Annotated in this window: 46 protein-coding genes; 20 read left to right on the top strand and 26 right to left on the bottom strand. The window is 76.5% G+C overall.

What is annotated here, in order from left to right; all coding sequences use genetic code 11:
- Positions 1-276: 276 nt before the first annotated feature.
- On the top strand, positions 277-912 hold the full coding sequence (locus ACI780_RS20245) for a hypothetical protein (protein ID WP_456872405.1): 636 nt from the start codon (positions 277-279) through the stop codon (positions 910-912).
- A gap of 6 nt (positions 913-918) precedes the next feature.
- On the opposite strand, the gene ACI780_RS20240 is transcribed toward ACI780_RS20245, so the two are convergent.
- From ACI780_RS20240 to ACI780_RS20230, 3 genes are read right to left on the bottom strand one after another with little or no spacing between them, the layout of a single operon-like run.
- Positions 919-2,355, bottom strand: coding sequence for a M20/M25/M40 family metallo-hydrolase (locus ACI780_RS20240; protein WP_457005278.1), 1,437 nt, complete (start codon positions 2,353-2,355; stop codon positions 919-921).
- 10 nt (positions 2,356-2,365) lie between these two features.
- Complete coding sequence (locus ACI780_RS20235; RefSeq protein WP_457005276.1) at positions 2,366-3,868, bottom strand: MFS transporter; 1,503 nt, start codon at positions 3,866-3,868, stop codon at positions 2,366-2,368.
- Positions 3,847-5,049, bottom strand: a complete 1,203-nt coding sequence (locus tag ACI780_RS20230; RefSeq protein WP_456872408.1) for an arginine deiminase — start codon at positions 5,047-5,049, stop codon at positions 3,847-3,849. The genes ACI780_RS20235 and ACI780_RS20230 overlap by 22 nt, the downstream gene beginning before the upstream one ends.
- A gap of 128 nt (positions 5,050-5,177) precedes the next feature.
- Here ACI780_RS20230 and ACI780_RS20225 point away from each other — a divergent pair, with 128 nt between their 5' ends.
- Entirely contained in the window at positions 5,178-5,945 is a 768-nt protein-coding gene (locus ACI780_RS20225) for an SDR family oxidoreductase (protein ID WP_456872409.1), read from the top strand.
- 12 nt (positions 5,946-5,957) lie between these two features.
- Here ACI780_RS20225 and ACI780_RS20220 read toward each other — a convergent pair whose 3' ends face one another.
- Complete coding sequence (locus tag ACI780_RS20220; protein ID WP_457005273.1) at positions 5,958-9,395, bottom strand: BTAD domain-containing putative transcriptional regulator; 3,438 nt, start codon at positions 9,393-9,395, stop codon at positions 5,958-5,960.
- Between the two features lie 188 nt (positions 9,396-9,583).
- On the opposite strand from ACI780_RS20220, the gene ACI780_RS20215 reads away from it, so the two are divergent.
- Positions 9,584-10,999 carry an FAD-binding oxidoreductase gene (locus tag ACI780_RS20215; protein ID WP_457005271.1) on the top strand — a complete coding sequence of 472 codons (1,416 nt, stop codon included), beginning with the start codon at positions 9,584-9,586 and terminating at the stop codon, positions 10,997-10,999.
- Positions 11,000-11,211: 212 nt separating this feature from the next.
- Here the strand turns inward: ACI780_RS20215 and ACI780_RS20210 are convergent, their stop codons facing one another.
- Positions 11,212-12,984: a CocE/NonD family hydrolase gene (locus ACI780_RS20210; protein ID WP_457005269.1), complete on the bottom strand. Its 1,773-nt coding sequence runs from the start codon at positions 12,982-12,984 to the stop codon at positions 11,212-11,214.
- 1 nt (position 12,985) lies between these two features.
- Positions 12,986-14,650, bottom strand: a complete 1,665-nt coding sequence (locus ACI780_RS20205; protein WP_457005267.1) for an FAD-binding oxidoreductase — start codon at positions 14,648-14,650, stop codon at positions 12,986-12,988.
- A gap of 38 nt (positions 14,651-14,688) precedes the next feature.
- Here ACI780_RS20205 and ACI780_RS20200 point away from each other — a divergent pair, with 38 nt between their 5' ends.
- Genes ACI780_RS20200 through ACI780_RS20190 form a run of 3 tightly spaced genes read left to right on the top strand, consistent with a single transcriptional unit; the run spans position 14,689 to position 19,406 of the window.
- The gene (locus tag ACI780_RS20200; RefSeq protein ID WP_457005265.1) at positions 14,689-16,206 is read left to right on the top strand and encodes a glycerol-3-phosphate dehydrogenase/oxidase; all 1,518 of its coding nucleotides are present in this window, start codon (positions 14,689-14,691) and stop codon (positions 16,204-16,206) included.
- A gap of 9 nt (positions 16,207-16,215) precedes the next feature.
- Positions 16,216-18,549 (top strand): glycoside hydrolase family 65 protein, encoded by a 2,334-nt coding sequence (locus ACI780_RS20195; RefSeq protein WP_457005263.1) that lies wholly within the window; start codon positions 16,216-16,218, stop codon positions 18,547-18,549.
- Positions 18,550-18,608: 59 nt separating this feature from the next.
- The gene (locus ACI780_RS20190; RefSeq protein ID WP_457005261.1) at positions 18,609-19,406 is read left to right on the top strand and encodes a methyltransferase domain-containing protein; all 798 of its coding nucleotides are present in this window, start codon (positions 18,609-18,611) and stop codon (positions 19,404-19,406) included.
- Positions 19,407-19,482: 76 nt separating this feature from the next.
- On the opposite strand, the gene ACI780_RS20185 is transcribed toward ACI780_RS20190, so the two are convergent.
- A complete protein-coding gene (locus ACI780_RS20185) occupies positions 19,483-20,235 on the bottom strand; it encodes a MerR family transcriptional regulator (RefSeq protein WP_456872417.1) in 753 nt (250 codons plus the stop codon).
- Between the two features lie 107 nt (positions 20,236-20,342).
- Between ACI780_RS20185 and ACI780_RS20180 the strand changes: the two genes are divergently transcribed.
- Complete coding sequence (locus ACI780_RS20180; RefSeq protein ID WP_457005259.1) at positions 20,343-21,233, top strand: haloalkane dehalogenase; 891 nt, start codon at positions 20,343-20,345, stop codon at positions 21,231-21,233.
- 56 nt (positions 21,234-21,289) lie between these two features.
- A complete protein-coding gene (locus tag ACI780_RS20175) occupies positions 21,290-21,775 on the top strand; it encodes a VOC family protein (RefSeq protein WP_457005257.1) in 486 nt (161 codons plus the stop codon).
- Here the strand turns inward: ACI780_RS20175 and ACI780_RS20170 are convergent.
- Genes ACI780_RS20170 through ACI780_RS20160 form a run of 3 tightly spaced genes read right to left on the bottom strand, consistent with a single transcriptional unit; the run spans position 21,772 to position 23,990 of the window.
- Positions 21,772-22,596, bottom strand: a complete 825-nt coding sequence (locus ACI780_RS20170) for an ABC transporter permease (protein WP_456872420.1) — start codon at positions 22,594-22,596, stop codon at positions 21,772-21,774. The two genes, ACI780_RS20175 and ACI780_RS20170, sit on opposite strands and share 4 nt — an antisense overlap.
- The gene (locus ACI780_RS20165; protein ID WP_456872421.1) at positions 22,593-23,561 is read right to left on the bottom strand and encodes an ABC transporter ATP-binding protein; all 969 of its coding nucleotides are present in this window, start codon (positions 23,559-23,561) and stop codon (positions 22,593-22,595) included. The genes ACI780_RS20170 and ACI780_RS20165 overlap by 4 nt, the downstream gene beginning before the upstream one ends.
- Positions 23,562-23,600: 39 nt before the next feature.
- The gene (locus ACI780_RS20160) at positions 23,601-23,990 is read right to left on the bottom strand and encodes an antibiotic biosynthesis monooxygenase family protein (RefSeq protein WP_456872422.1); all 390 of its coding nucleotides are present in this window, start codon (positions 23,988-23,990) and stop codon (positions 23,601-23,603) included.
- Between the two features lie 75 nt (positions 23,991-24,065).
- Between ACI780_RS20160 and ACI780_RS20155 the strand changes: the two genes are divergently transcribed.
- The gene (locus tag ACI780_RS20155; RefSeq protein ID WP_456872423.1) at positions 24,066-24,632 is read left to right on the top strand and encodes a TetR/AcrR family transcriptional regulator; all 567 of its coding nucleotides are present in this window, start codon (positions 24,066-24,068) and stop codon (positions 24,630-24,632) included.
- Here ACI780_RS20155 and ACI780_RS20150 read toward each other — a convergent pair.
- Positions 24,613-26,067, bottom strand: a complete 1,455-nt coding sequence (locus ACI780_RS20150; protein ID WP_457005253.1) for a diguanylate cyclase domain-containing protein — start codon at positions 26,065-26,067, stop codon at positions 24,613-24,615. The genes ACI780_RS20155 and ACI780_RS20150 overlap by 20 nt on opposite strands.
- 59 nt (positions 26,068-26,126) lie before the next feature.
- Positions 26,127-26,726, bottom strand: coding sequence for a TMEM165/GDT1 family protein (locus ACI780_RS20145; RefSeq protein ID WP_456872425.1), 600 nt, complete (start codon positions 26,724-26,726; stop codon positions 26,127-26,129).
- Positions 26,727-27,048: 322 nt separating this feature from the next.
- On the opposite strand from ACI780_RS20145, the gene ACI780_RS20140 reads away from it, so the two are divergent.
- A complete protein-coding gene (locus ACI780_RS20140) occupies positions 27,049-28,155 on the top strand; it encodes an MFS transporter (protein WP_457005251.1) in 1,107 nt (368 codons plus the stop codon).
- A 4-nt stretch (positions 28,156-28,159) separates the two neighbouring features.
- On the opposite strand, the gene yczE is transcribed toward ACI780_RS20140, so the two are convergent.
- The 3 genes from yczE to ACI780_RS20125 all read right to left on the bottom strand — a co-directional run bounded on the left by yczE (position 28,160) and on the right by ACI780_RS20125 (position 33,246).
- Positions 28,160-28,777 (bottom strand): membrane protein YczE, encoded by a 618-nt coding sequence (gene yczE / locus ACI780_RS20135; protein WP_457005249.1) that lies wholly within the window; start codon positions 28,775-28,777, stop codon positions 28,160-28,162.
- Positions 28,778-28,849: 72 nt separating this feature from the next.
- Complete coding sequence (locus ACI780_RS20130; protein ID WP_457005247.1) at positions 28,850-31,441, bottom strand: diguanylate cyclase domain-containing protein; 2,592 nt, start codon at positions 31,439-31,441, stop codon at positions 28,850-28,852.
- Between the two features lie 113 nt (positions 31,442-31,554).
- On the bottom strand, positions 31,555-33,246 hold the full coding sequence (locus tag ACI780_RS20125) for a diguanylate cyclase (RefSeq protein WP_456872429.1): 1,692 nt from the start codon (positions 33,244-33,246) through the stop codon (positions 31,555-31,557).
- 106 nt (positions 33,247-33,352) lie between these two features.
- Between ACI780_RS20125 and pheA the strand changes: the two genes are divergently transcribed.
- A complete protein-coding gene (gene pheA / locus ACI780_RS20120) occupies positions 33,353-34,288 on the top strand; it encodes a prephenate dehydratase (protein WP_457005245.1) in 936 nt (311 codons plus the stop codon).
- Positions 34,289-34,315: 27 nt separating this feature from the next.
- Here pheA and ACI780_RS20115 read toward each other — a convergent pair whose 3' ends face one another.
- Positions 34,316-36,433 carry an MMPL family transporter gene (locus ACI780_RS20115; RefSeq protein WP_456872431.1) on the bottom strand — a complete coding sequence of 706 codons (2,118 nt, stop codon included), beginning with the start codon at positions 36,431-36,433 and terminating at the stop codon, positions 34,316-34,318.
- Positions 36,434-36,493: 60 nt separating this feature from the next.
- Here ACI780_RS20115 and ACI780_RS20110 point away from each other — a divergent pair, with 60 nt between their 5' ends.
- Positions 36,494-36,946, top strand: a complete 453-nt coding sequence (locus tag ACI780_RS20110; RefSeq protein ID WP_457005242.1) for a MarR family winged helix-turn-helix transcriptional regulator — start codon at positions 36,494-36,496, stop codon at positions 36,944-36,946.
- An 83-nt stretch (positions 36,947-37,029) separates the two neighbouring features.
- On the opposite strand, the gene ACI780_RS20105 is transcribed toward ACI780_RS20110, so the two are convergent.
- Positions 37,030-37,365 (bottom strand): GroES family chaperonin, encoded by a 336-nt coding sequence (locus ACI780_RS20105; protein ID WP_456872433.1) that lies wholly within the window; start codon positions 37,363-37,365, stop codon positions 37,030-37,032.
- Positions 37,366-37,636: 271 nt separating this feature from the next.
- Here ACI780_RS20105 and ACI780_RS20100 point away from each other — a divergent pair, with 271 nt between their 5' ends.
- Positions 37,637-38,890, top strand: a complete 1,254-nt coding sequence (locus tag ACI780_RS20100; RefSeq protein ID WP_457005240.1) for a hypothetical protein — start codon at positions 37,637-37,639, stop codon at positions 38,888-38,890.
- A 72-nt stretch (positions 38,891-38,962) separates the two neighbouring features.
- Here ACI780_RS20100 and ACI780_RS20095 read toward each other — a convergent pair whose 3' ends face one another.
- Positions 38,963-39,310 carry a metallopeptidase family protein gene (locus ACI780_RS20095; RefSeq protein WP_457005238.1) on the bottom strand — a complete coding sequence of 116 codons (348 nt, stop codon included), beginning with the start codon at positions 39,308-39,310 and terminating at the stop codon, positions 38,963-38,965.
- Positions 39,307-40,737, bottom strand: a complete 1,431-nt coding sequence (locus tag ACI780_RS20090; protein ID WP_457005236.1) for a GuaB1 family IMP dehydrogenase-related protein — start codon at positions 40,735-40,737, stop codon at positions 39,307-39,309. The genes ACI780_RS20095 and ACI780_RS20090 overlap by 4 nt, the downstream gene beginning before the upstream one ends.
- 87 nt (positions 40,738-40,824) lie before the next feature.
- Between ACI780_RS20090 and serS the strand changes: the two genes are divergently transcribed.
- From serS to ACI780_RS20070, 4 genes are all read left to right on the top strand, one after another.
- Entirely contained in the window at positions 40,825-42,126 is a 1,302-nt protein-coding gene (gene serS, locus ACI780_RS20085) for a serine--tRNA ligase (RefSeq protein WP_457005234.1), read from the top strand.
- The gene (locus ACI780_RS20080; protein ID WP_457005232.1) at positions 42,123-43,037 is read left to right on the top strand and encodes an HAD family hydrolase; all 915 of its coding nucleotides are present in this window, start codon (positions 42,123-42,125) and stop codon (positions 43,035-43,037) included. Before serS ends, ACI780_RS20080 begins: the two co-directional genes overlap by 4 nt.
- Positions 43,030-43,833, top strand: coding sequence for an HAD hydrolase family protein (locus ACI780_RS20075; protein WP_457005230.1), 804 nt, complete (start codon positions 43,030-43,032; stop codon positions 43,831-43,833). Before ACI780_RS20080 ends, ACI780_RS20075 begins: the two co-directional genes overlap by 8 nt.
- Positions 43,834-43,903: 70 nt before the next feature.
- Positions 43,904-45,517 carry a methyl-accepting chemotaxis protein gene (locus tag ACI780_RS20070; protein WP_457005228.1) on the top strand — a complete coding sequence of 538 codons (1,614 nt, stop codon included), beginning with the start codon at positions 43,904-43,906 and terminating at the stop codon, positions 45,515-45,517.
- Between the two features lie 120 nt (positions 45,518-45,637).
- On the opposite strand, the gene ACI780_RS20065 is transcribed toward ACI780_RS20070, so the two are convergent.
- Positions 45,638-46,645, bottom strand: a complete 1,008-nt coding sequence (locus ACI780_RS20065; RefSeq protein WP_457005226.1) for a type IV toxin-antitoxin system AbiEi family antitoxin domain-containing protein — start codon at positions 46,643-46,645, stop codon at positions 45,638-45,640.
- 181 nt (positions 46,646-46,826) lie between these two features.
- Positions 46,827-47,378, bottom strand: coding sequence for a bacterial proteasome activator family protein (locus tag ACI780_RS20060; RefSeq protein ID WP_456873165.1), 552 nt, complete (start codon positions 47,376-47,378; stop codon positions 46,827-46,829).
- A 98-nt stretch (positions 47,379-47,476) separates the two neighbouring features.
- On the opposite strand from ACI780_RS20060, the gene ACI780_RS20055 reads away from it, so the two are divergent.
- Positions 47,477-48,706, top strand: a complete 1,230-nt coding sequence (locus tag ACI780_RS20055; protein ID WP_457005224.1) for a cysteine desulfurase-like protein — start codon at positions 47,477-47,479, stop codon at positions 48,704-48,706.
- Here ACI780_RS20055 and ACI780_RS20050 read toward each other — a convergent pair.
- From ACI780_RS20050 to ACI780_RS20040, 3 genes are read right to left on the bottom strand one after another with little or no spacing between them, the layout of a single operon-like run.
- Positions 48,703-49,353 carry a TMEM175 family protein gene (locus ACI780_RS20050; protein ID WP_457005222.1) on the bottom strand — a complete coding sequence of 217 codons (651 nt, stop codon included), beginning with the start codon at positions 49,351-49,353 and terminating at the stop codon, positions 48,703-48,705. The two genes, ACI780_RS20055 and ACI780_RS20050, sit on opposite strands and share 4 nt — an antisense overlap.
- Positions 49,354-49,392: 39 nt before the next feature.
- Positions 49,393-50,385 carry an NAD(P)H-quinone oxidoreductase gene (locus ACI780_RS20045; RefSeq protein ID WP_457005220.1) on the bottom strand — a complete coding sequence of 331 codons (993 nt, stop codon included), beginning with the start codon at positions 50,383-50,385 and terminating at the stop codon, positions 49,393-49,395.
- 29 nt (positions 50,386-50,414) lie between these two features.
- Complete coding sequence (locus ACI780_RS20040; RefSeq protein ID WP_457005280.1) at positions 50,415-51,092, bottom strand: NAD(P)-dependent oxidoreductase; 678 nt, start codon at positions 51,090-51,092, stop codon at positions 50,415-50,417.
- Positions 51,093-51,247: 155 nt separating this feature from the next.
- Here ACI780_RS20040 and ACI780_RS20035 point away from each other — a divergent pair, with 155 nt between their 5' ends.
- Together ACI780_RS20035 and ACI780_RS20030 are read left to right on the top strand one after the other, a co-directional pair.
- Positions 51,248-52,231, top strand: a complete 984-nt coding sequence (locus ACI780_RS20035) for an AraC family transcriptional regulator (RefSeq protein ID WP_457005218.1) — start codon at positions 51,248-51,250, stop codon at positions 52,229-52,231.
- Positions 52,232-52,303: 72 nt separating this feature from the next.
- Positions 52,304-52,906 (top strand): hypothetical protein, encoded by a 603-nt coding sequence (locus ACI780_RS20030; protein ID WP_457005216.1) that lies wholly within the window; start codon positions 52,304-52,306, stop codon positions 52,904-52,906.
- A gap of 42 nt (positions 52,907-52,948) precedes the next feature.
- On the opposite strand, the gene ACI780_RS20025 is transcribed toward ACI780_RS20030, so the two are convergent.
- Both ACI780_RS20025 and ACI780_RS20020 read right to left on the bottom strand, forming a co-directional pair.
- Entirely contained in the window at positions 52,949-54,547 is a 1,599-nt protein-coding gene (locus tag ACI780_RS20025; RefSeq protein ID WP_457005214.1) for an AMP-binding protein, read from the bottom strand.
- Between the two features lie 85 nt (positions 54,548-54,632).
- The gene (locus tag ACI780_RS20020) at positions 54,633-55,055 is read right to left on the bottom strand and encodes a PaaI family thioesterase (protein WP_457005212.1); all 423 of its coding nucleotides are present in this window, start codon (positions 55,053-55,055) and stop codon (positions 54,633-54,635) included.
- Positions 55,056-55,219 lie beyond the last annotated feature (164 nt).

Below are 55,219 nucleotides of genomic sequence, written 5' to 3'. Positions count from 1 at the left end.
GCGTGGAGCACGAGGACCTCCGGTGTCGTGGCAGTGGTCGCCTTCAGCAGCTCCACTCCACGCCCGGAGGTCCTCCCTCACAAGATCCGTCAACTAGATCCCGTGGTCACACGCTCCCGACCAACGTCTCCGGTCAGTACAGCTAGTCCCGCGCCGGTCGGGCCGGCCACCTCCTGGTCCGGCCGTCGCTCGTGCTCTGCCCCGCACGCGTGGGCAGAGCACGAGCGCGTGCCGGATGTCCCCACGACGGCGTCCGGCGCCGTACCTTCCCGCGCCGTGTCGACGGTGCAGACGGAGAAGAGGCCGCAGGAGCGGCGCGGATGGCGCAGCGGGGACCCGCTGCCGCCCCACGACGGTCCCGGGGCGGTCGGTCCGCCGCTGCGCTGGGCGCGCCGCTTCACCCCGCTGGGCATCGGCCGCCGCGCGGTCAGCCTGCAGATGTCCGGCGGCCGGCTGTCGATCACCCGCACCGCGACGTGGCGCGGCCGGCGGCTGGTGGTCGACGCCCCGCTGGCGGAGTTCCACAGCGCCGCACCCTCGCGGGGCGGCCGGGGACTGCACCTGTGGCACGGGGACCGGCTGTTCCGGCTGACCGGGGTGTCGACCGCGCCGTCCTCCGGCACCGTCGACCTCGGCGGCGGGGACGACCCGATCAGCGGGCTGATCGCCCTGGTCCTCCTGCCCGTCCTGCTGGTCGGCGCCCTGGGCGACTACACCGACAAGCTTCAGTCCCAGCGCGAGACCGTGCAGGCGACGCTGCGCTGGCTCGGCCCGGTGCTCGGGCCGCCCCCGCCCGGGCTGCAGGTGCGCCCGCCGCTGCCCGGCGGCCCACTGACCGCGGCCCGCTGGCTGCTGCGGTCGGCCGTCCTCGGCGCCCTGGTCGCCGGGTTCGTGTGGCTGCTGGTGCGGTGACCCCGCTCAGAGCGAGCGGATCAGGTGCCGGAAGAAGACCGCGCCGCGGTGCAGCGCGGCGACGCGGATCCGCTCGTCGGCGGCGTGCAGCGCGTCGAGCTCGCCGCGGGAGAGGTCGAAGGGCATGAACCGGTAGACGCTGTCGCTGATCTGCGCGAAGTGCCGCGCGTCGCTGGCCTGCACCATGAGGTACGGCGCCACCGCCGCCTCCGGGTACACCGCCCGGACGGCGGCCTGCAGGGCCGCGTAGGCCTCGGTGTCGGTCCGCGAGACCGGTGACGGGTCGGTCCCCGACAGCACGGTGACCTCGACCGAGGGGTCGGCGACCACCCGGCGCAGCCGCTCGACGGTCGACTGCACCGTCTCGCCCAGCGCGATGCGGACGTTCAGGTGCGCCCGCGCCCGGGTGGCCAGCACGTTGCGCGCCCCGCTGCCCTCCAGCTCGGTGACCGCGACCGTGGTCCGCACCAGCGCGTTGGCCTCGCGGCTGGCCCGCGCCAGCGCCGTCGCGAGCACCGGCCGCAGCACGGGGGCGTGGGCGAACAGCGCCCGGTACGCGCCCGTGGCGTGCCGGCCTGCGGCGTCGACCATCCGCAGCACGACGTCGTGCAGCCGGGCCGGGAAGGGCGCGGCGTCCAGCCGCACGATCGCGCGGGCCAGCCGGGCCGGGGCGCCGTCCGGCGTCGGCGAGGAGGCGTGCCCGCCGGGGTCGGTGGTGACCAGCTCGACGTCGAGCAGTCCCTTCTCGGCCAGCCCGACGACGGCGATCTGCCCCGGCACCCCCGGGAAGACGCCGGTCACCACGGCGCCGCCCTCGTCGACCACCGCCCACGGCCGGATGCCGCGGTCGCGGAAGGCCTGCACCGCCAGCTCGGCGCCGACGCCGAGGACCTCCTCGTCGTCACCCGAGAAGACGTACACGTCGCGGGCCGGGACGTGGCCGGCCGCGGCCAGCGACTCGACCGCCTCCAGGACGGCGACCAGCGAGCCCTTGTCGTCGACGGCGCCGCGGCCGTGCACGACGCCGTCCTCGACCGCGCCGGAGAACGGGTCGCGGGTCCACGCCTGGCCGGTGACCGGGACGACGTCGTGGTGGGCCATGAGCACCAGCGGCGGCCGGTCGGTGCCGCTGCGCCAGCGGTAGAGCAGCGCCCCGTCGCCCAGGACCTCCCGCTCGAGCACGCGGTGGGTGTGCGGGTAGAGCTCGGCCAGCCGGTCCCGGAACCGCCGGAAGGCGGCGGCGTCGACCTGGCCGGGGTCGCGGGAGGACACGGTGGGGATGCGGATGAGCTCGGCGAGGCGCGCCGCGGCGGCGTCGGCGTCCAGGCCCGCGGCGTCCGCGGGCGGGACGGGGGCGTGCCGCGGCCGGAAGCGGGCGACCCGGCGGGCGGCCGCGGCGGCGACGGCGGCGGTGCAGCCCAGGGCGAGCGGGGCGATCCTCACGCCGGCCTCCTCACGCCGTCTCCCGCACGCCCACGGCCTCCGGCCGGTCGGAGAACGCCAGCCGCGGCACGAACACCAGCGACAGCGCGGCCAGCCACGCCGTCGCCCCGCAGACGGCCCACACCGTGACGTAGCCGGCCAGCGACCCGGCGGTGCCCTCGGACCCGTCGGCGGCGGCCGGGGCCCCGGCGGCCAGGGCGACGGCGAAGACCGCCGAGGCGAAGCTGCCGCCCAGCACCTTCGTCGTGTTGGTCAGCCCGGTGGCCACGCCGGTGCGCCCGGGCGGGGCCGCCGCGGCCGCCGCGGCGGGCAGTGCGGCGACCAGCGCACCGGAGCCGAGGCCGGCGACCACCATCGCCCCGAGGACCTGCGGCAGCGTGTCGTGCAGCGGCACCAGCAGCAGGTACCCGAGGCCGGTGAGACCGGCGGCGCCGATGAGCGTGACCCGCGGGGTGGTGGCCTGCGAGACCCGGGAGAACTGGCTGGCGCCCACCAGCATCGACACCACGTAGCCGCCGATGACGATCGACACCTCGCTGGTCGACAGGCCCAGCCCGTAGCCGTAGACCTCCGGGTCGGTGCGGGCGTAGGTCGACAGCGGGCCCTGGGCGCCGAGCACGCTGACGCCGAAGAGCCCGGCGGTGAGCTGCACCGGCCACATGCTGGGGGAGCGCAGCACCCGGAAGTCGACCAGCGGGTCGGGACGGCGCAGCTCGTATTGGACGAACGGCACGACCAGCAGCACGCCGAGCGCGGTCACCAGCCAGGGCCACGGCTCGGCGGCACCGTTGACCCGGACGAACGTCAGCCCGCCGGTGATGACCAGCAGGACGACGCTGAGCAGGGCGACGCCGGTGACGTCGACCTGCCCGCCCGTACGGTCGGTGCTCTCCGGCACGCGGGTGAGCACGACGACGCAGACGCCGACGACGAGCAGGCCCGGGACCAGCAGCACCAGCCAGAACCGCCCCGCCAGGGCGGCACCGACCTGCCCGCCGCCGAGCGCGCCCACGATCGCGCCGGCCTGCAGCGCGGCGACGATCATCCCGGTGGCCCGCCGGGTGCTCGCCGCGGCGTCGGCCCGGCCACGCGAGCGCGAGTGGATCAGCGCCACCTGCAGCGGCAGCCACGCCGAGTAGACGCCCTGCACCGCCCAGGCGACGAGGAAGACGCCGAAGTCCTGCGCGAACGCCAGCACCACCGTCGCCGCCGCGGTCACCGCCGCCGAGAGCAGCAGCATCCGGCGGTGGCCGTAGAGGTCCCCCAGCTTGGCCAGCACCGGCACCGCGATCGCCGAGAGCATCAGCTGGGCGGCCTCGAGCCAGTTGACGTCGGCGTCGTGGATGCCGAGGTGGCGGGCGACGTCGGTGAGCAGCGGGACGTAGTAGCCCTGCAGCACGCCGCTGGTGAACTCGACGAAGACCAGCCAGCCGACCAGCCCCCCGCCCAGCCCGGCGATGCGCCCGGCGCGCGGGGCGGTGCCGCTGCCGGTCATCCGACCGGGTCGCGCCACACCGGGCAGGACATGCACCGCGGCCCGCCCCGGCCGCTGCCCAGCTCCGAGCCCGCGATCCGCACCACCTCGATGCCGGCCGCCTCCAGCGCGGCGTTGGTCACCGTGTTGCGCTCGTAGGCCACGGCCAGCCGCGGCGCCAGGGCGAGGGTGTTGTTGCCGTCGTCCCACTGCTCGCGCTCGGCGGTGACCGGGTCCAGCCCGGTGTCGATCACCCGCAGCCGCTCGATGCCCATCGCCTCGGCGGCCGCCACGACGAAGGGCCGCGGCCCGGTCACCGACAGCTCGGCGGTGTCGGCGTCGTCGGGGGGCTCGTCCCCGGCGGTGACCGTCCAGGCGACCAGCGAGTCGGCGACGGCGGGGTACATGACCATCGCGTCGACGTCGACCATCGTGGCGATGGTGTCCAGGTGCATCGTCGCCCGCTCCTGCGCGATCGGGACGACGAGCACGGTGTGCGCCAGGCCGCGGGCGAACACCCGGCGCGCCAGCCGCTCCGCGCCGCCCGGCGTGGTCCGCTCCCCGACGCCGACGGCCAGCACGCCGGGTGCCAGCAGCAGGACGTCACCGCCCTCGAGGTGCTCCAGCGAGGCGTCGTAGAGCTGCCCGCTCCCGGCGAAGCGCGGGTGGTGCGTGGCGATCGCGCGGAGGATGGTGCTCTCCCGGTGCCGCGCCGGCATCGCCAGCGAGGTGATCGCCACCTGGTCGCCGACCCACACCGACGAGTCGCGGGTGAACAGCAGGTTGGGCAGCGGCGGGACGACGAAGTCCGCGCGGTCCATGATCTGGTAGGCCAGCCCGCGGCCGCCGCGCAGCTCGTCGTGGGCGAGGCCGCCCATCAGCGTGCCGGCCAGGTCCTCCGCCGCGAGCCCGGCGAGGTGGTCGGTCGCGGCGTGCTTGAGGGTGGCGCCCAGCCGGGGGTCGTCGACGGCGGCGGCGATCAGCTCGCTGCGCGCGGCGGGGTCGTCGAGCACGTCGGTCAGCAGCCGGCCGAGGTAGAGCACCTCGACGCCGCGGCCGGTCAGCGCCGCGGCGAACGCGTCGTGCTCCTCCTGCGCGCGGGCCACCCACGGCACGCCGTCGAACAGCAGCTGGTCGTTGTTGCGCGGGGTGAGCCGGCGCAGCTCGGCGCCGGGACGGTGCAGGACCACCGTCCTCAGCGGGCCGACCTCGCTGGTCACGCCCAGGGACGCGGGGGCGGTCGCGTCAGAGGGGGCCGGAGCGTTCACGGGGACAGAGGCTGGCACAGTGGCCCGGCCGCTGCCGTACGGGGTCCTCCGATCGGGGCGGACGACGCCCGGAGGCTGCCGTGGACCTGTTCGACCTGACCGGGAAGGTCGCCGTCGTCACCGGCGGCACCCGCGGCATCGGCCTGATGATGGCCCGCGGGCTGCTGCAGGCCGGGGCGTCGGTGTACGTCTCCTCCCGCAAGCCCGAGGCCGGTGAGCAGGCGGTGGCGGAGCTGTCGCCGCACGGCCGGGTCGAGTCGATCCCCGCCGACGTGAGCACCGAGGCCGAGTGCGTCCGGCTGGCCGAGGAGGTCGCCCGGCGCGAGGAGCGGGTGCACGTGCTGGTCAACAACGCCGGCGCCACCTGGGGCGAGCCCTTCGAGACCTTCCCCGCCTCGGCGTGGGACAAGGTCCTCGACCTCAACGTGAAGGCCCCGTTCTTCCTGACCCGGGCGATGGTCCCGCTGCTGGCAGCCGCCGCCACCGACGACGACCCGGCGCGGGTGATCAACGTCGGCAGCATCGACGGGCTGCACGTGCCGCAGCTGCCGACCTACTCCTACTCGTCGAGCAAGGCCGCGCTGCACCAGCTCACCCGCCACCTGGCCAAGGAACTCGGGCCGCGCCGGATCACGGTGAACGCCGTCGCGCCGGGGCCGTTCGAGTCGAAGATGATGGCCGCCACGCTCGCCGCCCGCGGTGACGAGATCGCCGCCAGCTCGCCGCTGGGCCGCATCGGCCGCCCCGACGACATGGCCGGCGTCGTCGTCTACCTCGCCAGCCGCGCCGGCGCCTACGTCACCGGCGCGGTCATCCCCGTCGACGGCGGCCGCGCGACCACCCTCTGACGGGCTCCGCCATCAGGCGGGGCGCTCCTGCACCGGCGGCTCGACGGCGGGCCGCCGGGCCGGTGCGGACCGGCGACGGCGCGGCGGGCGGTGCGCCTCCTCGGCCGGGACGCGGGCCAGGTGCGACTCGGCCAGCGCCACCTGGTGCGGCGAGCCGACCTTGCGGCCCTGCTCACGGGCGCCGGTCCACCAGTCGCGGGCGGCGACGGTGTCCCCGGTCTGCTCGGCGATCCGGCCCAGCAGCTCGTCGTAGGCGCCCAGGCTGAAGGCCGGCGTCCCCAGCACCGCCTGCCGGCCGCGGAAGGGCAGCAGCGCGACGGTGGCCATGGTGATCTCGGGCTCGTCGCCGAGGTGCAGCGCGGTCTCGGCCTGCAGCAGCACCGCGACGTCGCTGGCCCAGTCGCGGATCTGGGTGCGCCCCCACCGGGCGCGCAGCCGCCGGGCCTCGTGCAGGTCGCCGGACTCCGCGGCGGCCAGCACGGCCATCAGCTGCAGCAGCGGGTTGCCCTCGTCGCCGGTCTCGACGAGCAGGTCGATCGCCTCGGGCAGCCGGCCGTCGCCGCGGCGCAGCGCGAACTGGTGGGCCGCGAACGCGTGCCGGGAGTGCGGCGTCACCCGCCGGTACAGCTCGTGGGCCTCGGTGGTCAGCTCCTCGGCGCGGGCGGCGTCGCCGGCGAGCCACGCGGCGCCGGCCTGCTGCCACAGCACGTGCGGGCGCACCTCGGGCCCCGACAGCGAGAACGCCAGCCGCCGCCCGGCCTCCAGGTCGGCCTCGAAGCCGGCCCGGTCGGTGAGGTGCAGCCGGATCGCGGCGCGGTGCAGCCGCGCGTAGAACTCGGTGCGCCGCGGCAGCCCGCGGCCGGCCAGCGCCAGCGCCTCGTCGGTGGCCGCCAGCCGCAGCTCCGCCGCGCCCGGCCGCCCCCACACCGCCAGCGAGTAGTTGTTCAGCACCCGCCCCAGCAGCTCCGGGTCGCCGGCGCCGCGGGCCAGCGCGACGGCCCGCTCGGCGTAGCGGACGCCGCGCTGCAGGTCCTCGCTGAAGGCCAGCTCGACGCCGAGGGTGCCGAGCAGCCGCGCGGTCAGCCGGTCGCGCTCGGCCTCCGTGGCGTCCGGCGCGATGTCGTCGCGGTGTTCGAGCAGGTCCTCCAGCAGCCCCACCATCTCGGTGTCGACGACGCCGTGCGGCCGCCAGTTCCACAGCGTCACCGACCCCCAGACGGCGGCCGACTCGAGCATGCAGCGCCGGTCGCCGAGCTCGCGGGCCAGCGCGAGCGCCTCGCCGACCACCTCGTGCGCCTCGGTGCGCTGCCCGCTGCGCAGCAGGTCGTTGCCGAGCGCGGTGAGCAGGTCGTGCCGGGTGCGGGTGGCGTCGGGCGCGGTGGGGTCGAGCAGCCGCAGGGCACGCCGGGTGTGCAGGGCGGCCTCGCCGTCGGCCAGCCGGGCGCGGGCCACCTCCGCCGCCGCGGTCGACCACCGCAGCCCCGGTCCGGGCCCGGAGATCGGCGCCGCCTCGACGAAGTGGTGCGCCAGCCGCTCGACGAGCGCGTCGTCGGCGCGGCCACCGGTGACCCGCTGCTCCAGCGCGGCGCCGAGCCGGGCGTGCAGCTGCGCGCGGCGCAGCGCCGGCAGGTCCTCGGCGAGCACCTCCTGCACGAGGGCGTGGGTGAACCGCCAGCTCCACGGCGCCGAGCCCTCGCCCACCAGGCCCGCGGCGGCCGCGGCGTCCAGCGCCGCCAGCACGGCCTCGGCCGGCTCCCCGGTGGTGCGCAGCAGGTCGAGGGTCACCTCGCGGCCGGCGACGGCGGCCAGCTCCAGCACCGGGCGGGCGCCCTCCGGCAGCCGGGCCAGCCGGGTGCGCAGCACCTCGACCACCGACGGCGGCACCGGCACCCGGTCCAGCCGCAGGTGGCGGGCACCGCGCATCCACCGGGTCAGCTCGACGACGAAGAACGGGTTGCCCGCCGTGCGGTCGTGCACCGTGGCGGCCAGCGCCGGGTCACCGGCCCGGCCCAGCTGGGCGGCCAGCAGCGAGCCGACGTCGTCGGGGGTCAGGCCGTCCAGGGCGAGGGTGACGGCGGCCGGCTCGCGGGCCAGCCGCGCCAGGCAGTCGCCCACGGCCTCGGGCAGGTCCTCGCCGACGCTGCGGACGGTGACCACCACCAGCAGCGGCACCCGCGGCAGGTGGCGGGCCAGCAGGCCGAGCAGCTGCACGGAGGTCTCGTCGGCGCCCTGCAGGTCGTCGAGCACGACCAGCACCGGCCGGGACCCGGCGGCGGCGACCAGCCGCGCGCGCACGTCCTGGAACAGCCGGAAGCGGGCGGCGTCGGCGTCGGTCTCGCCGTCCTCGGCGACCGGGGCCGGCGGCTCCTGGCCCAGCTGCTCGAACACCTGCGTCCACGGCCACAGCGGCGGGGCGCCGGCGTCGTCGGCGCAGCGGCTCTCGGCCACCGCCCACCCGGCGGCCCGGCTCATCGCGGCGACCGCCTCGGCCAGCCGGGTCTTGCCGATGCCGGCCTCCCCGCCGAGCACGACGACGGCCGGGCGGCCGGCGGCCACCCCCTCGGCGACCGCCTGCAGGCGGGCCAGCTCGTCGCGCCGGCCGACCAGCGTGTCGTCGGCGGGCGCGGTCAGGGGGGCCGGTGCCGCGGGCGCCGGCGGCACGACCGTCAGCGCCGGGCGCGGCGGGCGGCGGGCCAGCGCCGGGTCCTGGCGGAGGACGCGGCGCTCCAGCTCCCGCAGCTCGGGACCGGGGTCGATGCCCAGCTCCTCGCGCAGCAGCTCGGTGCAGCGGCGCAGCGCGTCGAGGGCGTCGGCCTGCCGGTCGGCGGAGTAGAGGGCGGTGACCAGCCGGGCCCACAGCCGCTCGCGCAGCGGGTGCTCGGCGACCAGGCGCTGCAGGTCGCTCACCGCGGCGTCGGCCCGCCCGGCGGCCAGCAGCGCGTCGCAGCGGCGCTCGCGGGCCCGCACGTGCAGCTCGGTCAGCCGGTGCCGGTCGGCGGCGCCCGGACCGTCGCCGAGCTCGGGCAGCGGCTCGCCCCGCCACAGCTCCAGCGCCCGGTCGAGGGCGGCGACGGCGGCGTCGGGGTCGGTGTCGGCGGCGCGGTCGCCCTCCTCCACCAGCCGGGCGAAGCGCAGGCTGTCGAGGTCGTCGGGATCGACGGCGATGCGGTACCCGGGTGCCCGGGTGAGCAGCACCGTCGCCGGCTCGCGCGGCCCGCGCGAGGGCTCGAGGACCCGCCGCAGGTGGGAGACGTAGGCCTGCAGGGTGCCGGTGACGGTGGGCGGCGGCTCGTCGCCCCACAGCGTCTCGACGATGCGGTCGACGGCGACCACCCGACCGGCCTCGGCGAGCAGCAGGGCCAGCAGGGCGCGGGGCTTGGCGCCGCCGACGTCGACCGGCCGGCCGTCGGGGCCCGTGACCTCGAGGGGTCCGAGGACGCGGTACCGCACGAGGCGGGATCTTCGCAGGTCCGGGGCGGAAACGGGAGGGGGTCGCGCGCGGGACGCCCGGATCGGCTCCCCATGCGAGACCTGCAAGTCCTCTCCAAGTGGCAGGCAAGACCGCGTCGCGAGGGTCGTCGCCGATCCGAGCCCCGCCGTCCACCCCCACCGCCCGAGGAAGCCCGAGGAAGCCCGCCATGACCCTGACCGAGGCCGCCCCCGCCCTCCCCGTCCCCTCCGACCTCGACGTCGACGACCTGCGCCTGGAGGTCCGCGGCCCCGTCCTCGCCGCGGGCGACGCCGGCCTCGCCGCCGAGGTCGCCACCTGGAACACCGCGGTCACCCACACGCCCGCGGTCGCGGTGGGCGCGGTGTGCGCCGCCGACGTCGTCGCCGCCGTCCGGTTCGCCACCGCCCACGGCCTGCCGGTCGCCGTGCAGGCCACCGGCCACGGCCCGGTGCGCAACGCCGACGGCGCGGTGCTGGTCACCACGTCCCGGATGCAGGGCGTGCGGATCGACCCGGGAGCCCGCACCGCCCGCGTCGAGGCCGGCGTGAGGTGGACGACGGTGCTGGCGGCCGCCGCCGAGCACGGGCTGGTCGGGCTGTGCGGCTCGTCGTCCGACGTCGGGGTGGTCGGCTACACCCTCGGCGGCGGCGTGGGCCCGCTCGGCCGCCGGTTCGGCTTCGCCGCTGACTCCGTGCTCGCCGTCGAGATCGTCACCGCCGACGGCGAGCTGCGCACCGTCACCGCCGGGTCCGACCCCGAGCTGTTCTGGGCCGTCCGCGGCGGCAAGGGCAACTTCGGCGTGGTCACCGCGCTGGAGTTCCGCCTCTTCGCCGTGCCCGCGCTGGTCGGCGGCGGCCTCTTCTTCGCCGGTCGCGACGCCGCCGCGGTGCTGCACGCCTACCGCGCGTGGGCGCCGACGCTGCCGGAGGAGGTCACCTCCTCCATCGCCGTGCTGCGGATGCCGCCGCTGGAGGAGCTGCCCCCGCCGCTGCGCGGGCAGACCGTGGTGCACCTGCGCTTCCTCTACGCCGGCGACGACCCCGATGCCGCCGCCGCGCTGCTCGCGCCGATGACCGGCGCCGGTGAGGTGCTGCTCGGCGGGGTCGGGCCGATGCCGCCCACCGCGCTCGACGCCGTCCACATGGACCCGACCGAGCCGATGCCCGCGTGGGAGAAGGGCGCGCTGCTCGCCGACCTGACCGCGGAGACCGTCGACGCGCTGCTGGCCGTCGCCGGCCCGGAGGTGCAGGTGCCGCTGGTCATGGTGGAGATCCGCCAGCTCGGCGGGGCGCTGGGCCGGCCCGCGCCGGTGCCGGACGCGGTGCCCGGGCGGCACGCCCCCTGGTCGGTGTTCGTGGTCGCGCCGATGGTGCCCGAGCTGGCCGAGGTCGTGCCGCACGTCGGCCGGGGCGTGCTGGCCGCGCTGGCGCCGTGGACCGCGCCCGGCGGGCTGGTCAACTTCCTCGGCGACGTCGACGGCCCCGCGGAGGTGCTGGCCGCCTGGGACGCCGGGTCGCGCGAGCGGCTGCTGGCCGTCAAGCGCGCGGTCGACCCCGGTGACGTGTTCTCCGGCGGTCACGCCGTGCGGGCCTCCGGTGCCTGACGCCCCGCGGCTGCCCCGCTCGCTGCGACGGCGGGCGGGGACGCCGCCGGCCGTGCCCCCGCCGGGCTGGGCGCCGTCGGCCGAGCGTCCGCTGCACGCGTGCCCGGACCCGGCGGAGGACTCCGCCGGGGAGTCGGCCGGTCAGGGAGCAGAACCCCCGGATGGCAGGTCCCACGGGGACCGAGTCGCCGCCTGACCGCCCGCGGACCTGCTCAGGTGTCCTGAGGGGCGGGCACCACGGTGACCTCCAGCCAGGTGTCGCTCCCGAAGTGCACGGTGTTGCGCGACAGGTACGGCGGCACGGGCAGGTCGAACTGCGCGTACCCGTGTCCGACGCTCTCCCGCAGCAGGTCCGTGCGGCTGCCCAGCTCCAGCCGGAGCCTCTCCCCGGCCCGCAGCAGCACCGGAGCCGGCGTGAGACTGAAGCGCAGGACGACCGGCGCACCCGGGGTCAGCGGCTCGCGACGGTCGGCGTCGAGGGCGATCTCGACGGCCGAGCCGCGGGTGGGGTCCTCGGTTCGGGTGGCCGGTCGCAGGCCACCCAGGGACAGCAGGTGCGAGCGGCCCTCGCCGTCGACGCGGCTGAGCCGCGCCAGCACGTAGGAGTCGATCTCGGTGCAGCTGAAGGACAGCTGGGCGGTCACCGCGCCGGCCAGCCGGAGGTCCTCGTCGACGGGGAGCTCGAAGGCCAGGGTCTGCGGCGCGAGGTCGTCCAGCCCGGGGAGGACCGGCACCCCGTAGGGCACGGCTGCCCACGCGTTGGAGCCGGCTCCCGCGGGCTCGGCGCCCAGCCGGTGGGTGGCGGAGTCCGCGCCCCCCGACCCGAGGTGGAGCCGCCGGGTCTCACCGGCCGGGGGTGGGAAGGCGGTGTCGGCGGCGAACTCGCCGGCGCCGTCGACCCAGTAGCGCACGTGTGGCTGCTCGGCGTAGCCGTTGTCGACGCCGCGGAGCACGTGGTCGAAGAAGGCGAGCGCCTCGCCCTGCCAGGCGTAGACCGGCAGGTCGTACACCGGCGGCCCGATGACCAGCCACCTGTCCCCGGCGGGCGTGCCGGCGTGTTCGACGAGGTCGTAGGCGCCGAACTGGTGCAGGTTGAGGTAGCCGGTGTTCTGCACCGCGACGAAGGGCACGTCGATCGCGGCCAGTTCGGCGCGGGTGACCTCGCGGGCGGTGCTCCCGGTGCGGGTCTTCTCGTCGAACAGCCACCGCGCGTAGACCTCCGCGTAGCCGCGGGTGGGGGTGTGGGTGAGGAAGGCGGCGAACAGGCGCTCCACGTGGGCGTGCACCGCCTTCTCCAGCAGCGGGTGCGCGGCCCCGTTGGTCAGGTGGCTCAGCAGCGCCCGCCGCTCCGGCGACACGCGCAGCTCCTCCTGGCCCTCCGTGAAGTTCGCGCCCATCCAGAGTCCGAGGAAGAAGCTGGCGGGGACGCCGCCGAACTGCACCACGTGGCGGAACAGGTCGGTGGACAGCTCGTTGGCGAAGAACGCCCTCAGCGCCGGAGGCCGGCGGGCGGCGACGGCCGGCTGGGTCAGCGCGTAGTACGAGGTGCCGAACAGCACCACCTCGCCGGTGCACCACGGCTGCTGCGCGGCCCAGGCGATGACGGCCTCGTGGTCGTCGACGTCCCGCGGGTCGAGGAAGGGCAGGGGCTGCCCGCCCGAGCGGCCCGTGCCGCGGCGCTCGACGACGACCGGGCAGTAGCCGCGGTCGGTGAACACCGGCGGCGAGCCGATCTCGTTGGACCCGGTCGGCACGCCGGCGGTGTGCAGCTCGGTGCTGTACGGCCCGAAGGACACCACCGCCGGGTACCGGCCGGGCGCCGCAGGGGTGTAGACGTCGGCGTTGAGCTCGACGCCGCCGGCCACCGGGACGCGCTGACCGGCCAGCACCCGGTTGCCCAGCCCGTCCATCGCGACCGCACGGGGCTGCCACCCGGCGTACTGGATCCCGCTGGTCGAGCCCCTCAGGGGGACGCGCGGCGTCATCTCACGAGGATCCCTCCCGGTCGGGCAGCAGGACGCCGGGGTTGCAGACGCCCCGGGGGTCCAGCCGCTGCTTGACCGCCCGCAGCACCGCGACGCCGAGCGGGCCGACCTCGCGCTCCAGCCAGGGGCGGTGGTCGGCCCCGACGGCGTGGTGGTGGGTGAGCGTGCCGCCGGCGGCCAGCAGCGCGTCGGTGGCCGCCCGCTTCGCCGCGAGCCACTGCTGCAGCGGGAGGGCGTCGTCGCGGTCGGCGAGCACGGTGACGTAGAGCGAGGCGCCGGTGGGGTAGCCGTGCGAGACGTGGCTCATCACCAGCGGCTGCCTCCCCTCGCGGCCCAGCGACGCGCGCAGCGCCGAGCGGACGGCGTCGTACACCGCGGGCAGGTCGGTCCAGGTGGCCGCCGTCTCCAGCGTCTCCACCAGCAGCCCGGCGTCCATGAGCCGGTCGCGCAGGTACGGGGCGGCGTAGCGGTGCCGGCGCCACGACTCGCCGACCCGCCGGCCGAGCGGCACCGCCCCGTGCTCGCGCAGCACCGGCAGTGCCGCCCCGCGGCGGGCGCGCACCAGCGGCGGCAGCCCCTCCCACCCGACGACGAGCAGGGAGCCGGCGCCGCGGCCGCGGGCCCGCAGCGACCCGCGCAGCAGCCGCGCCCCGGTGCCGCCGGCGTTCAGCAGGGTGGCGCGGGTCTCGTCGGGGTCGGAGAGCCGGACGACGTCGGGCAGCAGGTCGTGCCGCGCCAGCCGCTGCAGACCCGCCAGCCCGTCGGCCCAGCTGCGGAACGACCAGCCCTCGTAGCGGGTGGCCCGCGGTGCCGGCCGCACCCGCAGCCGCAGCTCCGTGATCACGCCGAGCGCGCCCTCCGAGCCCAGCGCCAGGCCGAGCAGGTCCGGCCCGGCGGCCGACGCCGGCGGGTGCCCGAGCTCGAGCACGCCCGACGGCGTGGCCAGCGTCAGCCCGGCCACCAGGTCGTCGAAGCGGCCGACGCCGGTGGAGGCCTGACCGGCCGAGCGGGTGGCCGCGTAGCCGCCGACGGTGGCGAACTCCCAGCTCTGCGGCAGGTGCCCGAGGGTCAGCCCGTGCGGGGCCAGCGCCGCCTCCAGCGCCGGGCCGCGCGCGCCCGGGCCCACGGTGACCAGCGACGACGCGACGTCGACGTCGGTCAGCGACGCCATCCGCGCGAGGTCCACCGCCAGCGACGGCCGGTCGTCGGGGTCGACGCCGGCCAGCCCGCCGACGACGCTCGTGCCGCCGCCGAAGGGCAGCACCACGACGCCGCGCTCGCTGCACAGCGCCAGCAGCGCCGCCGTCTGCGCGGTGCTCCCGGGCAGGACGACGGCGTCCGGGGCGCCCGCGGCGTCGCCCGCGCGCCGGCGGAGCAGGTCGGTGTAGCTCCGGCCGCCGGCCCGGCGCAGCCGCGCGTCGCGGTCGGTGCGCACGTGCTCCTCGCCCAGCAGCGCCACCAGCTCGGCGTGCACGTCGGCGGGCAGGCGGGAGGGCGCCAGCCGGATCTCGTCGACGGCGACCGGCGGGGTGGGCCGCGGGGTCCAGCCCAGCTCGCGGGCCAGGTGCCGGCGGGCGGCCCTCGGCAGCACCGCGGCGAGGTCGGGCGCCTCGGAGGCGCTGCCGGGCCCCCAGCCCTGGACGGTCAGTTCCGGCTGCTCGGACACGGCTACAGTCTGCCGGTGCGCCGAGGGCGACCCCGCAGGTGAGCGGCGACCCGGACCTCGGCCCGGCCCGCCGCGCGGCCGACCTCGAGGCGCTGGCCCGCGGCGCCGACGTCGTCGTGGTGGGCGGGGGAGTGACCGGCGCCGGGGTGGCGCTGGATGCCGCCGCCCGCGGCCTGTCGGTGGTACTGCTCGAGCGCGCCGACCTCGCCGCCGGCACCAGCCGCTGGTCGAGCAAGCTCGTGCACGGCGGGCTGCGCTACCTCGCCCACGGCGAGCTCGGGCTGGCGCGGGAGTGCGCCCGCGAGCGGGCCGTCCTCATGCGGACCACCGCGCCGCACCTGGTGCGGCCGCTGCCCTTCCTCGTGCCCGACGCCGCCGGCCGGGACGTCAGCGCGGTGGGCGCGCTGGGCGGGCGGCTCGGGGACGCGGTGCGGCGGTCGGTGTCCGGCGGGCGCGGCTCGCTGCCGGGCACCCGGCGGGTGGGGGCCGCCGAGGCCGCCCGGCTGGTGCCGGCGCTGCGGCCCGGTGGGGGCGGTGCGCTGTTCTGGGACGGCCAGCTCACCGACGACGCCCGGCTCGTCGTCGCCCTGGCCCGCACCGCCGCGTCGCTGGGCGCGCGGGTGCTGACCGGCGCGCGGGTGGTCGCCGTCGACGGGCGGGAGGTGGCCGCCGTCGTCGACGGGGAGCCGGTGACGGTGCGGGCCGGCGCCGTCGTCAACGCCACCGGCGTGTGGGCGCAGGCGCTCGCCCCCGGGATCCGGCTGGCGCCCTCCCGCGGCTCGCACCTGGTCGTGCGGGCCGACCGGCTCGGCGACCCGCTCGCCGCGCTGACCGTGCCGCTGCCCGGGTCGCGGTCGCGGTACGTGTTCGCGCTGCCGCAGCCGGGCGGGCTGGTGTACCTGGGCCTCACCGACGAGCCGGTGCCCGGACCGGTCCCCGACGACGACCCGCGGCCGGGCGAGACCGAGGTCGACGAGCTGCTCGGCACCGTGAGCCGGGTGCTGGCGGTGCCGCTCACCCGCGACGACGTCGTCGGCGCCTACGCCGGGCTGCGGCCGCTGGTGCTGCCCGCGTCGGCCGGAGCCGGGCCCGGGGACGCGACCGCCGACCTCTCCCGCCGGCACCTGCTGCAGTGGGACGGACCGGTCCTGTCCGTGGTCGGCGGCAAGCTCACCACCTACCGGGCCATGGCCGCCGACGCCGCCGACGCCGTCGTCGCCCGCCTGGGCCGGGGCGCGCGCCGCTCGCGCACTGCCTCCCTGCCGCTGGTCGGCGCGGCGCCGCCGGCCGAGCTGGCCCGGGTCCGCGCGCCGGCCCGGCTGGTCGCCCGCTACGGCACCGAGGCGCCGCGGGTGGCCGCGCTGGGCGCCGGGCCGGTGGTGGCGGGCCGGCCGGAGACGGTGGGGGAGCTGCGCTTCGGGGTGCTCGCCGAGGGCGCGCGCACGGTGGCCGACCTGCTCGACCGGCGGGTGCGGCTGGGACTGGTCCCCGCCGACCGCGAGCGCGCCGTGCCCGCCGCGCAGGCCGCGGTCGCGGCCGGGGGTGGCGACCGGTAGGACAGGCCCGTGACCGCCCCGACCCTCGACGTCGACCCCTGGACGGTCCGCGAGCCGCGCGTGGACCCGGCGACGCTGCCCGTCTCGGAGTCGCTGTTCACCCTGTCCAACGGCTTCCTCGGCGTCCGGGGCACCCTCGACGAGGTCGAGCCCTCCGGCATGCGCGGCACCTACCTGTCCGGGGTCTTCGAGACGCACCCGCTGTCCTACCCCGAGGAGGGCTACGGCCAGCCGGAGGAGGGGCAGGCGCTGATCACCGTCGCCGACGGCACCCCGCTGCGGCTGCTGGTCGACGGCGTGCCGCTCGACGTGCGCGAGGCCCTGCCGGAGGTGCACGAGCGCACGCTGGACCTGCGCGCCGGCACGCTGGACCGCCGGGTCCGCTGGCGCACGCCGTCCGGGACGACGGTGGAGCTGACCTCCCGACGGCTGGTGTCGCTGGTGGAGCGGTCGGTGTGCGCGGTGCGCTACGAGGTGCGCACCCTGGACGGGCGGGCGCACGTGGTCGTGCGGTCCGAGCTCGCCGCCGGGGCGGTGACGCCCGAGGGCGTGCAGAACGACGACCCGCGCGTGGCGGCCGTCCTGGACGACGCCTTCGAGCCGCGCGCGCAGATCGGCTCGCCGACCGGCGGCGCCCTCGTCGAGCGGACCCGCCGGACGGGCATCACCGTCGCGGCGGCGGTCGCCCACCGGGTCGAGGGCGGGCGGACGCGCACCGACGTCGACGAGCAGCACGTCACCACCACCGTCGCCGCCGACCTGGGCCCGGGCGACGCCGTCACCGTCGTCAAGGTGGTCGGCTACAACTGGTCGACCGACGCCGGGTCCGACTCCGTCCTGGGCCAGGCGTCGGCCGCCGTGGACTCCGCGCTCGACCTCGGCTGGGACGGCCTGCTCGACCGGCAGCGCGCCGCACTCGACGAGGTGTGGGCGACCGGCGACGTCGAGGTCGACGGCGACCCGGAGCTGCAGCAGGCGCTGCGCTACAGCGTCTTCCAGCTCGTCTGCTCGGCCGCCTGCATCTCGGGGGCCGCCGTCGGCGCCAAGGGGCTGACGGGGATCGGCTACAGCGGCCACACCTTCTGGGACGTCGAGGGGTTCGTGCTGCCCGCCCTCACCCTCCTGCGCCCGGACGCGGCGGCCCGGCTGCTGCGCTGGCGCGCCTCCACGCTCGACGCCGCGCGGGACCGTGCCCGGACCCTGGGGCGGTCGGGTGTGGCCTTCGCCTGGCGGACGATCGACGGGCGGGAGACGTCGGCCTACTGGCCGGCCAGCAGCGCGGCGGTGCACGTCAGCGCCGACGTCGCCCGGGCGTTCTGGCTGTACGAGAACGTCACCGGTGCCGACCTCGACTCCGTCGGGGGCCTGGAGGTGCTGGTGGAGACGGCGCGGATGTGGGCGTCGCTGGGCCACGAGGACGTCGCCGGCGCCTGGCACCTGTTCGGCGTGACCGGGCCGGACGAGTACACCGGCGTCGTCAACGACAACGTGTTCACCAACCTGATGGCGCGGGCCAACCTCCGGCGCGCCGCCGAGGCCTGCCGGCGGCACGAGGCGCGCGCCGCGGAGCTCGGGGTCGACCACACCGAGACCGCCGCCTGGCGCGCCGCGGCCGACGCCGTGTGCGTGCCGTGGGACGAGAGCCTGGGCGTGCACCCGATGAACGACGACTTCACCGCCTTCGCGGAGTGGCCCTTCGAGGAGGAGCGGGACCGCTACCCGGTGCAGGAGCACCACCACTACGCCGAGTTCTACCGCCGCCAGGTGCTCAAGCAGGCCGACCTGGTGCTGGCGCTGTGGTGGTGCCGGGAGGAGTTCACGCCCGAGCAGGTGGCCCGCGACGTGGAGTACTACGAGGCGCGCACGGTGCGGGACTCCTCGCTGTCGGCGGCGGTCCAGGCGGTGGTGTGCGCCCAGGCCCAGCACCCCGACCTGGCGCTGCGCCACCTGCGCGAGGCCGCGCTCGTGGACCTGCGCGACCTGCAGCAGGGCACCGCCAAGGGGCTGCACCTGGCCTCGGTGGCCGGTGCCTGGCTGGCCCTCGTCGCCGGCCTCGGCGGGATGCGCGAGGACGCCGGCGAGCTGGAGCTCGCGCCCCTGCTGCCGGCCCGGCTCTCGCGGACCGCCTACTCCGTCACCTGGCGGGGCAGGCTGCTGCGCGTCGAGACCACCCGGGAGGGCACCACGGTCACGCTCGTCCGCGGCGAGGAGCCGGTGACCGTCGTCGTCGACGGGGACCCGCTGTCCGTCGCGCCCGGCGCCCCCGCCCGAGCGCCGCTGCGCGCGCCCACCCCGCTGCTCGGCGAGCCGCGGCAGCCGGCCGGCCGCGAACCGCGCGCCTGACGTCCCAGTCTCTGGGAAGGGTGTTCCGCAGAGCGGGACGGCGGGGTCAGGATGCCGTCGTGGACACCTACACGCACGGGCACGCCGAGCCCGTCCTGCAGTCCCACCGCTGGCGCACCGCGGAGAACTCCGCCGGGTACCTGCTGCCGCACCTGCGACCGGGCCTGGAGCTGCTCGACGTCGGCTGCGGTCCGGGGACGATCACCGTCGACCTGGCCCGCCGGGTGGCCCCGGGACGGGTGCTCGGGATCGACGTCTCGGCCGACCCGCTCGGCGAGGCGCGGGACCTGGCGGAGCGCGAGGGCGTCGCGGTGACCTTCGCCGTCGGCGACGGCTACGCCCTCGACCTGCCCGACGACGCGGTCGACGTCGTCCACGCCCACCAGGTGCTGCAGCACCTGACCGACCCCGTGGCGGCGCTGCGCGAGATGGCCCGGGTGTGCCGGCCCGGCGGGCTGCTCGCCGTCCGCGACGTCGACTACGCCACCGTCGTCTGGCACCCCGCCGACCCCGGGCTGGACCGCTGGCTGGCGCTCTACTCCGCCGTCGCGCGGGTCAACGCCGCCGAGCCCGACGCCGGGCGGCACCTGGTGGCCTGGGCGCACGCCGCCGGGCTGCGCGACCTCACCGCCACGGCGTCGGCGTGGTGCTATGCGTCCTCGGCCGAGCGGGAGTGGTGGGGCCGCTCCTGGGCCGGCCGGGCCACCGCGTCGGCCTTCGCCGAGCAGGCCCTGGCCTACGGGCTGGCCGCGCGGGACGAGCTCGAGGAGATCGCCGCCGCGTGGCTGCGCTGGGCCGCCGCGGACGACGGCTGGCTGGCGATGCTGCACGGCGAGCTGCTCATCCGCGTCTGCTGAAGGACCCCCGTGCCCCCCACCGCTCGCACGCTCGCGGCGGGCCCCTGCACGCGGACCGACTGCGACGGAAGGACCGTCAGTCCTGGCGGGCGGCGTTGGCCTGGACGGCGGTGCTCACCCACTGCGCCAGGCCCGGCGCCGTCTTCTCGTAGGTGGCGGTGAACCGCTCGTCCTCGACGTACATCCGGCCGAGCGCCGCGTGCATCTGGGGCGGGCAGTCGTAGAACCACCGGCAGATCTGCTGCCGCGCCTCCTCGGCCAGGTCCATGCCCTGCGCCGAGTCGGGCGCGACGCCGGCCCGCAGCGCGTCGGCCATCCGGCGGGTGAGGTCCTCGCCCTCGCCCTTGATGCGGACCCAGTCCTCCTTCGAGTAGGCCGCGGCGCGCCGCGAGGACTCCCGGTAGGCGTCGGTGTCGCCCCAGCGCTCCTGGACCTCGGCCTCGTACCGCTCCGGGTCGTGCTCGCCGAAGACCTCGAACCGCTCCTGCGGGGTCAGTGAGATCCCCATCTGTCTGGCCTCCATCTCCTTCTCCACGGCCGCGACCATCGCCCGCGTCCGCTCCAGCCGGTCCCGCAGCAGCCGGTGCTGGCGGCGCAGGTGCTCGGCGGGGTCGGCGGACGGGTCGTCGAGCAGGGTCGCGACCTCCTCGAGGGGGAACCCGAGCTCGCGGTAGAGCAGCACCTGGTGCAGCCGGTCCAGGTCCGCCCCCGAGTAGCGGCGGTAGCCGGCCGCGGTGCGTCCCGACGGCGACAGCAGGCCGATGCGGTCGTAGTGGTGCAGCGTGCGCACCGTGACCCCGGCCAGCGCGGCCACCTCACCGACGTTCACGCGGGTCCCTCCTCCCTGACGGCGACGAGTGCACAGCCTGACGCCGCGTCAGGGTCAAGCGCGATCCCCGGACGGCGGCGCACGGGTGTCTGGGCGAGGATGCCGGGGTGGCCGCTGAGGACGTCTCGCCCGAGGACCCCTTCCCCCGGCAGCGCGTGCCGGTGCTCGGCACCGAGATGGCCTACGTCGACGTGGGCGAGGGCGACCCGATCGTCTTCCTGCACGGCAACCCGACGTCGTCCTACCTGTGGCGCAACGTCGTCCCGCACGTGCAGCACCTCGGCCGCTGCATCGCCCCGGACCTGGTCGGCATGGGGGAGTCGGGGAAGCTGCCGGACCCGCAGCGGGGCACCTACTCCTTCACCACCCACGCCGCGCACCTGGCCGCGTTCCTCGAGGCGGTCGGCGTCGAGCGGCGGGTGACCCTGGTGCTGCACGACTGGGGCTCGGCGCTGGGCTTCGACTGGGCCCGCGCGCACCCCGAGGCGGTGCGCGGCCTCGCGTTCACCGAGGCGATCGTCACGCCGATGACCTGGGCCGACTGGCCGGCCGACGCACGCAAGATCTTCCGCACCATGCGCGGTGACGACGGCGAGACGGTCGTGCTGGAGAAGAACGTCTTCGTCGAGCGGATCCTGCCGGCATCGACGCTGCGCGGGCTGTCGCCGGAGGCGCACGAGCGCTACCGGCGGCCCTTCGCGACCCCCGAGGACCGCTGGCCCACGCTGGAGTGGCCGCGGCAGATCCCGCTGGACAACGTGCCGCCGAAGGTGCGCGACGTCGTGTCGCGGTACGGCGTCTGGCTGCGCGGCAGCGCCGTGCCGAAGCTCTTCCTGAACGCCGAGCCGGGGTCGATCCTGGTCGGGCGGCAGCGGTCGCTGGTCCGCACGTGGCCGTCGGTCACCGAGGTGACCGTGCCCGGCGCGCACTTCGTCCCCGAGGACTCCCCGCACGCCATCGGCCGGGCGCTGGCCGACTGGATCCCGACGCTGCCCTGAAGCGGGCTGTCGGGTTTCTCCAAGACCGCGCCGCCGCGGACGGCCAGGGTGGGCGCATGGCGATCACCGACGGCCGGCCCGACGGCTACACGACCCTGACCCCCTTCCTCGTCTGCTCGCCCGCGGCCGAGGCGATCCGCTTCTACGAGGACGTCTTCGGCGCCACCACCGTCAGCCGCACGGACGGCCCCGACGGCACGGTCGCGCACGCCGAGCTGCAGTTCCCCACCGGCCGGCTGCAGCTGTCCGACCCCAATCCGCAGTTCGGCCTGGTCGCCCCCACCGGGCAGGCCGAGGACCGGGTCAGCGGCTCCACCTGCATCTACGTCCCCGACGTCGACGCGGTCTTCGCCGCCGCCGTCGCGCGGGGCGCCACCGTGCGCGAGCAGCCGGCCACCTTCGTCACCGGCGACCGGTTCGCCTCGCTCTACGACCCGTTCGGTCACCGCTGGGCGGTCATGACCCGGGTGGAGGACGTCAGCCCCGAGGAGGCCGAGCGCCGGCTGTCGGAGTGGGCCGCGTCGGGTGCCCTGGAGAGCTAATCGAGGGCGCGGCGGCGGAAGCCGACGAGGCTCAGGACGCCGAACACCGCCAGGAACCCGGCCAGTGCCAGCGCGCACACCGGCAGCGGCAGGTGCGGTACGTCCGGCGTCATCTCCGCGCGCAGCGCCTCGCTGAGGTAGGTCAGCGGGTTGACCGCGCACACCACCTGGAACCAGCGCAGCGTGTCGAGCGCGGGCCACGGGAACTGGGTGGAGCCGGTGAACAGCAGCGGGGTGAGCACGACGGCGAAGACGACGTTGATCCGGTTCGGCGTGACGAAGGTGCCCAGGACCATGCCCATCGCCGCCCCGACCAGGGAGCCGAGCACGAGGAACACCGCGAGCAGCGGCACGTCGGACCAGGTCACCGGCAGCGTGCCCAGCACCCACCAGCCGATCGGGAACATCACCGCCGCGGCCACCAGCGCCCGCGCGGTGGAGAAGACGATCTTCTCGACGGCGACCAGCGCGGTCGGCAGCGGCGCGAGCAGCCGGTCCTCGATCTCCTTGGTGAACGAGAAGTCGATGACCAGCGGGAAGGCGGTGTTCTGCAGCGCGGTGAGGAAGGCGGCGAGCGCGATGACGCCGGGCAGCAGCACGCCGGAGTAGGCCGAGGACGCGAAGCCGAGCTCGACGAGCACCTTGCCGAAGACGAACAGCAGGAACACCGGCTGCAGCACCACCTGCAGCAGGAAGGGCACGAACTCCCGGCCGGTGACGAACACGTCGCGCCACAGCAGCGCGGTGAAGGCCCGCCACACGTCGGGCCGGGCGGGCCCGGCGACCCCGGTGGCGCTCCGTGGCGTGTCGACGGCGGTCATCGCAGCTCCCGTCCGGTCAGGCTGAGGAAGACGTCCTCCAGGCTGGGCTCGCCCATGCGCACGCCGGTCAGCCGGGCCCCGCGGGCGGCCAGCACCTCCGAGACCGGCCCGACCGTCGTCGCGGCGTCGGCGGAGAGGTAGAGCCGGGCCCGCAGCCCGCCGGAGTCGGCGACCGGCTCGACCCGCTCGGCCTGCGGCAGCGCGCCGAGGGCGGCCAGCACCGCGTCGTCGCTGTCCCCGGGCGCCCGCTCGACGTCGACGTCGAGGGTGGCACTGCCCGGCAGCGACCGGGTGAGCGCGGCCGGGGTGTCCAGCGCGAGCAGCCGGCCGGAGTCCATGATCCCGACCCGGTCGGCCAGCGCCGCGGCCTCCTCCATGTCGTGCGTGGTGAGGACGACGGTGACGCCGGTGTCGCGCAGCTCGCGCACCCGCTCCCACACGAACAGCCGCGCCTGCGGGTCCAGCCCGGTGCTCGGCTCGTCGAGGAAGACCACCTGCGGGGCGTGCATGAGCGCCCGGGCGATGAGCAGCCGCTGCGCCATGCCCCCGGAGTAGTCGTCGACCCGGTCCCCGCCGCGGTCGCCGAGACCGAGCCGCTCGAGCAGCTCGTCGGCCCGGCGGTTGCGCTCGGCGCGGCCCACCCCGTGGTAGGCGGCGTGGAAGACCAGGTTCTGCCGGGCGGTCAGCGAGCGGTCGAGGTTGGAGCGCTGCGGCACCACCGACAGCCGGCTGCGCGCGGTGACCGGGTCGGCGGCGACGTCGACCCCCGCCACCCGCGCGGTGCCGCCGGTGGGCAGCACCCGCGTGGTGAGGACGCCGATCGTGGTGGTCTTGCCCGCGCCGTTGGGGCCGAGCAGCCCGAAGACCTCCCCGCGGTCGACGGCGAACGACACCCCGTCGACGGCGTTGGTCGGGCGGCCCGGGTAGCGCTTGACCAGTTCGCTGACCTCGACCGCGGCGTCCATCGACGGCGATGGTGCCACCTCCGGCCGACACCGCCGCCGTCACGCCGTGGGCGCAGCGGCCGCGCCGCGGGCGCCGTCGACGGTCGGCGCGGCGCCGTCCCCGGGCAGCGTGCGGTTGCCGAACGACCGCAGCCGCGGCGCCCAGCGGCGCATCGCCGACCGGTGCGGATCGGCGCGGGCGAAGGCCCGGACGGCGGCCTCGTCGTCCCACCACGACACGGTGGTGAAGGTCCGGGCCAGCGGCTGCGCCCGCAGCAGCAGCGAGCGGGCGCCGGGGGAGGCGGCCACCTGGCGGCGGATCGCGAGCGAGGCGGCGAAGAAGGCCGGGACGTCGGTGAGCCGGCGCAGCCGCAGCTCGGTGAGCAGCACGACGCCGGGCCCCTCGACGGTGCGGCCGGTGGTCCAGGGCAGGTCGGGGATGGCGGGCACCGGGTCCTCCTCGGGTGACTTAACAGGTGTAAAGCCACCGTAGACCCGTCGCTTAACGCGTGTAAAGTGGCTTCCGTGGCCCGGGACCTCCGCAGCGACCTGCTCACCGCCGCCGCGGTGCTGGTGGAGCGGACCGGCTCGGCGGACACGGTCACGCTGCGCGGGGTCGCCCGCGAGGCCGGGGTCAGCGCGCCTGCGGTCTACGGGCACTTCGCCGACCTCGACGCCCTGCTCGACGCGGTGGTGGAGCGCGGCTTCACCGACCTGGTGGCGGCGATCGCGGCGGCCACCGACGGCGTCCCCGACCCGGTCGAGCGGCTGCTCGCCGGCTGCCGGGCCTACGTGCGGTGCGGGCTGGCGGCGCCCGGCCGCTACCGGGCGATGTTCGGCGCCCGGCAGGTGCCGGCGGGGGACCGGGCCTTCGCCGTCCTGGTCCGGGCCGTCGACGCCTGCGTCCGGGCCGGCCGGTCGGCCAGCACCGACGTGCGCGCCGACGCCGGCCTGGTGTGGACCGCGCTGCACGGTCTGGTCACCCTCTGGGCGGGGTGGGACCGGCCCTGGCCCGACCCCGAGGAGCAGGTCGGCGCGCTGGTGACGCGGCTGGCGCTGCTGTCCCCCGAGGTCAGCGGCGGGAGCGCTTGACGGCGTACATCGCCGCGTCGGCGCGGCGCAGCAGCGTGTCGGGTGTGTCCCCGCGCCGCGACAGCGTGACGCCGGTGCTCGAGCGCAGCGGCGGGCCGCCGTCGGTGGGCTCGCCCAGCACCCGCCCGATGCGGGCGGCGAGGGCGTGCGCGGCGGACTCGCTGCCGGTGCCGGGGCACAGCACGACGAACTCGTCGCCGCCGATGCGGGCCACGGTGTCCCCGGGGCGCACGGCCGAGCCGAGCGTGGCGGCCATCCGCAGCAGCGCGGCGTCGCCCGCGGCGTGCCCGAGGGTGTCGTTGATCGCCTTGAAGTCGTCGAGGTCGCAGTAGAGCAGCGCCGCCGGCAGGCCCTCGCGCTCCTGCACCCGGAGCGCCTGCTCGATGCGGTCGACCAGCAGGGCGCGGTTGGGCAGTCCGGTCAGCGCGTCGTGCAGCGCCGCCTCGCGCAGCCGGGCCTCGAGCCGGCACTGCGCGGTGACGTCCATCAGGGCGACGACGGCGCCGGTGACCCGGCCGGAGGCGTCGACCACCCGGTCGCCCGAGGCCCGCAGCAGCCGCGGCGACCCGTCCGGGGAGGTGATCGCCAGCTCGACGTCGCGGACCCGGCCCTCGTCGAGGACCCGCTGCAGCGGCAGCTCCGACACCGCCATCGGCCGGCCGTCCACGGTGGTCAGCCCGAACGCCTCGACGATCTCCGGGGTGAGCCGGGCCTGCTCGACGGCGTGCTCGTCGCCCAGGCCGTGCCACTGCCGGGCGACGCGGTTGAACATCGTCAGCCCGCCGTCGGCGTCCGCGGCGACCACCCCCACGGGCAGCGCCTCCAGCAGGGCGCGGGTGAAGGCCTCCGAGCGGCCGGCGTGCGCCGCGGCGGCCTCGGTCTGGTCGCGGGCGGCCGCGTTGGCGACGGCGAGGTCGGCCAGCTCGCGGGCCTGTCGCCGGCGCTGGAACAGCGCCACCACGACCGAGGCGAGGTCGGCCAGCCGCTCCCCGGCGTCGGGGGCGAAGGCGTGCGGGGCCTCGTCGAAGACGCACAGCGTGCCCACCGTCGTGCCGTCGACCACGAGGGGCGCGGTGGCGTAGGCGCGCACCCTCGCACGCCGGCCGTCGACCCACGGGTTGGCGGCGTGCACGGGGTGGCTCGCCAGGTCGTCGTACACCTGCGGGCCCGGGGAGCCGGTGGTCGTGGCCGAGCACAGCGACTCGTCGCGCGGGGTGCTCGCGCCGTCGAACCCGTGGGGTGCCAGCTGGTGCTGCCAGCGGGTGTCGAGCAGGTTGACCGTGGCGCAGGGGGCACCGGTGACGGCCGCCGCCACCCGCACCACGGCGGCCAGCTCGGCGTCCTCGGCGGCGTCCAGGACGCCGAGGTCGGCCAGGAGCCGGGCCTGCCGGGCACGCAGCTCGGCGAGCTCCTCGGGTGGGGTGCAGACGCGCATGCCACCGGATCGGCCCTCCTCCGGGCCGCCTGCAGCGACCCGGGGGAGGCGTCCCCCGATCAGGTGAGCGCGCGCACGACCTCCACGACGGCGAGCACGGCGAAGACGACGAACAGCACCGCCGCCGCCCGGCGGATGAGGGCCACCGGCAGCCGGTCGGCGAGCTTCTTGCCGAGGAACACCGCCAGGCCGCTCACCACGAGCAGCGCCGCCCACGCCCCGATGAAGACCGACACCGGCGAGTCGTAGCGGGCGGCCAGGCCCGCGGTGGCCAGCTGCGAGAGGTCGCCCCACTCGGCGGCGAACAGCACGCCGAAGGAGATCGCGGCCGCCCGCAGGAACGACGTCCGCTCCCGTGCGTCCGCGGCCTCCCCGCCGTCCTCGGGTCCCTCGTCGGCGCTGCGCCACAGCAGCACCGCGCCGACGAGGAACAGCACGGCCACGACGCCGGCCACCAGCGCCTCGGGCAGCAGCGAGAGCAGGCTGCCGGCGGTGACGGCGATGGCCACCTGCAGGCCGAAGGCCGTGCCGACGCCGACGAACACCGGCAGCGGCGGGAACCGGGTGGCCAGGACCAGGCTGGCGAACAGCGTCTTGTCCGGCAGCTCGACCGGCAGGACGAGGACGAACGCCGTCACGACGACGGACAGCACGATCACGGGTGGGTCTCTCTTCCGCTCGGCACGGCCGGGCGGGGGCGCACGCCTCCGACCGGCAGTGCGACGACTGCTCGGCCGAAGGTCTCGCCCACCCGCGCGGGGCGCGGGCCCGCTGACCGGGCGGCTCCCGCGGGAGCGCGCCAGCGTGTCGACCAGCGGACGGGGGGCTACTCCCCTTCTCGGCCGCCCACCCTAGCCGACGGCGCGCGGGAAACCCGGTGCGCGCGGGTGTGGCTCCGGTTACCGTCCGCCCGTGCCCTTCCGTTGACGCCCGTCCCGCACCCCGCTGCCGGCCGCCGCCCGGCCACTGGCCCGCCTGGCCGTGGCCTGGACCGCGCTGTCCGGGCTCGCCCCGGTCTACCCGCTGTACGCGCTGCTGTTCCTCGACACGGGGCTGTCGCAGGCGCAGGTGTCGGGCCTGTTCGCGCTGTGGTCGGTGACCGCCCTGCTGGCCGAGGTCCCCACCGGCGTGCTCGCCGACCGCTGGTCCCGCCGCGGGGCGCTCGTCCTCGCCGGCGTGCTCGAGGCGGCCGGTTTCGTGCTGTGGACGGTCGCGCCCGGCCTGCCCGGGTTCGCCGCCGGCTTCGTCGTCTGGGGCGTGGGCGGTGCCCTGGCCTCTGGCGCGGCCGAGGCGCTGGTCTACGACGGCCTGACCGCCGTCGGCGCGGAGGACGCCTACGTCCGCGTGCACGGCGCGACGACGGCGGCCGAGCTGCTGGTGCAGGTGCCGACCGCGCTGCTGGCCGGGGTGCTCGTGCAGGCCGGCGGCTACGCGCTGGTCGGGTGGGTCAGCGTGGCGGTCTGCCTGGCCGCCGCGGCCCTGGCCACCCGGTTCCCCGAGCCGCCGCACGTCGCCGACGACGACGAGCCGGAGGTCCCGCTGCGCCGGGCGGTCGGCGCCGCGCTGCGCCGGCCGGGCGTGCTCCTGGTCGTCGTCGCCGTCGCCGTGCTGGGCGGGCTGGACGCGATCGAGGAGTACTTCCCGGTCATGGCGCGCGAGCAGGGCGTGCCCACCGAGCTCGTCCCGGCCGCCGTCCTCGTCGTCGCGCTGGCCGGGGCGGCGGGTGCGGCGCTGGCCGGCCGGGCGGCGCGGCTGCCCTCGCGGGCGCTGCCGCTCCTCCTGCTGCTGTCGGCGGTGCTCCTCGCGATCGGCGCGGCGGTCGACCACCCGGTCGCCGTCGCCGCCGTCGCGGTGTCCTACGGGCTGTACCTGGCGGTGCTCGTGGTGGGGGAGACGCGGCTGCAGGAGCAGGTGCCCACCGCGGTGCGGGCGACGGTCACCTCGGTCGCGGGGCTGGGCATCGAGGCCGCCGCGCTGCTGGTGTTCGGCGCGTGGGCGCTGGGCGGGGCGGGCGCGGTGGCGGTGCTGTTCCTCGCCGTCGTCCCGGTCACCTGGTCGGCGTTCCGGCCGGTCCCCGTCGACAGGTGAGCTCTCACCGCGACAGAGGCACCTCCGGAGCGGGCGGCCGCACCGACAGCCGGGGCAGCAGGGCGTGCACCAGCGGCCCGATGGCCAGCGCGTACAGCACGGTGGCGACGCCCAGGGTGCCGCCGAGCAGCCAGCCGGCGGCCACGACCGCCACCTCGATCGACGTGCGCACCAGCCGCACCGAGCGCCCGGTGCGGCGGACCAGGCCGGTCATCAGCCCGTCCCGCGGCCCCGGACCGAGGTGCACCCCGATGTAGGCGGCGGTCGCGACGGCGTTGAGCAGGATCCCGGCCGGCACGAGCGCGACCCGGACGGGCAGGGACCCCGGCTCCGGGAGGACGGCGAGCACGGCGTCCAGGGCCAGGCCGATGACGACGACGTTGCTGACCGTGCCCAGCCCCGGCCGCTCGCGCAGCGGCACCCAGGCCAGCAGCACCAGCGCGCCGACGACCATGGTGACCACCCCGAGCGACCAGCCGAGCTGGCGGGCCAGTCCCTGGTGCAGCACGTCCCACGGCATGACGCCCAGGCCCGAGCGCACCAGCAGGGCCATCGACAGGCCGTAGAGCACCAGCCCGGCGTAGAGCTGGACGAGGCGACGGGGTCCGGGGAGCTGGCGCACGGCACCGATCCTGCGTCAGGACCGGCCCGGGGGCCGCAGGCCAATCTGGGCGAGTGGCCTGGCCCGCCCCACCTACCGGGCGGTGCGGCGGGCGATGCGGGCGGCGAAGACCCCGGCGGCGTGGCCGTTGTCGATCGTGCTGACGACGACGCCCGGGGACGCCGCGGTGAGCATCGTCAGCAGCGCCCCGAACCCGCCGAAGGAGCCCGGCTGCCCGGTCGAGGTGGGCACCGCGACGATCGGCACGTCGGTCATCGCCGCGACCGTCCCGGCCAGCGAGGCGTCGAGCCCGGCGACGACGACCAGGCAGTCGACGTCGTCGAGCAGCGTGCGGTCGGTGAGCAGCGAGCGCAGCCGGCCGCCGCCCACGTCGTCGACGCGCACCACCTCGGTGCCGGTGACCCGCGCGACGAACGCCGCCTCCGCCGCCACCGACGCGTCGGCGCTGCCGGCGCAGAGCACGCCCACCCGCCCGACCGGCTCGGGGACCGGCCCGACGGCGGCCGACATCGCCGCGGCGTCGACGGTGGAGCCGGGGTGCTCGGAGGCCAGCGCGACGAGGGTGTCGGCGCCGGCGCGGACGACCAGCGCGGGCCGGTCGGGGTGCGCGGCGCGGGTCTCGCGGACCAGCGCCAGCACCTGCTCGGTCGAGCGGCCCACCCCCCAGACGACGTCGGGCTCGGCCGGCACGGGGCGCCCCGGCGGCGCGGCGGGCGCGGGGCCCAGCGACGGCTCGCCGGGGGCGCCGAGCGACAGCGGCGGGTCGGCGGGACGGGGCGCGGGGGTGCTCAGCAGCGGCGAGAAGCCGCCCACCGGGTCCAGCGGCGAGGCCGGCACGGACGCAGGGCGCGGCGTCGGCAGCGGCGTGTCCGGTGCGCGGGTCTGGGTGAGCGCGGACAGCGCCACGACCCGGTCGCGGCCGCTGCGCTTGGCGTCGTACAGCACCCCGTCGGCGGCGGCGAACAGCGTGCGGCGGTCGTCGCCGCGGGTGGCCGAGGCGATGCCGACGCTGATGGTCACCGGCACGGGGACACCCAGCGCGGCCCAGTCGTGGCCGGCGACGGCGCGGCGGATCCGCTCGAGCGCGTGCTCGGCCTGCTCGGCGGTGGTGTCGGGCAGCAGGACGACGAACTCGTCGCCGGCCCACCGGCACACCTCGTCGGTGTCGCGGCAGCCGGCCAGCAGCAGATCGGCGACCGTGCGCAGCACCGTGTCCCCGCCGGGGTGGCCGACGGCGTCGTTGATCGCCTTGAACCGGTCGACGTCGACGACCGCCAGGGCCGGGGTGGTCCCCGCGCTGAGCAGCCCGTCGAGGCGCGCCTCGGCGTAGCGCCGGTTGGGCAGGGAGGTCAGCGGGTCCTCGTAGGCCTGGCGGCGCAGCTGCCCGGCGGCCCGCTCGTTCTCCAGCAGGCTCTTGCGCCGGCCGAACAGCTCCACCCAGCGGGTGCGCCGCTCGTCGACCCGGTCGAGCTCGTCGGCGAGGTAGGCCTGCAGGTAGGGCAGCGCGCGCCCCGCGTCGTCGAGCTCGGCGTGCAGCGTGCACAGCTCGCGCAGCGCCGCCCGCCGCAAGCGCGGCAGGCCGTGCTCGGTGGCCAGCGCCAGCGCCTTGGCCAGCTGCTGGTCGGCGCCGCGGCCGTCGCCCTGCCGCCGCAGCGCGCGGCCCAGGGCCAGCAGGGCCGAGGCCAGCAGCGCCCGGTCGCCCCGGGCGCTGCTGGTGCGGACGGCGGCGCGCAGCGGGCCGGTGGCCGCGGCGTGCTCGCCCAGGCCGACCAGCGCCCAGCCGTGCACCACCTGCGCGGCGACGACGCCGCCGGCGTCGGGCGGCAGCTGGGCCAGCGCCCGCTCGGCCAGCGCCCGCGCCTCGGCGAACCGCGGCCGGGCCGAGTCGGCGTCGCCGTCGTCGAGCAGGGCCTCGCCGAGCTCGGCGCACAGCTCGCCCAGGCAGGTGGCCGCGCCGGCGGCGAGCACGTCGGGGTCCTCGTCGGGGCCGAGGACGCCGGCGGCGGCCGCGGCGGTCGCCGTCTCCAGCGCGCGGCGCTGGTAGTCCAGCGCCAGCGGCATGAGCTCGAGGTCGGCCAGGACGCCGGCGAGGGTGCCGAGCGTGTCGACCAGCAGCGCGCTCGGCGGCAGCTGCGGGTCGAGCAGGCTCGCGGCCTCGACCGCCTCGTCCATCGCGGCGTCGATCCGGCGGGACAGCAGCTCGATGCGGGCGTGCCGGGCCAGCCCCGCGGCACGCTGCACGTCGTCGTCGCTGGCGTCGAAGGCGGCCTTGGCCGAGCGGACCAGCGCGATGGCCAGGGCGGCGTTCGCGGCCGACTCCGAGCGCGGGTCGTCCTCGCCCGCCTCCGCGGCCGCCGCACCGTCGCCGCGGTCGAGCAGGCCGGCGACGCCGGCGTGCAGGTCCAGCGACTCGGTGGCCTCGGGCGCGTCGAGGGGCTCGCCGACCAGCGTGAACCCGGCGACCCGCAGCCGGCGCACCAGCAGCTCGGCGCGCAGGGTGTCGGCCCAGGCGCGACCGAGGCCCGCGGCGTCGGCGGGGTCGGCGTCGGCGGGGACCTCGTACGGCGAGGAGGGGTCGACGACCGACAGCAACCGCTCGGCGTCGTCCAGCTGCCAGTTGGCGAGGGCGGCGGTCACCCGGTGGTGCAGGGCTCCCGGTGGCACCAGCGCACTGTGCACGTCGTCAGGGAGGGAGTCGAGCGCCCGGGCTCCGGCACGCCGGAGCCGACCGCCGGCGTCGTCCGTCCCGTCACTGGCGTCCCAGGCGGGGCGCCCCGTCACGGCGCCGCCCCGCCCGCGGGCAGGTCGTCGTCCGCCGTGGGCGCGTCGTCGACGAGCCCGGGGGCGCGCACCCGGTTGCGCCCGCCGCGCTTGGCCGAGAACAGGTGCAGGTCGGCGGTGTCGAACAGCGACCGCCAGCCGACCGGCGCGTCGCGGTCGTCGGCGACCGCGGGCGCGGTGGCCACCCCGATGCTCACGGTGATCGGCTCGGACAGCGGCAGGTCGGCCCAGTCGGCCTCGGCGACGGCGGCCCGCAGCCGCTCCGCGGCGGCCAGCGCCTGCGCCTGCGTCGCGGCCGGCAGCACCACGAGGAACTCGTCGCCGGCCCACCGGTACACCTCGTCCCCGGCCCGGCTGTGCTCGCGCAGCAGCGCCGCCACCCGCCGCAGCACCTCGTCGCCGTGGGAGTGCGAGGCGTCGTCGTTGACCTCCTTGAACCGGTCCACGTCGACGACGGCCAGCGACAGCGGCTCGGCGCCCAGCCGCATCCCGGCCAGCCGGCGCTCGGCGCTGCGCCGGTTGCCCAGCCCGGTGAGGGCGTCCTCGAGGGCGTGCCGGCGCAGCACGGCGGCCTGCCGCTCCACCTCGCGCAGCCGGCTGCGGCGGACGAACATCTCCGCCCACAGCTCCCGGCTGCGCGCGTGCGCCCGGCCGGTGTCGGCGCGGTAGGCCTCCAGCCAGTACAGCGCCTCGGCGGGGCGGCCCATCGCGGCGGTGGCCTGGCCGAGCTCGAGCAGGCACTGCCGGTAGCGGCGCCGGTCGGCGGTCGCGGCGAAGGCGCCGGAGGCGTCGACGAGCAGGTCGGTGGCCTCCTCCCCGCCCCCGCCGCCGCTGTGCTCCTGCGAGAGCCGGGTCAGCAGCCGGGCCAGCGCGAGGTCGGCGTAGCCGCGCAGCCACGTGCCGCCGCCGCGGTGCACCCGCCGGTGCACCGACCGCAGCGGGCCCAGCGCGCCGTCGAGGTCGTCGTGGCAGCACAGCGCCCAGGCCTGGACGACGTCGAGCAGGTCCTGGTCGCCGGGCTCGGGCTCGACGGGCAGCGCCCGGGCCTCGGCGGCCGCGGCGAGGGCGGTGCCGGCCAGCGCCCGCGCCCGCGCGGCGTCCCCGCGGCGGCGCAGCGTCTGGGCGAGCTCGACGTTCTGCTGCGCGCACAGCCGCAGCAGCTGCCAGCGGTCGGTGAGGTCGGGCAGCCGGGCGGCGACCTCGTGTCCCCGCTCGGCGTGGGCGACGGCGAGCTCCTCGAGGTCGAGCGCGGTGAGGGTGAGGGAGAGCCACAGGTGCGCCTGGTGCAGCACGCGGGTCGGCTCGGCGGGGACCTGCTCGGTGAGCAGGCTGGCGTCGACGGCGAGCAGCATCGCGGCGTCGAGGTGGTCGGCGGCGGCCTCGACGTGCGCGAGGTAGGCCAGCACCAGGGCCGTGCCCGCCGACGCCGGGCAGGCGCCGAGGGCCTCGCGGGCGGTGGCGACCCCGGCCGCGGTGGCCTCCCGGTCGCCGTCGACCAGGCCGCGGCGGGCCGCGAGCGCCGCGGACCAGGCGGCCCAGCCCGGGTCGCCGGCAGCGGCCAGCGCGGGCTCGGCGTCGTCGAGCTCGGCGCGGAAGGCGTCGGCGTCGTCGCGGGAGCTGGCCACCAGCAGGCGGCGCAGCGCAGCGTCGAGATCACCCTCGGTGAGGGCAGACGGGCCGGGGGTCACGCACCCCTCCTCCCCGACGCCGGTCGTCCGGCCGCTGCTGGCCGGCGGTGAGGCAGCTCCCCCCGGACGGGACGGGGCCCCTGCCCGACCGCACTACCCTCGTCGGGTGCCCCAGACGCCTCCGACGCGGTTCGCCTATCTCGGGCCCGAGGGTACCTTCGCCGAAGCGGCGCTGAGCAGGGCCGTCGCCCCCGGGGAGGGTGTCCGGCAGCCCGCCGCGAGCGTCGCCGCGGCCCTGGCGGCCGTGCGCGCCGGCGAGGCCGACGCCGCCCTGGTGCCGCTGGAGAACTCGGTCGAGGGCTCGGTCCCGGCCACCATGGACGGCCTGGCCGAGGGCGACCGGCTGGTGGTCACCCGCGAGGTGTTCCTGACCGTCTCCTTCGTCCTCGCCGCGCGACCTGGGGCGACCCTCGACGCCGTGGGCAGCGTGGTCAGCCATCCCCACGCGCTCGCCCAGACCGCGCGCACCCTGGCCGGCCTGCTCCCCGGCGTCCCCGCGCTGCCGGCCTCCTCGACGGCGGCCGCCGCCCGCGCCGTGGCCGAGGGCGCCCACGACGCCGCCGTCTGCGCGCCGATCGCCGCCGAGCGCTACGGCCTGGTGCCGCTGGCCGAGGACGTCGCCGACCACCCCGGCGCGGTCACCCGCTTCGTGCTGGTGTCGCGGCCCGGGGCGCTGCCGGTCCCGACCGGCAACGACAAGACGTCGCTGGTGGTCGTCGTCGCCGACCGCACCGGCGCCCTGCTCGACGTGCTGCGCGAGTTCGCCGTCCGCGGGATCAGCCTGACGCGCATCGAGTCACGGCCCACCCGCGACCGGCTGTGGGTGTACTCCTTCTCCCTCGACTGCGAGGGCCACGTGGCCGAGGCGCGGGTGGGGGAGGCGCTGGCCGCGCTGCACCGGGTGTGCGAGGACGTGCGCTTCCTCGGCTCCTACCCGCGCGCCGACGGCCGCACCAACCGCCCGGTCCCCGACGAGTCGGCCGACACGGCCTTCGCCGAGGCCGGGCGGTGGCTGGCGCGCCTGCGCACCGGCGAGGTCTGACCGGGCACTTCCGCGGAAGTGCCCGCTCTAGGCGGGCTCCAGCTCCCGCTCGGGCTCGGGCTCCGGCCGGCGGGCCAGCCGGCCGGGCCACCAGGTGCGGTCGCCGAGCAGGTACACCGCCGAGGGCACCACCAGGGTGCGGACGACGAAGGTGTCGAGCAGGACGCCGAAGCCGACGATGAACGCCAGTTGCACGAGGATGAGCAGCGGCAGCACCGCCAGCGCCCCGAAGGTGGCCGCCAGCACCAGGCCGGCGCTGGTGATCACGCCACCGGTGACGGCCAGCGCGCGCAGCACCCCCTGCTTGGTCCCGTGCCGCTGCGACTCCTCCCGCGCCCGGGTCATGAGGAAGATGTTGTAGTCGATCCCCAGGGCGACCAGGAACACGAAGCCGATCAGGATGATCGTCGGGTCGCTGTCGGCGGTGCCCAGCAGCGGCTCGAAGACCAGCGCCGAGACGCCGATGGTCGCGGCGAAGCTCAGGACGACGGTGCCGAGCAGCACCAGCGGCGCGACGATCGCCCGCAGCAGCAGGGCGAGCACCACCGTGATCACCAGCAGCACCAGCGGCACGATCACCCGCAGGTCGCGCGCCGAGGTGTCGAGGGTGTCGAGGTTGGTGGCCGTCGTCCCGCCGACCAGGGCGTCGGGGTCGGCGTCGCGCACCGCCTCGCGCAGGTCGGCCACCGTGCGCTCGGCCGCGATGCTGTCGGCGGCGTCGGCGAGGGTGGCGTCGAGCTGCACCAGCCCGTCGACCTCCTGCGGCTGGGCGTCCGGCGCCGGCGGGCCGTCCGACCCGGTCACCGGGGTGACGGCGGCGACGCCGGGCACCGCGGCGGCCGCGGCCGCGACGTCGGGCCAGGTGTCGGCCGGCGTGACGATCACCGCGGGGCTGCCGCTGCCGGCGTCGAAGTGGCGGGCGAGCGCCTCCTGGCCCTGGGCACCCTCGGGGTTGCCGCGCACCGCCTCGGACAGCGGCAGCCCGTCGGCCTGGAACGTCGGCGCGAAGACCGCGGCGGCGAGCAGGGCGGCGACGCTGATCGCCAGCACCCGGCCGGGCCGGCGCCCCACCGCGTCGGCGGTGCGCTGCCACCCGCCGTTCCGCTTCGGCTCGCTGCCGTAGCGGGGCCGGAAGGGCCAGAAGGCGGCGCGGCCGAGCAGCACGAGGACGGCGGGCAGGAAGGTCAGCGAGGCGACCACCGCGAGGACGACGTTGACCGCCGAGATCGGCCCCAGGCCGCGGTTGGAGGCGAGGTCGGAGAACAGCAGGCAGAGCACGCCCAGGACGACGGTGGCGCCGGAGGCCAGGATCGGCTCGACCGAGCGGCGCAGCGCGACCCGCATCGCCGCGACCGGCGACCGCTCCACCCGCAGTTCCTCCCGGTAGCGGGCGACGAGCAGCAGGCCGTAGTCGGTGGCCGCGCCGACCACGAGGATCGAGGCGATGCCCTGGCTCTGCCCGTTGACGGTGATGATCCCCTCGCGGGCCAGCAGGTAGGAGACGGCCTGGCCGGCGGTCAGCGCGAGGCCGGCCGTGCCGATCACCAGGAACGGCAGCAGCGGACTGCGGTAGACCACCAGCAGGATGAGCAGGACGACGCCGAACGCGGCCAGCAGCAGCAGCCCGTCGATGCCGGAGAAGCCGTCGGCGAAGTCGGCGAACACGCCGCCGGGGCCGGTGACGTAGGCGGTGGTGCCCTCGACGTCGTCGACGGCCCGCATCTCCTGCACCACCTCGGGCAGCGCCTCGCCGAGGTCGGCGCGCAGCGGGACGACGGCCTGCAGCGCCTCGCCGTCCTCGCTGGGGATCGGCGGGGAGGGCTCCCCGGCCAGGGCGTCGGCCTCCTCCGCGACGGCGGTGACCTCCGCGAGCGCGTCGCCGACCGCCTGCTGGGTGGCCGGGTCGATCGGGCCGTCGCCCTCCCACACCAGGACGACCGGGATCGCCTCCTCGTCGCGGAAGCGCTCCTGGAGCTCGGTGACGCGGGTGGACTCCGCGCTGTCGGGCAGGAAGGCGGCGTTGTCGTTCTCCTGCACCTCGGTCAGCCGTCCGCCGATGGCCCCGAGGGGAGCGGCCAGGCCGAGCCAGAGGACGGCGACCAGAGCGGGCAGGAGCCAGCGCAGGAGGGTGGTGCGTCGGGGCATCGGGGGTGACCCTTCGGTGCTCTAGAATCTCGACGTTCGAGACATTACGGGGGTGGGTGGATGACGCGCAACGACAGCGACCGGGTGGCGGTCACCCTCTTGCTGCGACGGCTGACCGTGGAACTCGACGCCGTCGGTCAACGCTTCGCCGACGCGCACGGACTCGGACGCACCGACGTCCGTGCGGTCATCGCGATCATGGACGCCGCCCGCGCCGGCGAGCCCCTCACCGCCGGGGGGCTGGGCGCCGCGGTGGGTCTGAGCTCGGCGGCGGTGACCGCACTGCTCGACCGGCTGGAGCGGGCCGGTCACGTGCAGCGCGTGCGCGACGCCGCCGACCGCCGCCGCGTCGTCCTGCAGATGACCGAGCCGACGATGGCGGCCGGCGCCGCCTTCTTCGGCGGGCTGCAGCGGGAGCTCATGGCGGCGATGGCGGACTTCACCGACGACGACGTCGCCGTCGTCCGCCGGTGGCTGGCCGGGATGACCGAGGTGATCACCGCCCACCGCTGAGCGCTCGCGCACCGATCGGCATAGGAAGCGATACGCACGTCCTGGAGCCCAGGACGTGCGTATCGCTTCCTGTGCCTGGAGCCCTACAGGTACAGGCCGGTGGACTCCTCGATCCGCTCGGCGGCGACGGCGTGCACGTCGCGCTCGCGCAGGATGATCAGCTCCTCGCCGTGGACCTCGACCTCGTGCTGGTCCTCGGGGGAGAAGAGCACCTGGTCGCCGACCTTCACCTGGCGGACGCCGGAGCCGACCCCGCGCGCCTCGCCCCACACCAGCCGCTTGGCCACCTGCGCGGTCGCCGGGATGAGGATGCCGCCGGTCGAGCGACGCTCGCCGTCCTCTCTGCGGAGGGACACGAGGATCCGGTCGTGCAGCATCTTGATCGGCAGGCCGCTGCCCTTGGCGACGTCGGATGGCACGCGATCACGGTACGCGGGGGCCTGGTCGACCCCTGAGCACCCGACCCGCTGCTGTCTCGCTCGGGGCCCCCTGTGGCAGGTGGAGCCATTCCAGAAACCCGGGACTGCTGTGACGAGTGGTGCGACTCGCCAGTGAACGTCCACTTTCGATCAAGTTCTTTGGCAGTTTTGGAGACCCTCGAGGCACGGAACAGTCCCGTCTCATACAGGGGACACAACGTCACACCTCGGCGCCCGCGCGGCGCCGGTGCTGTTCCGGAGAGGGTGAGAAGTGAACGCAGGAACGAAGGGCCGCCGCTCGGTGGCCTGGCAGCTGGCGGCGGGCGCCGCGGGCCTGTCGGTGGCGCTGGGCGGCTCGGTGCTGTTCCCGGGCCTCGCCGCCGCGGCCGATTTCGACGATGAGACCTGGGTCGGCCCGGTCATCACCGGCCACTCGACCTGTGAGTCGACGGTGACGCTGGAGTTCGCCGAGGTCGTCGTCGACGAGGAGACCAGTCAGAACTTCTCGTACTGGGCAAACGTCTCCGCCGCCCCGGAGGCCGGCAGCTCGGCGGGCGACGTCGTCCTGGACGAGACGGAGTGGCAGGAACTCACGGTCCTGCCGTTCGGAGACGGCCTCGCCGCCGAGGTCCCGCTGACCGATGGGAAGAGCTACCGCATCGTCCTCGAGGCCCGCGAGGACAGCTTCGGGAGTTTCCGGAAGAGCGCGGACAGCGAGCCACTCGACGTCGCCGTCTCCGGGGCCCCGTGCGGTACCGAGAACCCCGGCACGCAGGACCCCGGCACGCAGGACCCCGGCACGCAGGACCCGGGCACGCAGGACCCGGGCACGCAGGACCCGGGCACGCAGGACCCGGGCACCCAGGACCCGGGCACCCAGGACCCGGGCACCCAGGACCCGGGCACCCAGGACCCGGGCACCCAGGACCCGGGCACCCAGGACCCGGGCACCCAGGACCCGGGCACCGAGGAGCCGACGCCTGAGAAGCCGGTCGACATCCCGGTGACCCCGGTCAAGGACCCGGGCGGCACGCCGCAGGTGCCCAGCGCGCCGATCGTGCCGGCCACGGTGCCCAGCACCCCGCTGAAGCTGACCACCGACCAGGGCGCCGACACGGAGCTCAGCGTCGGGGAGAAGCTGACGATCAAGGGCGAGGGCTTCATGCCCTTCTCGAGCGTCTCGGTGATCATCTACTCGGAGCCCCGCGTCCTGACCACCGTCGTCGCCGACGCCCAGGGCCGCTTCGAGGTCGAGGTGACCGTCCCGGCGGACCTGCCGGCCGGCAACCACTCGCTCGTGGCGACGGGTGTGGACCCCGACGGCAACGAGCACTTCCTGCGCCTCGACGTCACCGTCGACGAGGCCGGTGCGGTCGCCGTCACCACGGCGTCGTCGTCCGGCGGTGCGCTGGCCTTCACCGGTGCTGAGCCGCTGGTGCCGGCCCTGCTCGGTGGCGCCACGCTCGTCGGTGGTGGCCTGCTGGTCCTGGTGAGCCGTCGCCGCAAGGCCGCGCAGCAGGACTGACCCACACCAGGTAGACGCCGGCGGCCCCGGCGGTCCGCTCCCCAGGGAGTGGCCGCCGGGGCCGTCGTCGTGTCAGCCCCAGCCGAGCTCGTGCAACCGCTCGTCGCCGATGCCGAAGTGGTGGGCGATCTCGTGGACGACGGTCACCGTCACCTCCTCGACCACCTCCTCGGCGGTCTCGCAGATGTCGCAGATGGCCTCGCGGTAGATCATGATCCGGTCCGGCAGCGTGCCGCCGTACTGCCAGCCGCGCTTGGTGAGCGCGAAGCCCTCGTAGAGCCCCAGCAGGTCGGGCTCGTCCTCGTTGCGGTCCTCGACCAGCACGACGACGTTGTCCAGCAGCGCCATGAGCTCGGCCGGCACCGCGTCGAGGGCGTCGGCGACCAGCGACTCGAAGACCTCGCGGGGGAGCGGCCTCACCAGCTGGTGGGCAGCGGGCGGCCCTCCTCGTAACCGGCCGCGCTCTGCACCCCCACGACCGCGCGCTGGTGCAGCTCGTCGATGGTGCGGGCGCCGGCGTAGGTGCACGACGAGCGCACCCCGGCCACGATGCCGTCGACGAGGTCCTCCACGCCGGGGCGGGCCGGGTCGAGGTACATGCGCGAGGAGCTGATGCCCTCCTCGAACAGCCCGGCGCGGGCCCGCTCGAAGCCGCTCTGCGCCGCCGTCCGCGCCTTGACCGCGCGCGCCGACGCCATCCCGAAGGACTCCTTGTACAGCCGGCCGCCGTCGTCGTGCACGTCCCCGGCGCTCTCGTAGGTGCCGGCGAACCAGGAGCCGACCATCACGTTGGCCGCGCCCGCGGCCAGGGCGAGCGCGACGTCGCGCGGGTGGCGCACCCCGCCGTCGGCCCACACGTGCCGGCCCAGCCGGCGGGCCTCGGCCGCGCACTCCTCGACGGCGGAGAACTGCGGCCGGCCGACGCCGGTCATCATCCGCGTGGTGCACATCGCGCCGGGGCCCACCCCGACCTTGACGACGTCGGCGCCGGCCTCGACCAGCTCGCGGGTGCCCTCGGCGGTGACCACGTTGCCCGCCACGACCGGCGTCGTCCCGGCCACCGCGCGGACCGCGCGCACCGCCTCGACCGCCTTCTCCTGGTGGCCGTGCGCGGTGTCGACGACGAGCACGTCGACCCCGGCGGCCAGCAGCGCCGAGGCCTTGCCGGCGACGTCGCCGTTGATCCCGACGGCGGCCGAGGTGAGCAGCTGGCCGGTCGCGTTGACCGCGGGCGTGTAGAGCGTCGAGCGCAGCGCGCCCTTGCGGGTGATGACGCCGACGAGCCGGTCGCCCTCGACCACCGGCGCGGCGCTGACCCGCTCGCCGGAGAGCACGTCGAACGCCTTCGGCAGGTCGGTGCCCGCGGGGATGGTGAGCGGGTGCTCGGCCATGACCTGCCCGAGCTGGCTGAACCGGTCGACGCCCTGGCAGGCGCCGTCGGTGACCACGCCCACCGGCACGCCCTCCTCGACCACGACGACGATGCCGTGCGCCCGCTTGGTCATCAGCGACAGCGCCTCGCCGACCGTCGACGTCGGCGACAGGGTGATCGCGGTGTCGTAGACGGGGTGCCGGGCGTGCACCCAGGACACGACCTCGGTCACGACGTCGACCGGGATGTCCTGCGGCAGCACCGCCAGGCCGCCGCGGCGGGCGATCGTCTCGGCCATCCGGCGGCCGCTGATCGCCGTCATGTTGGCGACGACGACCGGGATCGTGGTGCCCACCCGGTCCGGCGTGGTCAGGTCGACCTCGAGCCGCGAGCCCACGGTGCTGTGGTTGGGCACCATGAACACGTCGGCGTAGGTGAGGTCGGTGGCCGGGCGGTTGCCGCCGAGGAATCGCATGCCCCCGAGTGTCCCAGCACTCCCCCGTGCGGGGAGGTGTCACCGCGGGTCCGGCTCCTCCCGGGCGCGCCTCTCTACGATCGGGGGGTGATCGACCTGCGCCTGGTGCGCGAGCACCCCGACGTCGTCCGTGCCAGCCAGCGCGCCCGCGGTGCCGACGAGTCCCGGGTCGACGCGCTCCTGGCCGCCGACGAGGCCCGCCGCGCCGCCGTCAAGCGCGCCGACGACCTGCGCGCCGAGCAGAAGACGGCCTCCCAGGCGGTCAAGAAGGCCGGCCCCGAGGAGCGGCCCGCCGTCCTGGAGCGGGCCCGGGCGCTCGCGGCGCAGGTGAAGGAGGCCGAGGAGGCCCAGCGCGCCGCCGACGCCGCCCTGCGCGCGGCGCACCTGGCCATCCCGAACGTGGTCGCCGACGACGTCCCGCCCGGCGGTGAGGACGACGCGGTGACCCTCCGGACGGTGGGCGAGGTCCCGTCCTACGACTTCGAGGTGCGCGACCACCTGCAGATCGGCGAGGCGCTCGGCGCCATCGACACCGAGCGCGGCGCCAAGGTCTCCGGCGCGCGCTTCTACTTCCTCACCGGCCCCGGCGCGCTGCTGGAGTTCGCCCTCGCCCAGCTGGCGATCACCCGCGCGGTGGCCGCCGGGTTCACCCCCGTCGTCGCCCCCGCGCTGGTCAAGCCCGAGGCGATGGAGGGCACCGGCTTCCTCGGCGAGCACGACGAGGAGGTCTACCGCGTCGAGCGTGACGACCTCTACCTCGTCGGCACCTCCGAGGTCGCCCTGGCCGGCATGCACGCCGACGAGGTCCTCGACCTGTCGGCCGGCCCGCGCCGCTACGCCGGCTGGTCGTCCTGCTTCCGCCGCGAGGCCGGCTCCTACGGCAAGGACACCCGCGGGATCATCCGCGTGCACTGGTTCGACAAGGTCGAGATGTTCAGCTTCTGCCGCCCCGAGGAGGCCGCCGCCGAGCACCTGCGGCTGCTCGCCTGGGAGGAGGAGTTCCTCCAGGCGCTCGAGCTGCCCTACCGCGTCGTCGACATCGCCGCCGGCGACCTCGGCACCAGCGCCGCCCGCAAGTACGACATCGAGGCGTGGTTCCCCAGCCAGGGCACCTACCGGGAACTCACCAGCACGTCGGACTGCACCACCTTCCAGGCCCGCCGGCTGGCCATCCGCTTCCGCGACGCCGACGGCCGGCCGCAGCCGGCGGCCACGCTCAACGGCACGCTGTGCGCCATCGCGCGCACCATCGCCTGCCTGCTGGAGGTGCACCAGCGCGCCGACGGGTCGGTGCACGTCCCGGTGGCGCTGCGGCCCTGGCTGGGCGGGCACGAGGTGCTCACGCCCGGCATGACGCTGGCCGCGCCGGTCCCCCCGGCGGCTGCGTGAGCGAGACCGTGCCCCGCGCCGTCCTCTCCGGTCACGTCCCCTCCCCGGACGCCGACCGGGTGGTCGAGCCCGGCGACCTCGGCAGCTGGCGCCCGCGGCTGGTGGCCAGCGACCTCGACGGCACGCTGCTGACCTCCGAGGGCGTGGTCAGCCCGCGCACCCGCGCGGCGCTGGACGCCTGCTGGGCCGCCGGCATCCCCGTCGTCGGCGTGACCGGGCGCGGGCCGCGGCTGCTCGACAGCGTCCGCACCGCGCTCGACGGGCGCGGCATCGCCGTCCTCGCGCAGGGCGGCTACGTCGTCGACCTCGACCGCCGCGAGGTGCTGCGCGCGGTGGGCCTGCCGCGCGAGCAGGCCATGGCCGTCATCGAGCGGATCGAGTCGGTCGCCGGCGACCTGATCCTGGCCGTGGAGGACGCCGCCGAGCAGGCCGAGGCGTTCGCGCCGCTGCGGGTGCAGCACGGCTTCGACTGGCCCTACCCGGAGCCGGCGCACCTGCTGCCGCGCCACGCGGTCGTCCCCGAGGGAGCGGTGCTCAAGGTGTTCCTGCGCTCCTCCACCCTCGGCCAGGACGAGCTGCTCGCCCGCGCCCGCCGGGTGGTCGACCCGGCCGAGGCCGAGGTCACCCACGCCGGGCTGGGGTTCATCGAGGTGCTGCCGCCGGGCGTCACCAAGGCCACCGGCCTGGCCGTCGCCCTCGAGCACCACGGCGTCGGCTTCGCCGACGTGCTCGTCTTCGGCGACATGCCCAACGACCTGCCGATGATCACCGCGGTCACCGAGGCCGGCGGGCGGGCCGTCGCGGTGGCCAACGCCCACCCCACCGTCCGCGCGGCCGCCGGCGCGCTCACCGGCGGGCACGACGCCGACGGCGTCGCCCGCTACCTCGAGGCGGTGCTCGCCGGTGTCTGACTGGCGCCCCCGGCTGATCGCCAGCGACATGGACGGCACGCTGCTGCGGTCCGACGACACCGTCAGCGACGCCACGGTCGCCGAGCTGCGCCGCTGGCAGCACGACGGCGTCCCCGTCGTGCTCGCCACCGGCCGGCCGCCGCGCTGGATGCACCGCATCCGGCAGGTCGTCACCGAGGGCACCGCCGTCTGCTGCAACGGCGCGGTGCTGCTCGACCTCGGGCGCTTCGAGATCCTCGAGGAGGAGGCGCTGCCCCCGGCGGTGCTCGGCGAGATCACCGCCGGCCTGCGCGCCGAGCAGCCCGGCACCTGGTTCGCCGTCGAGTACGGCCTGGAGTTCCGTCACGAGCCGGTCTACCGGCCGCGGTGGGACGTCGACGCGCCCGGCGTGGCCGAGGCCTCGCTGGAGGAGATGGTCGCCGCGCCCGCGGCCAAGCTGCTGGCCCGCCACGAGGACCTCGACCGCGACACGTTCGTCGCGCTGGTGGAGCGCGTGGTCGGCGACCTCGCCACGGTGACCAACTCCTCCTCCGACGCCCTGGCCGAGATCTCCGCGCGCGGCGTCACCAAGGCCAGCGGGCTGGCCCGGGTCGCCGCGCGGCACGGCGTCGGTCCCGAGGACGTCGTCGTCTTCGGGGACATGCCCAACGACATCGCCGCCTTCGACTGGGTGCGCGAGGGCGGCGGCCGGGCGGTGGCCATGGCGCACGCCCACCCCGACCTGCTGGCCGCGGCCACCGACGTCACCGTCGGCAACGACGACGACGGCGTCGCGGCCTTCCTCGCCGCCCTCTAGCCCGGCTTGAGATCGCGCCCTCCCTGCCGATGTGTCGAAGCGACCGGCACCCCGCCACGGAAGGCGATCCATGAGCCAGACCCCCGCCCGCGTCCCGACGGCCGAGCCCGTCTCCTCCGGCTGGAGCCTGCACACGAGGCTGCTCGGCGCGATCCTCGTCGTCGCGCTGACCACGCTGGGGGTCGGGCTGTTCGGCATCGCGCGGATGTCGGTCCTCGCGGACAAGGCCGACCAGGTGCACGGCGAGGGCGCCACGCCGCTCGACGGGCTGCGCCGCCTGCAGGTCGACTGGTGGGAGCTGTCGGCGCACACCGCGCGGGCCAACATCCCGACGCTGCCGCCGGCCACCCTCCAGGAGGCCCGGGAGTCCGCCGCCGCCGCGGGGGAGGCCATGGTCGAGCACGCCGACGCCGTGGCCGGGATGCCGCTGTCCGACGACGCCCGCGCCGGCTTCGAGGAGTACCGGACCGCGTCGCAGACCTACCTGACGGCGCTCGCGCGGCTGCAGACCCTGCCGCCGACCTCGCCCGACGCGCTGCCGCTGCTGCAGACGATGTCGCAGAACGAGGACGTCATCGAGGAGTCGCTGACCGCGGCCACGACGTCGGCCGCCGCGGCCGCCCGCGCGACGGTCGCCGAGGCCCGTGACGCCTACGCCTCGGCGCGCACCCTCACGCTCGTCGTCGTCGGCCTGGGCCTGGTCGTCTCCGTCGTGCTCGCCCTCGCGGTGGCGCGCAGCGTGACCCGGCCGGTGCAGCGGATCCGCGAGGTCCTCGGCGAGGTCGCCCGCGGTGACCTGCGCGTGCGCGCCGGCGCCACCGGCGGCGGTGAGCTGGGCGAGGTGGCCCGGTCGCTCGACGAGACCCTCGACGCGCTCGGCGGCGTGCTGACCCTGGTCCGCGACTCCGCCGACCGGCTGCAGGGCGCCTCCACCCAGCTCGACACCGCCGCCGGCAGCATCGCCGAGTTCTCCCGCGCCGCCTCCGACCAGACCGACGTCGTGGTCGCCTCGGCCGGTGAGGTCGCCGCCAGCGTCGACACCGTGGCCACCGGCTCCTCGCAGATGGAGTCGGCGATCCGCGAGATCGCGCACAACGCGACCGAGGCCGCCCGGGTCGCCGGTCAGGCCGTGGGCGTCGCGGAGACCACCACCCGCACCGTCGGCAAGCTCGGCGACTCCTCGCAGGAGATCGCCACCGTCGTCAAGCTGATCAACGGCATCGCCGAGCAGACCAACCTGCTGGCGCTCAACGCCACCATCGAGGCCGCGCGGGCCGGCGAGGCGGGCAAGGGCTTCGCGGTCGTGGCCAGCGAGGTCAAGGAGCTCGCCCAGGAGACCGCGCGGGCCACCGAGGACATCTCCCGCCGGGTCGAGGCCATCCAGGCCGACACCGCCGGCGCCGTCGAGGCGATCAGCCGGATCAGCTCGGTGATCGGCGAGATCAACGACTTCCAGGCGACCATCGCCGCCGCCGTGGAGGAGCAGACGGCGACGACCAACGAGATGAACCGCAACGTGGCCGAGGCGGCGGGCGGGACCCGTCAGATCGCCGCGGCGATCACCGGCCTGGCCGACGGCACCCAGCAGACCAACGCCCGCGTCGGCGACGCCCGGCAGGCCGCCGCCGAGCTGGCGCGGATGAGCGGGGAGCTGCAGGACGCCGTCCGCCGCTTCTCCGTCTGAGCGCGTGCTCCGCCGGGATCAGGTGACCTGATCGTCGGGCGTCCTCCCGCACCGCCCACCGTGCAGGAGGACGCCCGCAGGTGAGGGAGGACGTCGTCCGGGCGCCGCAGCGCGGGCCGCTCAGGCGACGGCGTCCTCGGGATCGGCTCCCGGCTCGGGGCACCGGACCACGCGGAACGGGCGAGGGCCGGCCGGCGGCTGGGCGAGCAGCCGGGCCACCCGTGCGAGCGCCTGGCTGGCGGGGCCGAGGTTCTCCTGCGTGACCCGGACGACGCGGACGTCGTGGTCGCGGATCCGGTCCTCGCGCCGCTTCTCGTCCCACAGCACCGCCTCCGGCGAGCGCCCGTCGCGCGGGGCGGCGTACTTGACGCGGCCGTCGAACTCGACGGCCAGCGCCGCCTCCTCGTACCAGGCGTCGACCCGGCCGAGGAAGCCGCGGGGACCGTGCAGCTCCACCTGCAGCTCGGGGCGGGGGAGTCCCGCCTGCAGCAGCGCCAGCCGCCCCCGCGTCTCCAACGGCGACTCGGCGCGGCCGTCGGCGAGGCCGAGTGCACGTGCGGCGGCCCCGATGCCCACCCAGTGCGTCTGCCGCAGGACGGCGGCCTGCAGGGCGCCCCGCCCCACCTGCTGTCCCTGCATCGCCGCGTCCATGGCGACCACGGCGTCGACGAGGGACCAGTCGCGCGCGCAGTCGACGAGGGTGCGTGCCGCGGTGGTCACCCGGAACGCTCCGTCGTCCACGACGTCCTCGGCAGGCAGGGCGGCCGCCGCGATGCGGTACCCCCGGCCGCACCGCCACTCGTCGGCGTGGGTGAGGCGCACGTCGTCGTCGACCTCGCGCGGCAGGACGAGCCCGTGGAAGCGGGCCGCCGACGCATGGCTCAGGACCGGGCCGGGGTCCAGGACGGCGAGCGCGGCCGCGCACACCAGCAGGTGGCGTGCGCGCGGGTCCTCGGCCGTCGCCAGCCACCGCGCCGTCGGCACGTACACGCCCCGGCGCAGACGGTGCCAGGCCCGGGTGCGCACGGCACTGCGGACGTCGTCGGGGCGGTAGCCGGCGCGCCGGGCGTCGTCCACGGTGAAGACGCCGCCACGACGCCGCGCGGCGAGTTCCAGGTTCGGGTCCACGCGGGGAGCCTGCGCCTGCGGAGCGCTCGCGGGGACGGTCCGGGCGGATCCGTGGACGGGCTCCGTCGGCGCCCGCGACCTGTGGACAACCGCGTCCTCCCGCACCACAGCGCGTCCTCCCGCACCGCAGGACGTGCGGGAGGACGCCCCGCGATCAGGTCACCTGATCCCGGCGGAGCCCCTACAGGTACTGGCCGCCGCCGGGGCGGGGCTCGGCGGCGGCGCCGGGGCCGCCGGGCAGGGCGCGACGGCGGATCTCCTCCAGCTGCGCGCGGGCGGCCATCTGCTGGGCGAACAGCGCCGTCTGGATGCCCTGGAACACGCCCTCCAGCCAGCCGACCAGCTGGGCCTGGGCGATCCGCAGCTCGGCGTCCGACGGCGTCTGGTCCTCGCTGAACGGGGAGGTGATCCGGCGCAGCTCGTCGGAGAGCTCCGGCGCCAGGCCCTGCTCGAGCTCGCGGATCGAGGAGGCGTGGATGTCGCGCAGCCGGGCGCGGCTGGCCTCGTCGAGGGGCGCGGCCCGGACCTCCTCGAGCAGCTGCTTGATCATCGTGCCGATCCGCATGACCTTGGCCGGCTGCTCGACCATCTCACCGATGTTCGAGCCGCCCGCCTCGCCCTCCCCGCCCGCGGGGCCGGCGGCGGGCACGGGCATCGCGCCGACCGGCCGCCCGTCGGGGCCGACGACGAGGACCTGCTGCGGGCGCTCACTGCCGTTGCCGGGTGCCGTCATGCCCCCATCCTGCCCCCGGCCGTCGGCGGGCGAACGCCGGGCGCGGGGCCTCGGTGCGGCGGCGCGGGCCCCGGACGGCGCCAACTAGGGTCGCCCGCATGCACCCGGGGGAACCACGGCTGGACGTCGCGCGCGTCCGCGGCCAGTTCCCCGGGCTGTCCGACGGCTTCGTGCACACCGACGCCCCGGCCGGCACCCTGCTGCCCGAGAGCGTGGTGCACGCGGTGTCCGCCGCGATGCGGGTGCCGGTGGCCAACCGCGGCGGGGTGTTCCCCGCGTCGTCGCGCACCGAGGGGCTGGTGACCGGCGCCCGCGCCGCGGTGGCCGACCTGGTCGGTGGGGTCCCCACCGGCGTCGTCCTCGGGCCCAGCATGACCACGCTGACCTACGCCGTGGCCCGGGCGCTGGCGCGCACCTGGCGCCGCGGCGACGAGGTCGTCGTCAGCCGGCTCGACCACGACGCCAACATCCGGCCGTGGCTGACCGCGGCCGCCCAGGTGGGCGCCGTCGTCCGGTGGGCGGAGGTCGACATCGAGACCGGTGAGCTGCCCGCCTGGCAGTACGACGACCTCATCACCCCGCGCACCCGGCTGGTGGCGGTCACCGCCGCCAGCAACGCGATCGGCACCCGCCCGGACGTCGCCTCGATCGCCGCCCGCGCGCACGCCGCCGGGGCGCTGGTCTACGTCGACGCCGTGCAGGCCGCGCCGCACGTCTTCCTCGACCGGGCCACGCTCGGCGCGGACTTCCTCGCCGTCTCGGCCTACACCTGGTGCGGGCCGCACGTGGGCGCGGTGGTGGCCGACCCGCAGCTGCTCGCCGAGCTCGACCCCGACCGGCTGCTGCCCGCGCCTGACCGGGTGCCCGACCGGTTCGAGAACGGCACGCCGCCGTTCGAGCTGTACGCCGGGGTCACCGCCGCCGTCGACCACCTGGCCGGCCTCTGCGAGGACGCCACCGGCAGCCGCCGGGACCGGCTGCGCGACTCCATGACCGCCGTCGCCGCGTACGAGGGCGGCCTGTTCGAGTGGCTGGACCAGGCGCTGCGCGCCATGCGGCACGTGCAGGTGGTCGGCTTCCCGGAGCACACCACGCCGACCCTGTCGTTCACCGTCTCCGGCATGCGCCCCCGCCAGGTGGCCGCCGAGCTCTCCCGCCGGGGGATCTGCGCCTGGGACGGCGACTTCTACGCCCGCGAGCTGTTCGACGCCCTCGGCGTCAACGAGGCCGGCGGCGCGGTCCGCCTCGGGCTGGCGCACTACACCACCGCCGAGGAGGTCGGCTACGTGATCGACTCCGTGGCCGCCCTGCGCGGCGCGCTGCTCTAGGCGCCGGCGGCGCGGCGGCGGACCAGGACGCCGACGACCGGGTTGACCACGAGCAGTCCCAGCCACGACAGCCGGGCGGCGGAGGAGGAGACCAGGTACGCCACCGGGATCGACGCGAGGAAGAACGCCGGCGGCACGAGCTGGGGGACCAGCTCCAGCCGCATCCGCCGCGGTGACGGCGGCGCGCTGACCAGGCCGGTCCGGCACGCCAGCACGTACATCGCCGCCTCCGTCGAGGAGACCACCGCGACGTTCGCGGCGAAGACGGCCGTCGCCAGCGGCTCCTGGTGCTCCCCCATCGCGTCGGTGCTGAACGGCAGCAGCACCACGAAGGCGAGCAGCACGAGGTCCACCGTGACGAGGCGCCCGCTGAGGTGGTGCAGCCGCGCGACGAAGGCGTGGTTGGCCCGCCAGTAGAACGCGACGATGGCGAAGGCCACGAAGAAGGCCACGAGCTCGGTCCCGATCGCCGCCCACAGGGCGGCGGGATCGGCCCAGGCGCCGGCACGGTCCGTGCCGTCGAGGGTGGTGACGAGCAGGGTGAGCGCGACGGCGTAGGTCCCGTCGGAGAAGGCGAGCGCGCGGTCGAACTCCGGTGTCCCCCGGGCGAAGCGCGGCGACCGCGGGTCGGGGAGGTCGTCAGCCACGCCCGCAGGGTCGCACCCCGCGCCCTGCACCAGGGGCGGTCAGGCGTCGGGGAGCAGCAGCACCTTCCCGATGTGCTCGCTCGCCTCGACGACGCGGTGCGCCTCGGCCGTACGGGACATCGGCAGCCGGCGGTCCACCACCGGCCGCACCACGCCGCGCTCGACGTCGGGCCAGACGTGGGCGAGCACCGCGGCGACGATCGCGTCCTTGCCGCCGGGTCCGGTCACCGGGCGCGAGCGCAGCGCCGTCGCCGCCACCGACGCCCGCTTCGCCAGCAGCTTCCCGAGGTCGAGCTCGGCCCGCGCGCCGCCCTGCAGGCCGATGACCACCAGCCGGCCGCCGACGGCGAGGGCGTCGACGTTGCGGGCCAGGTACTTCGCGCCCATGTTGTCCAGCACGACGTCGACCCCGGCGCCGCCGGTCTCCTCGCGGACCCGCTCGACGAAGTCCTCGGCCGTGTAGTCGACGGTCACCTCGGCGCCGAGCTCCCGGCAGAACGCCCGCTTGGCCGCGCTGCCGGCGGTGGTGAACACCCGTGCCCCGGCGCGGACGGCGAGCTGGATCGCCATCGTGCCGATGCCGCTGGACCCGCCGTGCACGAGGAAGGTCTCGCCCCGGCGCAGGCCGGCGAGCTGGAAGACGTTGGACCACACCGTGCAGGCGACCTCGGGCAGCGCCGCGGCGGTGGCCAGCTCCACCCCGGCCGGGCGGGGCAGCAGCTGCGCGGCCGGGACGGCGACCCGCTCGGCGTAGCCGCCCCCGGCCAGCAGCGCGCACACCTCGTCGCCCACCGACCAGCCGACGACGCCCTCGCCGACCTCGCTGACCACGCCACTGCACTCCAGGCCCAGGACCTCGCTGGCGCCCCGGGGCGGCGGGTAGGAGCCGGCGCGCTGCATCAGGTCGGCCCGGTTGACGGCACTGGCCGCGACGTCGACCACGACCTCGCCCGGGCCGGCCACGGGATCGGGGACCTCACCCCAGCCGAGCACCTCGGGTCCGCCGGGTCCGCTGGTCGTCACCGCACGCATGCGCCGACCCTAGGAGGCCGGACGCCCGCTCAGGTGCTCGGTGCCGGAGCCGGGGACGCCGCCGCGCCGGAGACGGTGACACACCTGCCGCCCCCGTCCGCGGCGACCAGGTCGGCCAGCACCTCGCCCACCGCGCGCCGGGAGACGTGCATCCCCGCGGTGTCCCCGGTCGGTGAGGTCGCGGCCGGCTCGTCGCCGTCGGTGAGGTAGACCGGCTGGACGATCGTCCAGTCCAGGCCGCTGTCCCGGACCAGCCGCTCCTGCCGCTCGTGGTCGTCGATCTGCGGCCGCAGCAGCAGCGCGAACACCAGCCGGGTCGACAGCGGCAGCCGGTCGCGCGTCTCCCCGACGCCGTAGGACGACTGCACGACCAGCCGCGGCACGCCCTGCTCACGCATGGCGGCGACCACCGCGGCCGTGCCGCGCGACCGCACGTCCAGCGGCGTGCCCCGGCTGCCCCGCAGCCGCACCCGCAGTGGGTGCTCGCTGATGCCGAGGGTCACCACCACCGCGTCCTGCCCGCGGACCGCCCGCGCGACGTCGGCCGGCACCGTGGCGTCGCCGTCCACGGCCCGGACGCCGGGACGTCCGGCCCGGGCGGCCGACGCCCGCCGGGCGAAGGCCGTCACCTCGTGTCCCCGCGCGGTCAGCGCCTCGACCGCCGCCCGTCCGGACCCGCCCGTCGCTCCCACCACCAGCACGCGCATCCCGCTCACCTCTCGCGGTCCTGCCGACCCTCGTGGCCGGTCGCCGTCGAGCCTGGCGGGCCGGCCGGTCCCGGCCCATGACCGCGCGTCCGGCGTCCGTGCCCGTTCGTCCGGCGGACCTGGACGCCCGGTGCGGCGCTCAGCAGGCTGGTGCCGTGCACGCGAACGAGGAGACCTCCGCGGATCCCGGCCGGCCGTGGACGCCGGTCGACCCGCTCGGCGGGGTGCTCGCCGACCTGCGGATCCGCGGCACCTTCTACTGCCGGGCGGAGGCGACCGCGCCCTGGGGCGTCGAGATGCCGGCGCTCGCCGGGTGCATGAGCTTCCACGTCGTCACCCGGGGCGCCTGCGTCCTGGAGGTCGACGGCGACCGGCACGAGCTCCGCGTCGGCGACCTGGCCCTGGTCCCGCACGGCCGCGGCCACCTGCTGCGCAGCGCCCCGGAGGCGCCGGTCTCCGGCCGGGCCGACCTGCTGCCCCAGCAGTACCTGGGGGACCACTACTCCGTCCTGCGGCTCGACGGCGGCGGTGCCGCGACGGGGATGGTCTGCGGGGTGGTCGAACCCGACCGGCCCGGGACGGCCCACCTGCTCGGCCTCCTGCCGCCGGTGCTGGTCGTCGACGCGGGCAACGGGGCCTCCACGGGCTGGCTGCCGATGCTGCTGCGGGTCCTCGCCGACGAGCTGGCCGAGGACCGGCCCGGCGCCGAGGCCGTGGTCACCCGGCTCGCCGACGTCGTCGTCCTGCAGGCCGTCCGGGCGTGGCTGGACACCGCGGCGACGGGTCCCGGCTGGCTGCGGGCCCTGCGCGACCCGCAGGTGGGGCGGGCGGTCGCGCTGCTGCACCGCGAGCCCGGCGCGGCGTGGACCCTGAGCCGGCTGGCGCGGGAGGCCCGGATGTCGCGGTCGTCGTTCGCCGCCCGCTTCACCGAGCTGGCCGGGGAGCCGGTGATGCACTACCTGGCCCGCTGGCGCATGCACCTGGCCACGGTCGCCCTCGGGCAGGGTGCCCGGGTCGGAGAGCTGGCCGGGCGTCTGGGGTACGAGTCGGAGGCTGCCTTCTCCCGCGCCTACAAGCGCGTCGTCGGCGTGCCCCCGACCGCGGCGGGGGAGTCGGTGCCGTCGGGGGCCGCGGGCTGACCGGCGGCCCGCGGGACGGCGTCCAAGCTGCTCGCAAGTGCGCTGCAGGAGCCCGGCGGCACCGTCTGCGCCATGACCACGACGACCCCCGTCCGCGTCCCGGCGCCGCGCACCCCCGACCACGACACGCTGCCGGCCACGCGCGGCCGCGCGGTGACCTCCCTGAGCGACCCCGCGCTGGTGTCCCGCGCGCTGCGCTCGGGGACCCGGCTGGCCGCCGAGGCGCTCACCGGCGTCGCCTTCGACGACCCGTGCTGCGCGGCCCGGCAGCGCGAGCTGGTCCGCTGGACCGCCGGCGTGGTGGCCGAGGTCCGCGCGCACCCGGGGCTGCGCCGCGACGGCGACGTCGCCCTCGACGCCGTCCTCGCCCGCACCGACCTCGCGCTGGCGCTGTTCGCCCGCGAGCTGAGCGCCGGTGCGCCCGCTCTCGCGCTCGCCCTGACCGATCTCGCCGACCTCGTCGAGGCCCGCCTGCGCGAGGCCGCCGCGCTCCCCGGCCCCGCGCGGCGCGGCGCCCGTCAGGCGCTGTTCGCCCTGCCCCGGCTGCTCGACGCCTGCCACCCCGCCGAGCAGGCGGCGGTGCTGCGGACCGCCTCCCGCGCCGAGCTGCTCACCCTGCGGCTGGGGGCCCGGCGCCACGCCGCGACGCGCGACGCCGTCCTCGGGGCCCGGTGACGGGCGGCCGGGGACGGCGTCGGCGCTCTGCGGGATCGGCCGTCAGACGCGTGCCTTGAGGTCCTTGCGCAGGATCTTGCCGGCCGCGGACTTGGGCACCTGCTCGATGAACTCCACCGCCCGGATCTTCTTGTGCGGCGCCACGCGGGAGGCCACGAACTCCATGACCTCGTCCTCGCTGATCTCCGAGCCCGGCGCCCGCACCACGAAGGCCTTGGGCAGCTCCTCGCCGCTCTCCTCGTCCTTGACCCCGATGACGGCGGCGTCGGCGATCTGCGGGTTGCCGACCAGCACGGCCTCGAGCTCGGCCGGGGCCACCTGGTAGCCCTTGTACTTGATCAGCTCCTTGACCCGGTCGACGACGGTGTAGCAGCCGCTGTCGTCCACGATGGCGACGTCGCCGGTGTGCAGCCAGCCGTCGGCGTCGAGGGTGTCGGCGGTGGCCTGCTCGTTGTTGAGGTAGCCCTTCATCACCTGGGGGCCGCGCACCCACAGCTCACCGCGCTCGCCGGGGGCGGCGTCCTCGCCGGTGGAGGGGTCCACCAGCCGGCACTCGGTGTTGGGGATCGCCAGGCCCACCGAGCCCTTGGGGACCTCGCCGGTGAAGCCCTCCGGCTCGCCGCCGTGGTCGGGGGTGGTGTGCGAGACCGGGGACAGCTCGGTCATGCCGTACCCCTGGCCCACCGTGACGCCGCTGTCGGCGCCGCGGCGCAGCCGCGCCTGCGCGGCCTGGGCCAGCGCCTCGTCCAGCGGGGCCGCGCCGGAGAGGATGGAGGTCAGCGACGACAGGTCGAACTGGTCGACCATCGGGTGCTTGGCCAGCGCCAGCAGGATCGGCGGGGCCACGAACGCGCGGGTGATCTTCTGGTCCTGGATGGTGCGCAGGAACTGCTCGAGGTCGAAGCGCGGCAGCGTCACGACGGCGCCGCCCCAGGCCAGCCCCTGGTTCATCAGCACGGTCAGGCCGTAGATGTGGAAGAACGGCAGGACGGCGATGATCCGCTCGTCGGCGCCCAGCTGGATCAGCGGGCGGCACTGGGCGACGTTGGCCACCAGGTTGCGGTGGGTCAGCATCACGCCCTTGGGCAGGCCGGTGGTGCCGCTGGAGTAGGGGAGCGTGACCAGGTCGTTCGCCGGGTCGATGTCGACCTGCACCGACGGCGCGTCGCTGCTGATCAGGTCGAGCAGCGAGGCGTGCCCCTCGGCGCCGTCCATGACGATCACCTCATCGACCGGCGCCTGCTCGACGGCCTCCAGCGCCCGGTCGAGGAACGGCGAGACGGTGACGAGCACCTTCGCGCCGGAGTCCTTCAGCTGGAAGGCGACCTCGTGGGCGGTGTAGAGGGAGTTGATCGGGCTCATCACGCAGCCGGCCTTGGCGATGCCGTGGAACACCACCGGGTACCACATGGTGTTCGGGCACAGCACCGCGACGACGTCGCCCTTGCGCAGCCCGCGGGCGGCGAGCGCGGCCGCGACCCGGTCGACGTAGGTGGCCAGTTGGCCGTGGCTGATCGAGTCGCCGGTCAGGCCGTCGACCAGCGCGGGCGCGTCGGGCTTCTCCCGCCCCGCGGCGAGGACGAAGTCAGGGACCGACAGGTCCGGGATCTCGACGTCGGGGTAACGACTGGCCAGAGCCACGGTGCTCCTCCTCGGCGGGGACGTAACGGCGCCAGTCTCACACCCGGGCTGTGGCGCAGGACACGGGGGTTACTCGCCGGTCACCTCATCGGGGCCACAGCACCGACTGGGTGCACCGGAACAGCGCGAGCGTCCTCCGGGCGTCGGACGTGACGACGGCGTCCCACACCTGGGTGGAGCGGCCTGCGTGCGCGTTGGTGGCCACCGTCCGGATGCGGCCCTCGCGGACGGTGCCCAGGAAGTTGCTCTTCAGCTCGATGGTGGTGAAGCCGACCGCGCCCTCGGGCAGCAGCGCACGCGTGGCCAGCCCGCAGGCGGTGTCGGCCAGGGCGACCACGGTCGCCGCGTGCAGGTAGCCGTTGGGCGCGAGCAGGTCGGGGCGCACGTCGAGGGCGGCCTCCAGACGCCCGGGCTCGTGCGCGGTGACCGCCAGGCCCAGCAGTCCCGGCAGCGTGCCCGGCAGGAGCTCGTTGAGCTCGTCGGCGGTGAGGAACCCGGTGGCGGCCACGGGCGGGAACCGTAGCGCCGGCGCGGGTCACCGGGCGGCGGAGTCGGCCGTCCCGTGGCGCGCGCGCCGTGCCGCACGATCAGGTGACCTGATCGTGCCGCGGGCGGGGGGCCCCCCCCCCCCCGGCCGCCGCCCCGCGCCGGGGGGGGCCCCGCCCCGCGGGG

Source organism: Geodermatophilus sp. SYSU D00814, assembly GCF_054050055.1.
This window is presented reverse-complemented; position numbering and strand designations above follow the sequence as displayed.

Excerpts from the sequence above, each read along its gene's own strand:
- ACI780_RS20215 (WP_457005271.1), top strand. The coding sequence starts at position 9,584 with ATGACCCTGACCGAGGCCGCCCCCGCCCTCCCCGTCCCCTCCGACCTC.
- ACI780_RS20210 (WP_457005269.1), bottom strand. The coding sequence starts at position 12,984 with ATGACGCCGCGCGTCCCCCTGAGGGGCTCGACCAGCGGGATCCAGTAC.
- ACI780_RS20175 (WP_457005257.1), top strand. The coding sequence starts at position 21,290 with ATGGCGATCACCGACGGCCGGCCCGACGGCTACACGACCCTGACCCCC.
- ACI780_RS20170 (WP_456872420.1), bottom strand. The coding sequence starts at position 22,596 with ATGACCGCCGTCGACACGCCACGGAGCGCCACCGGGGTCGCCGGGCCC.
- ACI780_RS20165 (WP_456872421.1), bottom strand. The coding sequence starts at position 23,561 with ATGGACGCCGCGGTCGAGGTCAGCGAACTGGTCAAGCGCTACCCGGGC.
- ACI780_RS20150 (WP_457005253.1), bottom strand. The coding sequence starts at position 26,067 with ATGCGCGTCTGCACCCCACCCGAGGAGCTCGCCGAGCTGCGTGCCCGG.
- ACI780_RS20115 (WP_456872431.1), bottom strand. The coding sequence starts at position 36,433 with ATGCCCCGACGCACCACCCTCCTGCGCTGGCTCCTGCCCGCTCTGGTC.
- ACI780_RS20110 (WP_457005242.1), top strand. The coding sequence starts at position 36,494 with ATGACGCGCAACGACAGCGACCGGGTGGCGGTCACCCTCTTGCTGCGA.
- ACI780_RS20090 (WP_457005236.1), bottom strand. The coding sequence starts at position 40,737 with ATGCGATTCCTCGGCGGCAACCGCCCGGCCACCGACCTCACCTACGCC.
- ACI780_RS20070 (WP_457005228.1), top strand. The coding sequence starts at position 43,904 with ATGAGCCAGACCCCCGCCCGCGTCCCGACGGCCGAGCCCGTCTCCTCC.
- ACI780_RS20060 (WP_456873165.1), bottom strand. The coding sequence starts at position 47,378 with ATGACGGCACCCGGCAACGGCAGTGAGCGCCCGCAGCAGGTCCTCGTC.
- ACI780_RS20055 (WP_457005224.1), top strand. The coding sequence starts at position 47,477 with ATGCACCCGGGGGAACCACGGCTGGACGTCGCGCGCGTCCGCGGCCAG.
- ACI780_RS20045 (WP_457005220.1), bottom strand. The coding sequence starts at position 50,385 with ATGCGTGCGGTGACGACCAGCGGACCCGGCGGACCCGAGGTGCTCGGC.
- ACI780_RS20040 (WP_457005280.1), bottom strand. The coding sequence starts at position 51,092 with ATGCGCGTGCTGGTGGTGGGAGCGACGGGCGGGTCCGGACGGGCGGCG.
- ACI780_RS20030 (WP_457005216.1), top strand. The coding sequence starts at position 52,304 with ATGACCACGACGACCCCCGTCCGCGTCCCGGCGCCGCGCACCCCCGAC.